We start from the raw sequence: 57,120 nt of genomic DNA, 5'->3' as shown, positions 1-57,120 counted from the left end.
ACGGCGTACAGCAGGTCGGCCGCGATGTTGGCGACGATGACCGCGACCGTGGTCACCAGGAAGGTGCCGCCCATGAGCGCGTAGTCGCGGGCGCCGATGCTGTTGACGAGCAGGAGCCCGAGCCCGGGATAGTTGAAGATCCGCTCGATGAAGATGGCGCCACCGAACAGCATGCCCAGCGACAACGCGAGGATCGTGAACAGCGGCAGGATCGCGTTGCGGGCGATGTACCGGAACAGCACCCAGCGCGACATCCCGCGCAGCTCGGCGGCGAGGATGAAGTCATCGCCGAGGACCGTCGCCACGCTGGACTTCATCGCCAGCACCCAGCCGCCGTAGCTGGCCAGGGCGTACGTCAGCACGGGCAGCGTGGCGTGCTGGATCAGCGAGGCCAGGTACGGACCGTTCAAACCGGGCGTGAACTCGACGTCCACCGGCCCGCCGGCCGGGAGGATCGGCCACAGCGTCGTGAAGATCGCCAGGACCAGCAGGCCGAGCACGTACTGCGGCACGCCGTGCAGCAGCGAGCCGGAGATCGCCAGCGCGTCGCCCAGCTTGCCCGACCGCTTGATGCCCGCGTAGACGCCGAGCGTCACCCCGAGCAGGAAGCTCAGCAGCGTGCCGCCGAGCACGGGAAGGATGGTCCACGAGGCGGCGTGCCCGATCAGCGTGGTGACCTCGGCGCCGGGCGTGCTGAGCGACTGGCCGAGGTCCAGGTGCAGCAGCGCCTTCATGTAGTCGACGTACTGCTGCCACAGCGAGCCCGTGGGCAGGAAACCGTACAGGGCGGCGGTCGCGCGCTGCGCCTGGTCCGGGGACATGCCGCGCTCGATCAGCTTCTCGTACTGGCCGAGGACCGGATTTCCGGGGATGTTGCGGATGATCACGAAGCTGATCGTGGTGACCACCCAGATCATGGCGAGCCCGCGCACCAGATGGCCCGCGAAGCGCCGCCGGACCGCGCGGCCCGCGGCCTTCCTGCCGGCCGGGTCGGGGGCGATCGGCGTGTCCGCCGTGCCCGCCGCGCCGGTCGAGCCTGCATGGCCCGTTCTGTCCCCCTGGTCCGCCCGGGAGGCGTCACGGGTCGCGAAAAGCTTCATAGGTTACTTCTTCTCGATCATGCCGAGCTGCATCCACACGCCCGCGGGCAGCCGCAGCGCCTCGCTGCCGGCCGGAGGCCAGCCGGTGTAGCGGGTCGTGTTGACGAACTGGGTGTTGACGTAGTCGTAGAGCTGGATCACCGGGAGCTGCTGGTTCGTCAGCCCCGCGAGCGTGCCGACGATGCGCTGCTGCTCGTCCGGCATGGCCAGGTTCAGGCGGTTGGTGAGCTCGCCGGGGTTCACCCCGCCGACGACCTCGGGGCCGCCCATCCAGTTGCCGTCCTTGCCGGGCGGCGAGTGGCGCAGCCGCCCCGCGAGCAGCGACCAGCCGTTGGCCGAGCCGTAGAGGCGCTGGAAGATGTTGTACGGCGACGGGCCGAGCGCCATCAGCCAGAACCCGATGTCGAGCTTGCCCGACGCCAGCTCGTCCAGGTAGAGCGTGTAGTCGGCCGAGGTGGTCACGGTCGCGTCGATGCCGTGGTCGTTGAGCTGGCTCGCGATCGACTTGGCCGCCGCCACCCAGTCGGAGAACTCGGCGGGCACGGTGAGGCGCACCTTCCAGGGCTTGCCGTCCGGCATCGCCCACAGGCCGTTCCTCTTGACCATGCCGGCCGCCTTCAGCTCCTTCGTGGCCTTGGCCGGGTCCATCTTGTACGGGTTCAGCTTCGCGAGCCCGTCGCCGAGCCACGCCTTGGCCGCGGTGCCGTGGATGCCGGTGGTCGTGACGGACGGCGTGCCCGCCTCGGGCGAGGCGATCTTGGTGAGCTGGGCGCGGTCGATCAGGTAGGCCAGCGCGCGGCGGACGTGCACGTTGTCGTACGGCTTGTGCGCCTGGTTGAACGCCAGCGACGCCGCCACCGGGGAGTAGCCCTTGCGGATCTCGTTGCCCTTGGTGGCCTTGATGCGGGCCATGACGGCGGCCGGCACGGCGGTGAACGGCGCGTTGTCCAGCTTGCCGGAGACCAGGTAGTTCCAGATCTGCTCGTTGCCGGTGTAGTTGAGCACCTTCACCTTGTCGGGCACGATCTTGTGGGCGTCGTAGAAGTGGGGATTCTTCTTCAGCAGCGCGGCCCCGGGGTTGATCCGCTCCAGCACGAACGGGCCCGCCGAGACGTCCTCCGGCGGCGAGAAGCCGATGACCTTCTGCGACAGGCCGGTGATCTGGGCCTTGGCCTTGTCGGCGGCCGGGCCGGTGCCCCGGGCGGCCTTGAGCGTGGCCCAGAAGCCGGCGGGCAGCAGCGGGCCGTAGACGTGGTCGGGCACGATGACCGTCGACAGGACGTTCCTGAGGAACGCGTTGCTGCGGTTGGCGCCCTGGGTGATCTTGACGGTCTTGGCGTCGACCACCGTGATGTCGGCCGCGGCCCCGGCGGCGCCCGCGTTCACGGTGTACGCGCTGCCGCCCTGTGTGTAGGCGAGGCCGATCGACGTGCGGACGTCCGCGCTGGTCACGGGCTTGCCGTCCGACCAGCGGGCCTGCGGGCGCAGGTGGATGACGACCTCTCCCTGGCCGGGCGTGACCGACCAGCTTCCGGCGAGGCCGGGGTAGAACAGGTCAGGGTTCATCAGATCGTTCTTGGGCCAGCCCAGCGACATCGCGTCGTAGCCCATGAACGTGCTGCCCTGCGGGTTGAAGGGGTTGATCGGCGCGCTGGCGTCGATCTGCTTCGAACCGTCGATCGTCGTGTATATGCCTCCAGGCCCGCTGGAGGAGTTCCCCGTGGTGCCGCAGGCGGTGGCTGTCGCGACCACCGCCAGGGCGGCGATCGCTGTGAGTCGCTTCATCAAAAGTGCTCCAGGTCCCCGATTGCCAGGACCATACGGGCGCCAGGACAGGGTGGTCAATTTTTTCGTTCACACAGCTTAGCATGAAGCTATCTTTTATCTAGTCCTCTACCTGCGACGATGCCCTCGGACGGCGGGCGACGGCGGGCGACGGCGGGCATGGCGGCACCGAGACGGGAGCCGCGCGTGACATCGGCCACACCGGCCGTGACGGGTCGAGGCGTGCCCTGAAGCCCGTGCGCATGCCCGGGGACGCGAAAAGGCCCCGGCCGGAGACCGGGGCCCGTCGAGAATGTACGGGGAGCCGGAGGGGTCAGACCGCGCGGCCGAGGCCGCCGACCGCGCCCGCCTCACCTGGCCTGACGAGCGAGAGATGCACGTCCGGACGCCAGTCCTGGAGCTCCACGACGCCGGGCTCGATCATCTCCAGGCCGTCGAAGAAGGCGCGCACCTGCTCGGCCGACCGGGACTTCGTCCCCGGCACGGTCGTCCGGCTGAACACCTGGTGGCCCTGGCGCTCCTTCTCGGGGCTCAGGGCGCGGACCGAGCCGTGGGAGATCACCAGGTGGCCACCGGGCCCGAGCGCGCCCTTCATGGCCGTGACGATGCGCGCGGCCTCGTCGTCGTCCGGGACGAAGTGCAGCACGCCGACCAGCAGGATCGCCACGGGTCGCGAGAAGTCCAGGTGGGAGCGGATCTCCTTGTGGCCGAGCAGGGCCTCCGGGTCGCGCATGTCGGCGCCCACGGCGACCACGCGCTCGTTCTCGGCCAGCAGTGCGCGGGCGTGCGACAGGACGATGGGGTCGTTGTCGACGTAGACGATGCGGGAGTCGGGGGCGAGCTCCTGGGCGACCTGGTGGACGTTGCGCTGCGTCGGCAGCCCGGCACCGATGTCCAGGAACTGGCGGATGCCCAGGCGGCTGAGGTACGTCACGGCGCGGACGAGGAACTCGCGGTTCTCGCGGGCGATGTCGCGGATGTTCGGGAGGATCTCGATGATCTTCTCGGCCGCCTCGCGGTCGGACGCGAAGTTGTCCTTGCCACCGAGGTAGTAGTCGTACATTCTCGCGACGCTCGGCGTGAACGGATCGACTCCCGCTGGTGCCTTCGGCTCGCTCACGCCACTCCTCGCACGATGACTTAGTACATCAAGGATCTTAGGGGATTCGGCGGTGGATGCGGATTTCCGACCCCAAACCCGGGATATGTGACGACCGATGGGCGAGACACGACAGAGCGCCCAGTCGCTCCTCGGAGAGGGGGACGGCGTGTGAAAAGCCGGGCATGACCCGCGGTGATTCCGAGCACCATACGAGGGAAATCGGGATAAGAGACGAAAGGACCGCCCCGGGAACGTCCCGGAACGGCCCCTCGCGGGCGAACTCAGCCGCCGAGCAGCTCGCGCACGCGGTCGGCGCCGGCCGCCAGCAGCAGCGTCGGCAGGCGCGGGCCGGTGTCCCGCCCGACCAGCAGCGTGTAGAGCAGCGCGAAGAACTCGCGCTGCGCGACCTTGAGCTCGGGCGTCGGCTTGGCGTCGGGCGTGAGCCCGGCCTGGACCTTCGGCACGCCGTACACCAGCGTCGTCAGTCCGTCCAGCGACCAGTGCTCGTCCAGGCCGTCCAGCAGCAGGCGCAGCGACTCGCGCTCGCGGTCGCCGAGGGACGCCAGCAGCGCGACGTCCGGCTCCTCGCGCACGCGGGTGCGCTGCTCGGCGGGGACCTGCGTGGTGACCCACCGCTCGGCGCGGTCGAGCCGGGGCCGGGTCTCGTCCAGGGACGTGATCGGGTGCTCCGGGTCGAGATCGCGCAGGATGCGCAGCGTCTGCTCGGTGTGGCCGGTGGTCACGTCGACGATCGAGGCCAGCGTGCGGTAGGGCAGCGGCCTCGGCGTCGTGGGCAGCGGGCCCGCGGCGGTGGCCGCCGCCCGGCCGTACGCGGACAGGTCGGCCGGCAGGGCCGTGCCCTCGTCGACCTTGCGCCGCAGCGTGTCCCACTCGTCGTAGGTGCGCTGGATCTCCTGGTCGAAGGCGATCTTGAACGACTGGTTCGGCTTGCGCCGCGCGTACAGCCAGCGCAGCAGCGGCGCCTCCATGATGGCCAGGGCGTCGGCCGGGGTCGGCACGGCGCCCTTGGAGCTGCTCATCTTGGCCATGCCGCTGATGCCGACGAACGCGTACATCGGCCCGATCGGCTGCTCGGCGCCGAAGATCTCCTTGACGATGTGCCCGCCGACGACGAAGGACGACCCCGGCGAGCTGTGGTCGACGCCGGAGGGCTCGAACACCACGCCCTCGTACGCCCAGCGCATCGGCCAGTCGACCTTCCACACCAGCTTGCCCCGGTCGAACTCCGAGAGCCGGACGGTCTCGGAGTGGCCGCACACGCAGGTGTAGGACAGCTCGGTGGTCTCGTCGTCGTAGGAGGTGACCGTGGTCATGTCGCGGTCGCACACCGAGCAGTACGGCTTGTACGGGAAGTAGCCCGCCGCGGCCGTCCCGTCGTCCTCGCTCGCCGCGCCGGAGCCCTCGGCCGCCGCCTCGGCCGCGGCGGCGTCGGCCTCGTCCAGCCCCTGTTGGGGGGCCTTCTTGGCCTGCTTGCCCTTGGTGCGGTAGCGGTCGAGGATCGCGTCGATGCGCGCGCGCTCGCGCATGGCGAGCAAGATCTGCGAGCGGTAGGCACCCGAGGTGTACTGCGCGGTCTGGCTGATGCCGCGGTACTCGACGCCGAGTTCGGCCAACGCGGCGATCATCGGCGCCTTGAAGTGCTCGGCCCAGTTCGGGTACTCGCTGCCGGGCGGGGCGGGCACGGAGCTCAGCGGCTTGCCGATGTGCTCCGACCACGAGGAGTCGACCCCGGCGGGCACCTTGCGGAACCGGTCGAAATCATCCCACGAGATGATGTGCACGACCTCGTGGCCCCGGCGGCGGATCTCGTCGGCGACCAGGTGAGGCGTCATGACCTCGCGCAGGTTGCCGAGGTGGATCGGGCCCGACGGGCTGAGGCCCGACGCGCAGACGATCGGTTTGCCGGGAGCGCGGCGCTCCGCCTCGGCAATGACCTCGTCCGCGAATCGTGAGACCCAATCGGCCTCAGGGCTCATAGCCACGATGGGCACATCCTTCCTAGAGAGCGTCTCTGATTGGCTTAGCGATCCTGTGTGTTACACAGAATCAAGGCACAACGAGCTGCCCAGTATTCACCAATCGTCTTCGTGCCCTGGTGCCGGCAACTGGAGCGCCGGCCCGTCGAGCACGTCCCTCCGGACGCTGACCGGTCAGGCGTGCACGGCCTGACCGGGGAGGGTGCCCGACGTCGCCTGGGCGCCGGGCGTGCCGGTAACAGCATGCCACGACCTAACTACGATTCGCTAATCGAATCAGAAAGCCTGTCGCCTCTATTGTCCCGGACCGCCGCAGTGGACCGTGCACCCGCGCCGGACACGCCGACGTCCCGGGCGCCTCAGGCGGCGACGGAGCCGGGGGCGTAAGAGACGCCGGTGAGGGTCTCGGCCGTCTGCCACAGGCGCGCGGCCACGGCGTCGTCGTGCGCCCGGCGCGGCATCTTGGCCAGGCCCGGCCTGCCGACAATGCCGAACAGCCCGCGCGGCCCGTAGTACTGGCCGCCGCGCACGTCCGGGCCGGTGGCCGCGAGGATCGTGGCGAGCGCGCCCTCGGCGGGCGCCATGTTCATGCCGAAGCGCTCGCCGAGCCTGTTGGCGCCCGGCCCCCGGTTCGTGTCCCGCCCGAGGTTCGGGCCGCTGGCCTGCAGGTTCGTCCTGGTGGAGCCGGGGTGGGAGGCGATGCTGGTCACTCCCCACCCTTCGCGCGCGCTCCGCCGCTCCAGTTCCAGGGCGAACAGCAGGTTGGCCAGCTTGGACTGCGCGTACGCCCGCGTGGGACGGTAGTGCCGGTCGCCGTTCAGGTCCCCGAAATCGATCTTGCCGATGTTGGCCAGGGCGCTGCTGACGTGCACGACCCGGGACGACCCGGCCTTGACCAGCAGCGGGAGCAGCCTGCCGGTGAGCGCGAAGTGGCCGAGGTAGTTGGTCGCGAACTGCAGCTCGAAGCCGTCGGGGGTCGCGGTGCGCCCGGGCACGGCCATGACGCCCGCGTTGTTGACGAGAATGTCGATCGGCCGCCCGCCGTCGATCATCGCCTGGGCGAAGGCGGCGACCGCGTCGAGGCTGGAGACGTCGAGCCGCTCGGCCGTGACCTCGCCCTTCGGCCCTCCGGCGCGGATGTCCGCCACCGCGTTCGCGCCCTTGGCGAGGTCTCGCACGGCGAGCACGACGTCGGCACCCGCGAGGGCGAGGCGGCGGGCCGTCTCCAGCCCGATGCCGCTGTTCGCGCCGGTGACCACGGCCAGCTTCCCCGCCTGGCCCGGAACTTCGATGTCGTACGAAGCGCTGCCCATCTTGGCTCCTCGTCAGCATAAAAGACCATTGGTCCGCTATATCCGTCAAGCTATCAGACCGATGGCCTCTTACCAAGCACCCGGTACCCCTCCAAGGACCTGAGGCCCCGCCGGACCGGACTCGGCGAGTGGCGGATTTCTGTCGGTGCGGGCTGGCAAGATCATGCCGCAGGGCCGAAACCGTCGAAGGGATCGCGCGATGGCCGACGCGACGGCAGCCGATTACGCATGGTTCGAAGAGAAATACGGCGACAGCTTATGGACGTCCGGTTTCTGCCTGACGTTCGTCCGCGACCTCACCCCGGAGGACGCCTTCCGCCGCCTCGCGGTGGCGGGCCGGCCCGCGGACGACCCCGGGAAGACGTCGGACGCCCACCCGATCACCGCGTACGCCGCGATCGGCGGCGCCGTCCTGCTGGAGGACGAAGGCCGCGCGGGCACCCTGGCCGAGGTCACCCGGCGCCTCTCGGCGGGCACGGTGACGGCGACCGTGTACCTCGACGCCGAGGACGGGCCGCAGTTCCTCTTCGCCGCCGACGGCCACCTCGTCACCGGGTTCGAGCCCGGCCTCCCGGACGGACGCTGGGGCCCGTCCCCCGACCGGCTCCTCCCCCAGATGCGCGCCGTGGGCCTGCCCACCGGCCACGACGCCGCCGATCCTCCTGGTCAGGGCATGTCCGTCGGCACAACGGCTGACATGGACGACGACGGCACGGCGACCGGCGCGGGCCCGGACACCGCCGTCCTCGCCGCGATGGCCCTCGCCGAGCGCGTCACGGGCGTGCGGCCGACCTGGCGTCACCTCGCGCGGCCCGCCCTCGCAGGCTCGGCCGCGCACCTCTACTGAGCGACGGTTCCAGGCCTCCCCTGGGCCAAGCCCCCCGGCCACCAAACCCTCACCATCGGGCCACATCGACCGGCCACGAGCCCTCGTCAGCACGTCCCGGGGCCGCGTCAGGCGTCCCAGAGCGCTGTCAGGGGGTCTCGGCGATCTCGATCAGCGCGATGCCGGCGAAGGCCGCCGCCAGGACCTCGTTCCACGAACGGCCGGAGGCGGCGAGCAGGTCCACGATCAGCAGCGGCGCGTGCCGCGCGACCTCCGCGCCGTCCAGGGTGAACCCCTCGGCCTCGGACTGGTGCAGGCCCAGCGCCCCGGCCACCAGGATCACCACGACATCGGCCTCGACGCCGGGGAACCACGTCGCCGACCGCACGGAATGCGCGACAAGATTCCGCACGTCGTCCGCCGTCAGCCCGTCGGGGTGCAGTTCTTCGAGCAGAGACCGCACCACCGCGCCCAGCACGTTGCCGACCTGCTCGGAGTCGAGCGCGGCGAGCCGTGCCGCCTCGATCGGGAACGCCTCGGCGTCACGAGACCGGGCGGCCTCGACCGCGCCGGTCGCGGCCTCGGCGATGGCCCGCGCGGGCTTGGGCAGGTGACGCCAGGTAACGCTCATGGCCTCGTTCTCCGGGTGCGGCGACGGGACGACGGACGCCAGCATGCCACGCCCGCGCCGCCGCCACGCCCGCCACGACACACGGCCCGCGCCGCCTTCGCGACCGGGCCCGCGCCGTTCAACCAGGGAACGTGGAGCAACCCCTACGCGTTGGTAGTGTTCATAAACGCGGCGGTGTTCGCGGCCGGTGATCGTCACGATGTGGGAGGGCTCAGCATGACGTCACAATCGGCCCAGACCACGCCCAAGCTCGACCGTCCCCCGACCCGGGGCACCCGGGTCAGGGGAACCCGGCAGGCTGAGGCGCTGGTGTCGGTGCTGGGCACGTTGTCCGGGTTCCACAGCGCTCAGGAGATCCACGCCGAGCTGCGCCGCCAAGGCGAGCAGGTCGGCCTGACCACCGTCTACCGGCATCTTCAGGTGCTGAGCGAGAACGACATGGTCGACGCGATCCGCGACGAGAGCGGGGAGACGCTGTACCGCCGCTGCGCGACCGGCCGCCATCACCACCACGTGACCTGCCGCTCGTGCGGGCGCAGCGTCGAGGTCGAGGGCAAGGCCGTCGAGCGGTGGGCCGACCGCGTCGCGGCCGAGGCCGGTTTCGTCGACGTCGACCACACGGTGGAGATCTTCGGCGTCTGCCCCGACTGCGCCCCAACCGGCTGACCGGCCGCCGGCGAGCTACGGTCCGAGTGGCGGGCCTGGTCAGTAGGCGCGCATTCCCCCGCGCTCGGCGGCCCGGACTGTGAGGCCGGTGATGTAGGTGGTCAGACCGTCACGGAGGTTGGTCGGGAAGGCCTCCTCGGCCGGGGGAAGCCCCAGCTCAGCGGCGACGCGCGCGACGGCCTCCGTGGGGTGCGCGTAGGGCCACAGCCCGGACAACACGATGATCACCGCTCCCGCGAAGTGCTCGGCGACGGCGCCCTCCAGGGCGGGCAGGTGGCGGCCGACCAGTTCGCCCAGGCGGCGGACGTTCCCCATCGCCCGTTCCTTGAACCGGCGGGCGAAGTCGACCGATATCTTCCGCTCCAGCACGCCCGCCATGGCGCTGAGCAGTTCGCACAGCATCGGACGCGCGATGAGCGTATCGGCCACGGCACGCGCCACGGCCTCCTCCCGCGCGTACGGCCCCGCGCCGGCCGTCGCCTGAGCCGCGGTGCCCCCCGTCGCGGCGGCCTCGCTTCCCCCTGCTTCGGTTCCCGCGGTTTCCGACCCCGCTGACTCCGTACCCGCGGATTCGGTTTTGACGGACTCGGTTCCGGCGGCGAGGGCGGCGTCCAGGGCGTCGAGCCATTCCTGCCACAGCTCGTCGAGGATCTCCAGGAAGATCGCCTCGCGGCTCTCGAAGTAGCGGAGCACGTTCGACTTGGCCAGCCCGACCCGGCTCGCGAGCTCGTTCAGGCTCAGCTCCGCCAGTGGCCGCTGGCGGAGCATCTCCCGCGCCATCGCCAGGATGACCCCCTTGCGGATCTCGACCTGCTCGGGACGGCGTGCGCGCTGGAAGTCGGCGTGGATCACCCTGCCACGTTAGCAAACCAGTGGTCTGTTCAGCCGGTCCCGGACGGACGCCGGCCCGCTTCGCCGCAGCTCACACCGGACGTCCAGCAATAAGAGACCGCCCGGTCGCTTGTTAGAGGAGCTGTGAGCGTCAGAGCCGGACGGAGGTGACGTCCAGGGAGCCGAACAGGGTCGAGTGGACGTTGGAGAGCCGGTCCGAGTACCCGGCCACGTTGCGGTAGAAGAAGAGCGGGACGGCCGGCAGGTCGCGGACGAGGATCTTCTCGGCGCGGCGGTAGAGCGCGCCGGCCTTGGACGGCGACGGGGTGCGGTCGGCGGCGGCCAGCAGGGCGTCGAATCCCTTGTCGCTGTAGCCGGTGTGGTTACTGGAGTCCTCGGTGCGGTAGGTCGCCAGGACGTCGGACACGTGAGGGCTGTCCAGGAGCCACGCCCAGCGGTACGCGCCCTGGAGCGTGCCCTGCTCGGCCCGGCTCAGCAGGTCCGCGAAGGTCGGCACGCTCGCGGCCACCACTTTCACCTGCCCGCCCAGCGCCTTGGTGGCGGCCGTGGCGGCGAGCTTGGCCCACCGGGAGTGCTGCGCGTCCCCGTTGTAGTAGATGGTGAAGGTCTTGGGCGGGACGAACCCCGCGGCGCGGGCCCTGGCCAGGGCGGCGCGCGCGCCGGCCGGGTCGTACGCGCAGGCCTCGCCGCACGTCCCGCGCCGGGCGCCGAGGGAGGGCGGCGGTACGAAGGAGTCGGCGGGCACGCGGCTCGCGCCGAACTCCTTGCCGATGGTCTCGCGCGGGATCGCCATGGAGATGGCCCGGCGGAAGTCGGCGTTCCCGGAGATCTTGGGCTGCCTCATGGGGAAGTTGAGCACATGGATGCCGCCGGACGGCGTGTTCACGACGCGCCCGCCGAGCCCGGTGGCGCGCGGGATGTCCGGCGCGAAGTCGACCTGGCCGTCCAGCAGCGCCTTGTACGCGGCGTCCCAGTCGGCGTAGGTGCGGTAGACGATCCGGCCGACGGCGGGCAGGGCGGGGCCGCCGTAGTCGTCGTACCGCTCGACGGTGACGTCCTCGCCGGTGCGGGAGACGAAGCGGTACGGCCCGTTGCCGATCGGGGACTTGTGGTACTCGGAGCGGCTGGTGAAGAAGGAGTCGGGCAGCGGCGCGAACGCCAGCCGTCCGAGCATGGGGACGAACCCCCCGAACGGCTCGTTCAGCGTGATCGTGAACGCGTGGTCGTCGATCACCTTCAGGCCGGAGAGCACCCCCGAACGCGCGGGCTTCTGGAAGCCGGCGATGTGCTGGAAGTAGTAGGAGCCGTTCGCGCTCTCGCGGGCGCCGTGGCTCCAGGCCTTGACGAAGTTGCGGGCCTTCACCTCGGTGCCGTCGTGGAAACGCCAGCCCTTCTTCAGCCGTACGGTGAAGACCTTGTTGTCCTTGGTGGTGATCGAGGACGCGACGGCGTACCGGGTGGCGGCCCTGCCGGGAAGGTACTCGACGAGGCCGGTGAACATCGCGCCGAGCGCCTCGCCGCCGCACGCCTCGTCCAGCTCGGCCGGTTCCATGGTGCCCGGCGGGCAGGCGGCGACCGTGATCTCGTCGCCCTCGGCGGCGGACGCCCCGGGGGCGAAGGCGGCCAGGGCGAGCAGGGACGCGGTGGCGGCCACGGTGGCGCGTCGCGTAGCGGGCATTCTCGACCTCCACGAAGGCGGGAAAGATCACCCTAGTGGAGACGCCGTCCCCCTGCCCGCGAACGCCGTACCCGGAGCGCCAAGCCGACGCCGCGCCCTCCAGGTCCCCGGCCCTACAGGCTGACCCGCGCCCGGTAGCGTTCGAGCCAGCCGTTGAACTGCAGGAACCCCTCCAGCGCGGCGCGCACGTCGTGGCGGCTCACCGCGTCCTGCGGCAGGTCCAGCAGGGCGCGCACCTTGGCGATGTCCACCAGCGGCTCCGCGGCGACGTGCCCGGACAGGACCCGGGCGGCCCGCTCGCGCAGGGCCTTCTCGTACCCGGGGTCCTGTGTCGAGGGGTACGGGCTCTTGCGCCGTTCCAGCACCGACCGCGGCAGCAGGTCGCCGGTCGCCGCGCGCAGCAGGCTCTTCTCCCGCCCGTCGAAGGTCTTCAGCGACCACGGTGCGTTGAACACGTATTCGACGAGCCGGTGGTCGCAGAACGGGACGCGGACCTCCAGGCCGGTGGCCATGCTCATGCGGTCCTTGCGGTCCAGCAGGATCTGCACGAACCGGGTGAGGTGCAGGTAGCTGATCTCCCGCATGCGCGCCTCCAGCCCGGTCTCCCCGGGCAGGCGCGGCACCTCGTCCAGCGCCTGGCGGTAGCGCGCCGCGCGGTAGCCGGGGATGTCCAGCTTGTCGGCGAGGTCCTCGTTGAGGACCTTTTCCAGGGCGGTGAACTGCGTGCCGTGCAAGGCCAGCCACGGGAAGGTGCCGGAGTTGACGGCCTCGGGGTCGTGGAACCACTTGTACCCGCCGAACACCTCGTCGGCCGACTCTCCGGACAGCGCGACGGTCGAGTGGCCGCGGATGGCCTTGAACAGCAGGTAGAGCGAGGTGTCCATGTCGCCGATGCCGGTGGGCATGTCGCGGGCCCGCAGGACGCCCGAGCGCACGGCCGGGTCCATGAGGTCGCTGGAGTCCAGGACGATGTCGGTGTGCTCGACGCCGAGGCTCCTGAGGTGGCCGACGAGGTCGTGGACGAACGGCGTGTCGGGTGTGTCGCGCATCTCATCAGGGCTGAAGTGCTCGGTGTAGCCGACGAAGTCGACCGAGAACGAGCGCAGCTTGCCCTCTCCGTGCTCGTGCAGGGCCTTGGCGGCGAGCGCGGTGACCGCGCTGGAGTCGAGCCCGCCGGACAGCAGCGTGCACAGCGGCACGTCGGAGATCAGCTGACGTTCGACGATGTCATCGAGCAGTCCCCTCACGGTGCGGACGGTCGCGTGCACGTCGTCGGTGTGCTCGTGCGATTCGAGCTGCCAGTACCGCTCCTTGGCGATGCCGTGGCGGTTCACGACGACGACGGAGCCGGGGCGCACCTCGTACATACCCTGGTAGATCGCGCATTCCGGGGTCTTGACGAACGAGATCAGCTCGCGCATGCCCTCGGCGTCGACGACCGGATGGCACAGGGGGTTCGCCAGGATGGCCTTGGGCTCGGAGCCGAACAGCACGCCGCACGGGGTCGGGTAGTAGTACAGGGGCTTGATGCCGAGGCGGTCCCGGACGAGCAGGAGTTCCTCGGTGCGGGTGTCCCAGATGCCAAGGGCGTACATGCCGTTGAGGCGGGTGGCGAAGCCGATGCCCCATTCCATGTAGGCGCGCAGGACGACCTCGGTGTCGCTGCGGGTGCGGAATCGATGGCCCTTCGCGGCCAGCTCGGAGCGCAGTTCGAGGAAGTTGTAGACCTCGCCGCTGTAGGTCAGGACGGCCTCGACCTCCTCGTCCTCCTCGGCGATCATCGGCTGGCGGCCGCCCTCGAGGTCGATGATCGCCAGGCGCCGGTGCCCCACGGCACCGTGCGGGGAGATCCACATGCCTTCGTCGTCCGGCCCCCGGCATGCCATCTGCTCGGTCATGTCGTGAAGCGTGTCCCTCGACTCCTGGAGATCTCTGCCGTAGTCCACCCATCCGCAGATTCCGCACATCTCGACGACCCCACGTCCCGTCGGAAGAAAAGCGTCTTACCAGGTCAAACAGCCACGGAGGTATCGGGTATGCCCACCGGCGCGCCAAGAGCACCCCCTGCGCGGCCCCCGGCTCGGTAGGGACGGACGAGGCCGGGACGGACGAGCGAGATCGGGACGGGACGGACAAGACGGGCGGGCGAGATCGGGGCCGCACCAACGCGCGGGCGGGGTCGCCGTCAGCGCTCGATGATCGCCGGGTGCCGGGGGTCGTCCACGCGGACGACCACGTCGGCGAGGTCCCGCGGCGCGGCCTCGTCCTCGTACCGGGCGTAGGCGGGCAGGGTCCAGCGCTGCTCCTCGGGCGTGCGCCTGGCCAGCGCGCCCGGCGAGAGCCACAGGTGGACGGTGAGGTCGAACGCCAGCCAGCGCCCGAGCATGAGCGCGCCGTCCATGATCAGAACGGTTCCGGGCGGGACGGTGACGTACGGGGCGCGGGTGGCGCGGTCGATCGCGCTGTCCCACAGGGTCGGGATGACCTTGCCCGAGCCGCCCGGCTCCAGCGGGTCGAGCACCTCGCGGGCGAGCGCGCCGACGTCGAGCCAGCCGTCGTAGAAGGCGTCGGGGTCGGTGCGGCCGTACTCGAAGCGCAGCGAGGCCGGGCGCAGGAAGTCGGAGGCGGAGACGCGCATGACCTCGCGGCCGCGCAGGCGCAGCGGGCCGATCAGCGCGTTCCCGAGGTCCCCCGGACGGGCCGGCGGCGCGCCGTCCAGGGCCACCCGCACGCGGGCCGGGGCGGGCGTCGCGGCGATGCGGTCGGCGAGCTCCTCGACCAGCGCGCCGGGCGAGATGGGGCGTACGTGCACCTCCCCATCCTGGCCGATCATCGGCCCGCGCCGTTCCCCGCCGGCCCCTCCGCGCGTGGGTCCCGGACGATGACACCAAGACCGGCGACGCGAAACTTTCACGACATTTCATGAAACTATCACCGTCCGCAACCCCGTCCCGCGTCCCTCACCTGCGGCGAAGCCCGCGCCCCCGCCCCCGCCCCGGCCGCCCGCCCCGACGCCGATTCACACCACAACGACGTCGACCTAGAGTGCGAGACGCGTGAGCGCTTTCGCATGACGGCTCCTGCCCCACGGCGGCGACCTGTTACCTCAGCAGGCCCCCGGTGACTCATTGACGTGCCTAGGCGTCCGTGCTCGGAGACGCGGCGGACGCGGCGCCGCCATGCGTCCCCGCGTCCCCGGGGTCCTGCGTCGTGACCTCCGAAAGGTGTTCCATGAGAAAGCGACGAAAGATCGGCTTCACGGGCGCGGCGACCATGCTCGCCGCCCTGCTCCTCGTCGTGCTGCTGCCCGGCCAGGCGTCGGCGCACGGCGCCATGATGATCCCCGGCGGCCGTACCTATCTGTGCTGGAAGGACGGCCTGACCCAGTCGGGCGAGATCCGGCCCAACAACCCGGCCTGCGCGGCGGCGGTGGCGCAGAACGGCCCGAACTCCCTCTACAACTGGTTCGCCGTCCTGCGCTCGGACGGCGGCGGCCGTGTGGACGGGTTCATCCCGGACGGGAAGCTGTGCAGCGGCGGCGCGGTCGTGTACGACTTCAGCGGCTTCGACCTCGCCCGCAACGACTGGCCGCTGACCCACCTGACCGCCGGGCGGAACATCCAGTTCCGGTACAACAAGTGGGCCGCGCACCCGGGCGCGTTCCGCACCTACATCACCAAGGACAGCTGGAGCCCGACCCGCCCGCTGGCCTGGAGCGACCTGGAGAGCACGCCGTTCTACACCGCCCAGGACCCGCCGAGCGTCGGCAACCCCGGCAGCGCGGACTCGTACTACTACTGGAACGCGACCCTGCCCTCCGGCAAGAGCGGCCGGCACCTCATCTACTCGGTGTGGCAGCGTTCCGACAGCCAGGAGACCTTCTACAACTGCTCGGACGTCGTCTTCGACGGCGGCAACGGCGAAGTGACGGGGGTCGGCCCCGGCGGCGGTGGCCCCGGCCCGACGCCCACGCCCACCCCGACCGTGACGCCCACGCCGACGCCGACCCCCACGGGCGGCACCGGCGGGTGCTCGGCGACGTTCAAGACGGCCAGCACCTGGTCGGGCGGCTACCAGGCCGAGGTGACGGTCACGAACAACGGCAGCGCGGCCCTCAACGGCTGGACGACCGCCTGGACGCTGCAGTCCGGCACCACGATCAACAGCTTGTGGAACGGCGTCCATACGGTGAGCGGCAGCAACATCACCGTCAAGAACGCCGACTACAACCGGACCATCCCGGGAGGCGGCACCACGACCTTCGGATACGTGGCCGCCGGCACTCCCGGAACGCCCACCCTCACCTGTACGAGCCCTTAACGGCTCCCTCAAAACGGCACTGAGACGGCGCCGCCCGCGCGGGCGGCGCCGTCGCCGGGGCGCGGGTGAACAACCGGTTAATGCCCGGCCGGACCACGCGCGCCTGGACCGGGAGTCGTGTTGGCTTCTGTCCATGAACCCCGCCCCCGCCGCGCGCCCCTCCCGGTCATGGCCCGACGCCGACGTCGTGGGAACGGCGGTCGGCAGGCCCGTCACCGTGTACAGATCGGTCGACACGACCACCGGCGGCGAGCTGGCGCACGAGGGGAACCGCGTCCCCGACATCGTGGCGCTCGACGCGCGCACGCTGGTCGTCGGCTGGCGCGCGGGCGTCCGGGACAGCCGCGACCCCTCCCCCACCGACCAGGGCTCCATCCTTTTCGCGCGCTCCACGGACGGCGGCGCCACCTGGACGTCCGGCACGCTGGCCGCGGCGACGTCCACCCACCGCTACCACTTCGTGATCTTCCTGAACGACGCCGGGACGCTGTACGCGCTGCTCGGCCGGATCACCATCGCCGACGACCGCGACGCGCAGGGCGAGGTCGACGGCTTTCCCGTGCAGATGGTCGCCAAGCGCAGCACGGACGCGGGCCGGACGTGGGCGGACTTCCCGATCACGGTCCAGGTGCCGGGCAACAAGCGGGGCGTCGTGGTCGCGGGCAAGCCGCTGAGGCACGAAGGGGTGTGGCTGCTGCCGTTCTGGCGCGAGGCGGGCGGCCAGACCCGCGCGGGCGTGCTGCGCTCGACGGACCTGGTCACCTGGACGCCGGGCGGGCTGGCGGCGAACCCTCCCGACATCGGCATCGAGGAGCCGCAGGTCATCGCCTCGCACGACGAGCCCGGCACGCTGATCATGATGGCGCGCACGCTCGACAAGCGGGGCGGCACCTCGCCCGCGCAGCGGGACGCGTACTACCGCACCCACGCGGTGCAGGCGGCCACGTGCACGAGCCGGGACGGCGGCCTGACCTGGTCCCCGATGGCGCTGGACCCGGACATCCCGAACTACTACGTCAAGGGGTTCCTCACCCGGGACGCCGGCGGCCGGTACCTCACGATCTACAACACCCTCGCCGGCCCGTTCACGGGGCCGGGCGCGAGCAAGCCGGACCAGTACCGCGAGGTCCTCTGCTACAAGATCAAGCGCCCGCGCGCGCCCTGGGGCCCCGGCCGGCTCTTCGCCGACGGCGCCCGCCTCACCACCGGCGCCGCCCGCGGCTGGGACGTGTACGCCAGCGCCGACGAGTACGCGCCGGGCCGCTTCCTCGTCGTCTGGGAGCACAACCAGACCGACATCATGGTCGCGCCGCTCGACATCACCACGTCGTTCACCGGCGTCGGCGGCGGCTTCGGCGACCTGTCGGCGTGGACGGTCGCGCCCGGCGGCGGCACGGCGGCCCTCGACTCCGGCCGCCTCCACCTGGCCAACGCCGAGGCCGGGACCACGACCGGCTTCTCGGGCGTCACCCAGATGTACGGCCCGGCGAGCGGATTCGTCGCGTCGATCCGGGGGCGCGTCGTCTCCCATTCCCGGCTGACCCCCGCCACGGGCGCGGGCGCGGGGCTCGCGCTGAAGGTCGCCACGGGTTCCAAGAGGCTGATGCTCGCGCTCCAGGCCGACGGGGTGTACTCGTTCGTCCAGGGGACCTCTGGCTGGAGCCGCGTGCACGCCGTCCAGATCGACACCTCCGCGTCCCACACGTGGCAGGTCGCGGTCGGCGCGCGCGGCGACGCCGTCCTATACCGCGACGGCGCCGAGACGGGGGCGCGGTGGGTCGTCGCCGACTCGCGGGAGACGCCCCGCGTGTCGGTGTGGTGCTCGGGCACGGCCGCCGCGCCGTCGGAGGCGCTGGTGGACGCGGTGGAGGTCGTGGACAACGTCGCGAGCAGCGCTTGGGACGCCTCGGGCGACTGGACGCTGGACGGGGCCGGGGGCTCCGCAGAGGTCGCGGACGGCATGCTGCGCCTGCGCAGCACCGGGCGCAGGGCGTCCAGCGCGTCGATCGGCCTGGACGTCGCCGACGGCTGTGACTTCACGCTGGAGTTCCGCGGGCGGGTGGACGACGACAGCGCGCTGAACCCCGCGGGCGGGGAGGGCGTCAGCCTGGGTACCAAGGTGTCCAACGGCTACCGGCGGCTCATGCTGACGGTCCAGAAGAACGGGGTGTGGACGATGCGCAAGGGTTCGGACGTGTGGGAGAGGGTCCACGCCTCGAACACGGCCGCCGCGCCGTCCACCTGGCGGGTCACGGTGGGGTCCTCGGGCGTGGCCAGGCTCTACCGCGACGGCGCCGACACCGGGGCGACCTGGGTGATCCAGGACAGCCGAGAGAGGCCGCAGGTGACGCACTGGGTGACGGGAACGGCGGGCGGCAACGCGGCACAGGCCCGCGTCGAGTGGACCCGGGTCACCGCGACGCCGCCTGGGGCCTGAGCCGGGGAACCCCTGCCCCGCCTGGGCCGGGACTCACCGGCCGGCGCCTGTGCCGGGGACCCGGCGGGCCGGCACCTTGTGGGTGCGTCCGGCCCGGCCGGGTGGTCTGCCGGTCGCGACCCGCGTGGACGGGAGTCGTGACCTCAGTGGCCTCAGTGACCGGCCTCAGTGACCGGCCTCAGGGACCTCAGGTGGCCTCCGTGACCTCAGTACCTCAGTGGCCTGAGTGGCCTCAGTGGTCTTCGCGACCGGAGAGGTCGGCGTCGAGGTCGCGGGTCAGCCGGATGGTGATGAACTCGTTGTTGTCCGGCTTGCCCGGAGTGCGGCCGGCGGAGAACGGGAAGTTGTTGTCGTTCAGCAGGGCGAGGGTGCGGTCGTCGAGGATCACGATGTCCTCGATCGTCTGGAACGGGAAGCGGAAGGTCGGGCCGAAGCCGCCGAGGCCGCGCGGGTTGGCCAGGTCGAGCAGGTCGGCGACCTGCGTCTTGTCGACCTTGCCGTCCTTGTCGCGGTCGCGGAAGTCGACCATGAAGACCTTCTTGAACTTGGCGGCGTCGCCCTGCCCGTTGTCCCGCTCGATGACGAGGAAGCGGTTGCGGTCGACCGTGATGAAGTCGCCGATGGCGTTGGCCGGGTCCTCGAGCTGGTATGCCCAGCGCTTGCCGGTGTAGGCGCGCTTGCGGACGTCGAACTCGTAGATGCGCAGCGTGCCCGCGGGGTCGCCGGCGACGGTGCCCTCCAGCATCGGGTACAGGGTGCGGCCGTCGGCGGAGCGCGCCATGCCCTCGAAGCCCTTGCTGCTGCCCAGGTTCGGCTGGCCGCCGTTCAGGTACGGGTTCTCCGGGGCCTTGACGCCGGGCAGCGAGATCGGGGCCTCCAGCAGCACGCCCTTGGACGAGAAGTGCAGCAGGAACGGACCGAACTCCTCGCCGATCCAGTACGTGCCGTCGTCGGCGCCGACGATCGACTCGACGTCGAAGTCGGAGCCGGTGAGCTTGCGGTCCGCGCGGGTGAGCGCGAAGGGGACGCGGCCGTTGGGGTCGGTCAGGTTGATGCCACCGACCACGCGGACCTTGCCGGTGCGGAAGTCCGGCGCGAGTTGGTGGATGCGCAGCAGGAAGTCACCGCTGTTGGCCTTGTTGCCGTAGCCGTTGTCGGACAGCACGTCGTAGGTGCCGTCCTTGCGGCGCAGCACGCCGCTGAAGCCCTGGACGGGCTGGCCAGGAAGGGGCGGGGTGATGCCGTTGATCGGGGCGGTGCCGATCTTGAAGCCCGAGGGCTCGCTTCCGGGCACGTAGGTCTCGGCGGGGAGGGAGGCGAAGCCGGTCAGCGTCGCGCGGCCGAACGTGTCGCCGCCGTGACCGCGGCCGTCGTTCCCGTGGTCGGCGAAGGCAGGAGCGGACATGCTCAGCGCCATCGCGACGGCGCCCAGCCCGATCATGGTTTTTCTCATGGCCGACACGCTAGAGACGCCTGGTGACGGCGAGCACAACACAGGATGACCCCGTGGTGCCGCGTCGAGATCGGAAAGCCACATTGACGGAAAGATCGGACATGCGGGATTTCTCTACCGCCGATCTCCCAAAACCATAGCGCGACCAGCACCTTTGCCAAACAGCCAATGTACGTGACACGACCCTTCGACTACTATTCGTAATCAACTGCATGCTATAAGTAGTGGAGCGATGCGTTGACGGAGACACGAACGGCGATGACGGCGGTCCTCCGCGCCTTCCCGGCCGTGGCCACCGCCCTGCTGCTCGTCCTCGGCATCGTCCCCATCGGCCACCCCCCCTTCCCGACGCCCCAGGCCGTCGCGTCCGCGTTCGCCGCGGGGCAACCTGAGGCGGCCCCCGTACCGGCCCCCGCGCCCATTCCCGAGGACAACCACGACGGGTGCCCGAAGCCCTGGGAACAGCCCTGCTCGGCCGGTTGCTTCAAACCTCCCCCGCCGCCGTCACGCAACGGCGGACCCCCACCGCAGAGATCGAGGCCCGTCGAGGAGACGGCGCGTCTGGCGGGGATGTCCGGAGCGGGCGCCTCCGCCCTGCGGTGGGCGCGGCCGACAGGGCCGCGGCTGCCCGTCTTCCGCTGCTGATTCAGAGGGATCTCCCGCGCCGTGACGCGGGGATCGGACACGCCCGAAGGCGGTCCGATCGGTCATCCATCCCCCGTCTCGATCAACGGGGGCCCGATCATCAGCACGAAGGAGTCCTTCCATGCAGTCGTTGATCGACCATGCCCGCACGTTCCACCAGAAGGTCAGCGGAGGGCGAGAACAGGCGGCGACCCTCGAAGAAGGCATCTCGCCGCAGGCGATGTTCATCACCTGCTCCGACGCGCAGGTAATCCCGTCCCTGATCACCGGGGCGCGGCCCGGCGAGCTGTTCGAGCTGCGCACGGCGGGGAACATCATCCCGCCCTACCGGCTCGGCCGCCTCACGGCCGAGGCCGCCACCATCGAGTACGCCGTCAACATCCTCGGCGTGCAGGACCTGATCGTCTGCGGTCACACCCGCTGCGGCGCCGTCCAGGGCAGGGTCCGCTCGTGGACGCTGCGCTCGGCGCCCACCACCCGCTGGTGGCTGCTGCAGACGCACCGCTGGCGCGAGGCGCGCGTCGACGAGAGCGAGGAGCCCGGCCGGGCCCACCTCATCGCGCAGCTCGACAAGCTCCACCGCTACCCGCGGGTGGCGCGGCGCGTAGCGAGCGGCCGTCTGCGCCTGCACGGCTGGTTCTACGAGGTGGACACCGGCGTCGTGTCCAACTACCGCCGTGACACGGGGGTGTTCACGCCCTTGTAGGGGGTCGGCAGGGCGCCCCGCCAGGACAGGCCGTGCCGTGCCGTGGGAGGCGGTGCGGCACGGCCGTTCCGTCCGGTTTCATCCAGCGGCGCGGCTTTCCGGTCTCGACAAGCGACGCGCCGGTTCTTACACTTCAATATATGAAAGATCGTTCAACCGTCGTAGTGATGGACCCCGACGCCTGCACGACGCCCGTCGTCGACGCCGAACGCGTCTCGTCCGTCCGCCAGGCCCTCCCCTCCGAGGAGACGGTGCAGGACCTGGCCCAGGTGTTCGGTCTGCTCGCCGACCCCGGCCGGCTGCGCATGATGGCCGCCCTTCTGGAGGGCGGCGAGATGTGCGTGTGCGACCTCGCCGCGGCCACCGGCCAGAGCATGTCCGGCGCCTCGCACGCGCTGCGGCTGCTGCGCATGCGCCGCGTGGTCAAGGTGCGCAGGTCGGGGCGCATGGCGTACTACCAGCTCGCCGACTCCCACGTGCGCATGCTGTTCGACCTGGCGATCACCCATGCGCGGCACACGGAGGGGGAGCCCGGCGATGGCTGACAGGGCCGCCCGGCGGCGCACCACGGAACCCGCGGCGGCCCAGGGGCACGGACACGGGCACGGCGGGCACGGGCATGGGCACGGTCACGGGTTCGGCGCCGACACCGACCGGCGTTACCTGAGCGGCGCGCTCGCGCTCATCGTCGCCTTCATGGTCGTCGAGGTGGTCATCGGCTTCGTCTCGGGCTCGCTGGCGCTGATCACCGACGCCGGCCACATGCTGACCGACGCGATCTCCATCGTGTTCGCGCTGGTCGCGATGCGCATCGCCCAGCGTCCCCCGCAGGGCGGCTTCACCTACGGGCTCAAACGCGCCGAGATCGTGTCCGCGCAGATCAACGGCATCACGCTGCTGCTGCTGAGCGCCTATTTCGTGTACGAGGGTATCGTCAGGCTCATCGCGCCGCCGCGCGTCGAGGGCGCGTACGTCGTCTTCACGGGCCTGGCCGGCATCGCCGTGAACGTGGCCGCGACGCTGCTGCTGAGCCGGGCGAACCGCTCCAGCCTCAACGTCGAGGGCGCCTTCCAGCACATCCTCAACGACCTGTACGCGTTCATCGCCACCACCGTCGCGGGCCTGGTGATCTGGACGACCGGCTGGGCTCGGGCCGACGCCGTCGCCGCCCTGGTGGTCGCCGCGCTGATGCTGAAGGCGGGCTGGGGGCTGGTGCGCGAGTCGGGACGGGTCTTCATGGAGGCCGCTCCGGCGGGGATGAACCCGGCCGAGATCGGCAGGAAGGCGGCGGCGCTGGAGCACGTCGTGGAGGTCCACGACCTGCACATCTGGGAGGTCACCTCCGGCTACGCCGCGCTGTCGGCGCACATCCTGGTCGAGCCGGGGGCCGACTGCCACGGCGTGCGGGTGGCCGCCGAGCGGCTGGTCCACGACCAGTACGGCATCGGCCACACGGCGCTCCAGGTGGACCACGCGACGCCCGAGCTGCTCACCATCGGCCGCGACCGCGCCCACTGCGCCGACCCCCACGGGCCCACGCACCACGGCGGCTTCACCACGCCGGCGGACGGCACCTGACGTACTGCGTGACCATCAGCGAAATGGCGGGTGGAACCGACCCGCCATGTTGGCAGATTTCTCCTTCCGCGATGAAATAGTGGACATTTACTATTAATTTCCGTCAAGCTTATGCGGGTCCAGTGCGGCGTACCCCGGCGAGGAAAGGCGGACCATGACCGACGCACGCCACCCGTTAGAAGCGGATGAACCCGCCTTTTATCTCACGCACAGCGTTTTCAGCGACCCCGGCGACCTGACCAGGCTGGACGGAATCCCCACCGCGCCCGCCGAACTGGCGCGGCTGGTCCGCGACCTTCTCGTGAACCGGGAAGAATGCCCGCTTTTCGGCTTCACGCTGCCGGAACACCGCAAGAACGAGGCCGAGACGCGCTACGTCTCCGCGATCCTGCGGATCGTCACCGAAATGGACGACCGGCCGCTCACGGTCGCCCGCGCACCCGGAAAACGGTTCGCCGGAACGTGCCGCGACTTCGCGCTCGTCCTGTGCTCCCTGCTGCGCAGCACCGGCACGCCCGCGCGCATCCGCTGCGGATTCGCGACGTATTTCATCCCCGGGCGCAACGAGGACCACTGGGTCACCGAATACTGGGATCGCGACAAGGGCTGGACGCTGATCGACGCCCAGCTCCCCACGCCGCGGATCATGGAGGAGTTCAAGATCTCCTTCGACCCGATGGACGTGCCGCGCGACCGCTTCCTGGTCGCGGGCGACGCCTGGCGGGCCTGCCGCCAGGAGGGAGCCGACCCCGCGACGTTCGGCGTGTCGCTCATCGACGTGAGCGGTCTCGACTTCGTCCAGGGCAACGTCGTGCGCGACCTGGCGGCGCTGAACAAGGTCGAGGTCCTGCCCTGGGACGGCTGGAACCTGTCCGAGCGGGTCCACCTCGACGAGACCGACGCCCGGCTGCTCGACGACGTGGCCGAGGCCGAGAGCCGTGGCGGGCCGTTCTCGCGCCTGCGGCACCTGTTCCTCGGCAACCCCGGCCTGCGCACGCCACGGACGATCACGTCCTACACCACCTACTCGGGCATCCGGACCGTCGACATCGGCGTGTGAACCGGGAGGCGCCCGCCACCTCACCCACGCAGGCGCGCGTTCCAGGGATGGTCGCCGCCGTAGGCCAGGGCCGCAGGCCGCTCGGCGGGTCGTCTCAGGCGGGGTCGGGGCCGGCCTCGATGTCGCCCTCCACCTTGAGGTAGACCTCCTGGAGGTCGCGCAGGACGTCCGGATCGGGGTGCTCCCACATGCCCCGCGACGCCGCCTCCAGCAGCCGTTCGGCGATGCCGTGCAGGGCCCACGGGTTGGACTCGGCGAGGAAACGCCGGTTCTCCGGGTCCAGCACGTACGTCGCCGCGAGCTTGTCGTACATCCAGTCGGCGACCACGCCCGTCGTCGCGTCGTACCCGAACAGGTAGTCGACCGTGGCCGCGAGCTCGAACGCCCCCTTGTACCCGTGCCGCCGCATCGCCGCGACCCAGCGCGGGTTGACCACACGGGCGCGGAACACCCGGGAGGTCTCCTCCGAGAGGGTGCGGGTGCGCACGGCGTCCGGGCGGGTGCTGTCGCCGACGTACGCGGCCGGCGCGCGGCCGGTCAGCGCGCGGACGGTGGCGATCATGCCGCCGTGGTACTGGAAGTAGTCGTCGGAGTCGGCGATGTCGTGCTCGCGCGTGTCGACGTTCTTGGCCGCCACCGCGATGCGCCGGTAGGCCGCCTCCATGTCCCCGCGCGCCGGCACTCCGTCCATGTCCCTGCCGTACGCGAACCCGCCCCACACGGCGTACACCTCGGCCAGGTCGGCGTCGTCGCGCCAGTTGCGGCTGTCGATCAGCGGCAGCAGCCCCGCGCCGTACGCGCCCGGGCGCGAGCCGAAGACGCGGGTGGTGGCCCGCCGCTCGTCCCCGTGATCCCGCGTGTCGGCGAGGACGTGCGCGCGGACATAGTTCTCGTCCTCCGGCTCGTCCAGAGACGCGACCAGGCGGACGGCGTCGTCCAGCATCACCACGACATGCGGGAACGCGTCGCGGAAGAACCCGCTGATGCGGACCGTGACGTCCACCCGGGGGCGGCCCAGCTCGGCCGGGCTCATCGGTTCCAGTCCGGTCACCCGCCGCGACGCCTCGTCCCACACCGGGCGGACGCCGAGCAGCGCCAGCACCTCGGCCACGTCGTCGCCCGCCGTGCGCATGGCGCTGGTGCCCCAGATCGACAGACCGACCGAACGGGGCCACTCACCGGTGTCGGCGCGGTAGCGGGCGAGCAGCGAGTCGGCCATGGCCTGCCCGGTCTCCCAGGCGAGACGGCTCGGCACCGCCTTCGGGTCCACCGAGTAGAAGTTCCGCCCGGTCGGCAGCACGTTGATCAGACCACGCAGCGGCGACCCGCTGGGCCCCGCCGGCACGTACCCCCCGTCCAGGGCGTGCAGCACGGCGTCGATCTCGTCGGACGTCCGCGCCAGCCGGGGCACGACCTCCGTCGCCGCGAACTCCAGAACCCGCACCACCTGGCCCGCGTCCCCGGCCGAGCCGTCCAGGACGGCCGCGCACACCTCGGCCACCGCGCCCGGATCCCAGGCGCGCTCCTCCATGCCCTCGACCAGGGCCTCCGCCAGCGCCTCGGCCTCGTCCACGCCCGCGCGGCCGGCGGTGCCGTCCTCGGACAGGCCGAGCGCCTCCCTCAGGCCGGGAAGCGCGGCGTTGCCCGCCCACATCTGCCGGGCGCGCAGCATGGCCAGCACGAGATCCACCCGGACGCGGCCCTGCGGCGCCTCGCCGAGGACGTGCAGCCCGTCGCGGATCTGCACGTCCTTCACCTCGCACAGCCAGCCGTCGACGTGCAGCAGGAAGTCGTCGAACTCCGCGTCGTGCGGACGGTCGGCCACCCCGAGGTCGTGGTCCAGCCGCGCGGCCTGGATCAGCGTCCAGATCTGGGCGCGGATCGCGGGCAGCTTCGCCGGATCCATCGCCGCGATCGAGGCGTGCTCGTCCAGGAGCTGCTCCAGCCGCGCCATGTCGCCGTAGCTGTCCGCGCGGGCCATCGGCGGCACGAGGTGGTCGACCAGGGTGGCGTGCGCGCGCCGCTTGGCCTGCGTGCCCTCGCCCGGGTCGTTGACCAGGAACGGGTAGACGAGCGGCAGGTCGCCGAGCGCCGCGTCCGTGCCGCAGGACGCCGACATCCCCGCCGACTTGCCCGGCAGCCACTCCAGGTTGCCGTGCTTGCCGACGTGGACGACCGCGTGCGCGCCGAAGCCGTCCGCCAGCCAGCGGTACGCGGCCAGGTAGTGGTGGCTCGGCGGCAGGTCGGGGTCGTGGTAGATCGCGATCGGGTTCTCGCCGAACCCGCGCGGCGGCTGCACCATGACCACGAGGTTCCCGGCGCGCAGCGCGGCCAGCACGATCTCGCCGTCCGGGTCGCGGGAGCGGTCGACGAACAACTCGCCCGGCGGCGGGCCCCAGTGGCGCTCCATGCCTTCCCGCAGGTCCCCGGGCAGGGTGGCGTACCACTCGCGGTAGCGGGCGGCCGAGATGCGGACCGGGTTGCCCTCCAACTGCGCCTCGGTCAGCCAGTCCTGGTCCTGGCCGCCGGCGGCGATGAGCGCGTGGATCAGCGCGTCGCCGTCCTGCCGGTCGACGCCCGGGATCTCCCCGCCTGTACCTATGTCGTACCCCCGGTCGCGCATCGCCGCCAGCAGGCGCACCACGCTCGCGGGCGTGTCGAGGCCCACGGCGTTGCCGATGCGGGCGTGCTTGGTGGGGTACGCCGACAGCATCACGGCGATCCGCCGGTCGGCGGGCGGCACGTGCCGCAGCGCCGCGTGCCGGACCGCGATGCCCGCGACCCGCGCCGCGCGCTCGGGGTCCGCCACGTACACCGGGAGCCCGTCGGCGTCGACCTCCTTGAACGAGAACGGGACCGTGATGATGCGCCCGTCGAACTCCGGGATCGCCACCTGCGAGGCCGCGTCCAGCGGAGACAGCCCGTCGTCGCTGCTCTCCCACGTCTCGCGGTCCCCCGTGAGGCACAGGCCCTGCAGGATCGGCACGTCCAGCCGTGCCAGCGCCCCCACGTCCCACGCCTCGTCGTCGCCGCCCGCCGACGCCGTGGCGGGACGGGTGCCGCCCGCGGCCAGCACGGTGACGACCAGCGCGTCCACCTGGCCGAGCACATCCATAAGCGCGGGTTCGGCCGTGCGCAGCGACGCGCAGTACACCGGCAACGCCCGGCCGCCCGCGTCCTCGATGGCGTCGCACAGCACCTGGACGAACCGGGTGTTCCCCGCCACGTGGTGCGCGCGGTAGTACAACACCCCGACGACGGGCCGCACGGCCACCCCGGCCTCCACGGGCCGGGCGTCCGGACGGTCCAGGATGCCCCAGTTCGGGGTCGGCGCGGGCGGCGCGAAGCCGTGGCCGGTCAGCAGGACCGTGTCGGACAGGAAGCGGTGCAGCTCGGCCAGGTTCGCCGACCCCCCGTGGGCGAGGTACGCGTGCGCCTCGGCGCACACCCCGCCCGGGACGGTGGACAGCTCCATCAACTCGGCGTCCGGAGCCTGCTCACCACCCAGCACGACCACCGGCAGCGGGCCCGCCAGTACGGCGTCCAGCCCTTCCTCCCAGACCCGCCGCCCGCCGAGCAGACGGACGACGACCAGCCCGGCGTCCTCCAGCAGGGCGGGAACGTCGGCGGCGGCGAGCCTCGCGGGGTTGCCCAGACGGTACGGCAGGCCGCTCGCGCGTGCGCTGAGCAGGTCGGTGTCGGAGGTCGACAGCAGCAGAACAGGGAGAACTGGCAGATCGCGCACGGCACGTCCTCACTCGGGATCCGCGCCCCGGGTAGTAGGTCCACACGGCCTGGAGTCTCCTGGCTCCCGGATCGACGCTCACCCCGGCCTTCCCGCCCGTTGCCGGGCCGTGGCCTGTGGTGGGGTTGACTCCCCGGTGACAGTGGCGGGACCGCGCCGGAATCACACCGGCTTCCTCCGTATTGCCGTCGCCTCTATGAGACCACGCCCCCCGCCGGAATGCGACCCCGCCCACCCCGTCCGCGCCGGGTGCGAGGAGCCGGCCCGGAGGACCGCGGCGGTTTCACGACGGATGGCGGGTTACGATCCTCGACGTGGCAGATGCGGAGTTCGGGGAGCGGTCCCGGGCGGACGCCTGCCCCGGGGCGTTGCAGACGCATCCGGCGGCGGACGGAGCCGTCGCCCGGGTCCGGGTGCCCGGGGGGCTGCTCACCGGGGAGCGGCTCGCGGAACTCGGCGCGGCCTGCGCGGCGCTCGGTTCGGGGGTCGTCGAGCTGACCTCACGGGCGAACGTGCAGGTGCGCGGGCTGGACGGGCCGGGCGCGGAGCTGTTCGCCGAAAGGATGGCCGCCATCGGGCTTCTGCCGTCGGCCACGCACGAACGCGTGCGCAACATCCTGGCGTCCCCCTTGGCCGGGCTGGACGGTCGCGGGCTGATCGAGGTGGCGCCGCTGGTCCGCGAGCTGGACGAGGCCCTCGTCTCGCACCCGGCCCTGGCGGACCTGCCCGGCCGGTTCCTGTTCGCCGTGGACGACGGACGGGGCGACGTCGCGCTCCCCGCCGCAGACGTCGCCTACCTCCCCCTTCCCTCCGCCGCGCACCTCCCCCGTCCGGCCACCGAAAGCACACGGCCACCCGCCGCGGACGTCCGGGGGGCGTTGCTGCTGGCCGGGCGGGACACGGGACTGCGCGCCGCGCCCTCCGACGTCGTCCCCCTGATGATCGCCGCGGGCGAGGCGTTCCTGGCCGAACGCGCCGCCCAGGGCTCGGCCGCGTGGCGCGTCGCCGAGCTGGCCGACGGCCCCGCGAACATCACCGCCCGTGTGTCCGCACGGGCGCCGGGAGCCGGCCGCGTGGCCGGCCCCGGATCGGCGGACGGGCCCGCGTCACCGCCCCTCCAGGAGCAGTCCGGACGGCCGTCCGGTGGACTCGGCGGCAGCCGGCCCGCCCCGTCCATCGGTCTGGGCGATCGGCCCGCGCCCCGGCTGGGGCCCCTCGCCCAGACCGATGGACGGGTGGCGCTCGTCGTCATGCCGCCGCTCGGACGGTTGACGGCCGCGCAGGCGTCCGTGCTGGCCGAGGCGGCGCGGGCGGGCGCGGGTGAGGTACGGCTCACTCCCTGGCGGAGCGTGATCGTCCCGGGTATGAGGCCGGAAACCGCCGAATCGTGGCTCGCGAGGCTGGGCGAGGCCGGTCTGGTCACCGACCCGGCCTCTCCGTGGACCGGGGTCACGTCCTGCACGGGACGTCCGGGCTGCGCCAAGTCCCTGGCCGACGTCCAGGCCGACGCCACCCACGCGACCGGCCGGTCCGGCACCGGGCGCGCGACGGTTCAGGCGGCCACGGCGGACGTCAACGGCGAGACCCCGGGACGGAGGTTGCCCGTGCACTGGGCGGGGTGCGAGCGTCAATGCGGGCGCCCCCGAGGGCCGGCCGTGCTCGTGGTCGCGACCGGGGACGGCTACCGCGTCGAATCCGACGGCGAAAGCATGCGCCACCTGGGCATCGCGGAGACCGCGGCCGCAGTGGCGACGGCCAGGGCCGCACACCATGCCCACTGAGCCCGCTGAGCGCTGCTCACCCCGCGCGGCCGACGATGGTGCCCGCGCGGTCGATGACGACGACGTCGACCTCGACGGGGGCGCCGCGCAGCACTCCAAGGGCGGTGGTGCGGGCTCCGGTGGCGACCAGGTCTCCGAGCGGCAGGCCCGCCTCCTGGCAGATGGTGAGCGCCTGGAGGGCGGTGTTCGCGCGCAGGACGCGTGCGGCGAGGTCCTCGTCCCCGCCCGCGTCGCGCACCATCGCGGCGAGGGCGTCCGTACTGACCTGGGAGCGGCCCGAGTGCAGGTCGAGATGCCCGTCGGCGAGCTTGGACAGCTTGCCGATGCCACCGGCCACCGTAAGCCGGGGCACGGGATGCCGCCGCAGGTACTTCAGGACGGCCCCGGCGAAGTCGCCCATGTCGAGCAGCGCGTCCTCCGGCAGGCCATACAGCTCGGTCGCGACCTTCTCCGACGTGCTGCCGGTGCAGGCGGCGACGTGGACGTGCCCGGCGGCGCGGGCGACGTCGATGCCGCGCCGGATGCTGTCGATCCACGCCGAGCAGGAGTACGGCACCACGATGCCGGTCGTGCCGAGGATGGACAGGCCGCCCAGGATGCCCAGCCGGGGGTTCCAGGTGCGCCGCGCGAGCTCTTCACCGTTCTCGACCGATATCTCCACGACCACGTCGCCCTCATCGCGGTACGCGGCGGCGACCCGGGCGATGTGGTCGCGGATCATCTGACGGGGGACCGGGTTGATGGCCGGTTCTCCCACGGCCAGCGGCAGCCCCGGTTTGGTGACCGTGCCGACGCCCGGTCCGGCGCGGAACGTCACCCCCGTCCCCGGTGCTCCGTGCCGTACGGCGGCGGTGATCAGCGCGCCGTGGGTGACGTCCGGGTCGTCGCCCGCGTCCTTGACCACCCCGGCCCGCGCCCGGTCCTCGCCCGGCGGGCCCTCCACCAGTTCCTCGACGGCGAGCGCGAACACCGGCCGCTGCCCCCGGGGCAGGAGGATCTCCACCGGGTCGGGGAAGGAGCCGGTGAGCAGCGCGGTGTAGGCGGCCGTGGTGGCCGCCGTGGCGCACGCGCCGGTCGTCCACCCGTACCGCAGCCCTGTGGTCATGGGCCAAGGATGTACCACGTGAAAAGAGGCGGCAGATGAGGGGCGGCGTCCTGGTACTCGGCGGCACCGGGGAGGCGCGGCGGCTCGCGTCCGAGCTGGTCCGTGACCCGGGCGTCCGCGTGGTGTCATCGCTGGCGGGACGGGTGACCGACCCCCGTCTGCCCGAGGGCGAGGTGCGGGTCGGCGGGTTCGGCGGCCCGGACCGGATGGCGGCGTGGCTGCGCGAGCACGGGATCCGCGCGGTGGTCGACGCCACGCACCCCTTCGCCGAGCGCATCACCGCCTCGGCCGTCCGTGCGACGGCGGAGGCGAGGGTTCCGCTGCTGGTGCTCCGGCGTCCGGGGTGGCGGCAGGACGCCGGGGACGACTGGCGCTGGGTGGCGTCCCTGGACGAGGCCGCCGCCGTCCTGCCCGCGCTCGGGCGCAGGGTCTTCCTCACGACCGGCCGCCAGGGGCTCGCCGCGTTCGCCGGCGCGGACGGCCTGTGGTTCCTGATCCGTACGGTCGACCCGCCCGAACCGCCGATGCCCGCCCACCACCACCTCGTGCTCGACCGGGGTCCGTACACGGTCGACGGCGAGCGGGCGCTCATGCGCGAGCACCGCGTCGACGTGCTGGTCACCAAGGACAGCGGCGGGACGATGACGCGGGCGAAGCTCACGGCCGCGCGCGACCTCGCCCTGCCCGTGGTGGTCGTACGCCGCCCACCCCTCCCCGAGACCGCCGCCCTGGAAACCGTGGACACTGTGGACACCGTGGACACCGTGGAGGCCGCACTGACCTGGCTACGCGCCCTACCGGGAACCCTCTGAACCACCGCGGAGCACCGGGCACGCGCCGATCCGCCGGAGCGGAATGCACTAGCCGGCGAGCAGGCGTCGGACGGAGTCGGCGACGACGTCCTCGCGCCGGACGCCCTCCATGTCGATGGCGGCGCTGAACTCGGGGTTGACCGCCGTCCACACGGCCGCGAGCTGCAGCACCAAGGTGAGCAGGACCCCGGGCGGATAGTGCCGGGGCAGCACGCCCTCGTCCTGGGCGCGCGCGATGGCGTCGACCTTGTCGCGGACGCTCTTCACGGCGAGCGGCACGGGCGCGTCGGCGGCGCGTTCCAGGCGCTGCCAGGTCGCCAGCCGCATGACCTGCGGGTGCTCCTCGTAGCGGCGAGCCAGCCTGGCCGCGTACCCGGGCAGGTCGTGGACGTCGATCGGGGTGTCGGCCACCGTGTCGCGCACGATGGTCTCGAAGGCGGCGTCGAAGAGCTGATCTTTGCTGCCGAAGTAGTGGTAGATCTGCGCCTTGTTCGAGCCGGCCGCCTCGGCGATGCGGTCGACGCGTGCCCCGGCGATGCCGAACTCGGCGAACTCCCGCAGAGCGGCGTCCAGCAGGCGGCGTCGTGTGGCTTCGGCATCTCTCGGCGGCATGCCCCCAGACTAGTCTCCTAACCATTTAGTTGACAACTCCGCGAGGGGTGACCTAGCTTCCAACTAACCGGTTAGAAGTTAGCTCGACCGGCAGACGCCCGTAGACGAAAGAGGCCCCCCATGCTCGGCACCGACCCCGCCATCCACTGGCGCGACGCGCTGTCCGCCCGGCTGATGCAGGCGATGTTCCCCGCCATGTTCCGCCTGCAGTACTCCTCGCCGGACGTCCAGTTCGCGACCAAGAAGATCGCCAAGCCGTCGCGCATCACGATCCCGACCCGGCACGGGAAGGTGCGGGCGCTGCTCTACGCGCCCACCCCCGAGGACGTCACGGCGGCCCTCGCCTCGGGCAGGCGGCCCCCGGTGCACCTCATCACCCACGGCGGCGCCTTCATCATCCGCGTGCCCCGCCAGGAGGACAACATCGCCCGCTACCTCGCCTCCGAGATCGGCTGCCACGTCGTGATCCCCGACTACGACACCGCCCCCAAGGTCCGCTTCCCGATCTCCGAGCAGCAGACCTACGACGTCTTCCGCTGGATCCACGAGAACGGCCACGTCCACGGCTGGGACGGCGAGCGCGTCTCGGTGGGCGGCCCGAGCGCCGGAGGCAAGTTCGCGCTGAACGTCGCACAGCAGGCCATCGACGACGGCGGCTACCGGCCGGTGGCGGTGTCGTCCGAGTTCGGGGCCGCCGACCTCGTGCGGGACGACTCGCTGCGCATGTCCGCGAAGCCGAACCCGGTGGTGCCGCCCGCCATGATGGGCCTGGTACGCCGCACGTACTTCAAGGGCGTCGACCCGAGCGACCCCCTCGCCTCCCCGGCCCGTTACGCCCGGCTGGCCGAACTCCCCCCGACGCTGATCATGACCGCCGAGTACGACACCCTGCGCCACGAGATGAACGACCTGGCCGCCGACCTCGCGTCCAAGGGCGTGGCGGTCACCCATCGCGAGTTCGCCGGCGTCGACCACGGCTTCACCCACACCAAGCCGGTGGAAGTGGCGCGCGAGGCGATCACCCTGCTCGGCGAGCACCTCCAGAAGGCCTACGCCTGAGCCCGCTCACCCTTGACCGTCTTCCCTGGTCTCTCCAGTCTCCCTCGGTCTCCCCTGGACAGCCGTGGTTTCCCCTGGCCCCTCGGCCGTCCCCGCCCTCTGTTGAACTGCTCTCGAAAGGTGAACACTGAAATGTCGGACAAAGTTTGGTTCGTTACTGGCAGCTCCCGCGGCCTCGGACGGGAGATCGTCCTGGCCGCTCTTGACCAGGGCGACCGCGTCGTGGCCACCGCCCGCCGCCCTGAGCAACTCGCCGACCTGACCGCGACCCATGCGGGCAAGCTGCTCGCCCTCCCCCTCGACGTCACCGACCCCGGCGCGGTCGACGCCGCCCTCGAAGCGGCCGTGCGGGAGTTCGGCCGGCTGGACGTGGTGGTGAACAACGCCGGGTACGCCGACCTCGTGTCGGTCGAGGACTCCACGCCGGAGGGGTTCCGCGCGCAGGTGGAGACGAACCTGTTCGGCGTCGTCCACGTCAGCAAGGCCGTCGTTCCGATCCTGCGCCGGCAGGGCGGCGGTCACATCATCACGGTGTCGTCCGTCGGCGGGCGCGTCGCGACCCCGGGGCTGGCCGCATACCAGGCGGCGAAGTGGGGCGTCAACGGGTTCACCGAGGTACTGGCCACCGAGGTCGGCCCGCTCGGCGTCAAGGTGACGACGATCGAGCCCGGCGGCATGCGCACGGACTGGGCGGGCTCCTCGATGACGGTCCCCACCCCCTCGACTCCGTACGCGGGTACGGTCGGCATGCTGGCGAGCCTGTTCACCGGTGCCGCCGACGCCGCGCTCGGCGACCCGCGCAAGGTCGCCCACGTCGTGACCCTGCTCGCCGCGATGGACGAGCCGCCGACCCGGCTGCTGCTCGGCTCCGACGCCCTGACCGGGGCCCGCGCCGCCGCCAAGGCGCTCGCCGAGCGCGACGCCGCCTGGGAGGAGCTCAGCCGCTCGACCGACCGGGACGACGCCACGCCCGAGCAGCGCGACCCCCTCGGCCAGGCGTCCGGCGACCCCGTGACGGTCGTCCGGCGGTTCCTGGACGAGGTCGTCAACGGGGGCGATCTGGCCGCGATCGATGAGTTGTGGAGCGAGGACCTGCGGTGGCACGGCGGCAGCTTGGGCGAGGTCACCGGGCTGAGCGCCTTCAAGGAGCACCTGGCCGCCAGTGCCGCCGGCGCCTTCACGGGCATGCGCCTGCGCGTGGACGAGATCATCGCCGTGGGCGACAAGGTGGTCGTGCGGTTCACCAACAGCGGCACCCACACTGGGACGTTCATGGGCGCACCGGCCACCGGCAGGCACGCGCAGTGGCTCGGCATCGGCATCTACACCGTCACGACCGGGAAGATCAGCGAGGCGTGGTTCGGCGAGGACGCCCTTGGCATCCTCCTCCAACTCGGCGCGGTATCCCTGCCCAGCAGGTGAACCCGGCCTCGACCTCAGCCCGTGCCCCGCAGAAAGGCCAGGTCCCCCTCTCACCACGCGTCCAGTACGGGACCGTGGCCGGCGGCGCGGGCCCGCAGCGGGACGCCGTTGCCGTCGATCAGTGCCATACCCCTCACAAGACCTTCACGCGGGAACGCAAGGGGGTGCTCGGGCCCGGGGCCTTGGCGCCGTCGAGGAGTTTCCGGCCCAGCGGGGTGAGGTCGTGCAGGACGGCGGGTCCGTGGCGGGTGCTGGTGATCAGCCCAGCCTGCCGGAGGGTCTTGGTATGGCGGCTCATCGACGCGAGCGAGGTGTGCAGTTTCGTGGCGAGCTGTGTGGTGGAGGCGCTGTGCGCCAGTGCGGCGAGCACGGCGGCGCGGGTCGTACCCATGAGGTCGGCCAGCGATTCCCCCGGGTCGACGCAGGTGATCGTCTCCCAGCGGTGTTCCTGCGCGATCGGGTAGACCAGGACCGGCGGCAGGTCCTGGTCGGCGAGCGACACGGGCGACCCGCAGCAGAAGAACGACGGCACGAGCCGCAGGCCCCGGCCCTGTAGGTACAGGTCCCGCTCGACGGCGTAGCGCACCTCCAGCACCGGCCGGCGCCAGTGCATCAACGGCTCGAAGCCGCGGAACAGCGCCTCGACGCCACCGGCGAGCAGCGCGCTGACCCGCACCGCGACGTCGGCCTCGACGCTCGCGCGGATCAGGTCGTCGTGGGCACCTACCGCGGCGTGATGGTACTCGCCCAGCGCGGTCGCCAGGCAGGTCGGCGTGCCGCTCCGCGAGTCGGTGAGACCGGCGAGCCGGCTCGGGGTGACCCGGCCGCGGCGCCGGTTGGCCTGGTGCAGCAGATCCAGCTCGTGCCGCAGCCGTCGCCGGCCCGTGGCACGCACGGCGTCGAGGCCGGCGTCGAGCCCGGCCGCCGACTCGGCGGGGGTGAGGAAGTCGGGGAAGTAGGGGCCGAGGGGGGCGAGGTCGGCGAGGAGCGTCGCGGCGGGCCGCATCATGGCCAGCAGGTCGGGGCGGCTACGGAGCCGCGCTGTCCACGGCTGGAGGAAAACCGGTTTGTCGGCGTCGCCCAGCCGGAAGTGGCTCAGCAGGACTTCCCACAGCGGGTCGACGACGGTGGTCAGGCGGGTTCGCGCGATGTCCTCGGCGGTGAAGTGTATTCGCAGCATGCCTCGTCCCCAGGCGTCAGACGTAGGGGTTGTTCGATGTGGATGGCCTGACTTGTTTCTGTCGGGCCTCGACCTCGCGCCACCGCCGGGCCGGGCGGTGTCGCGGTGCCGGGGAGAGCATCGCGAGCGCGGCTTGACATGGGCTTGCCGCCGATGGCGGTGTGCGGGGGCCATCGGCGGGGACGGGAGGTCGTCGCGGGCGGGCGCGTCAGGGGGACGGGCGTTCGCCGGGCGGGCGCGTCAAGGACACGTCAAGCCGCGGGCCGGATACTCCTGATCGGCGAGGCGTGGTTCGGCGAGGACGTCCTACGCGCTGCCGGCCGCGCCCGGCGAACGTGAAGACCCCCGCTGGCCGGGCTTCGCCGCGCGCTACGGATTCGACCCCCAGGACACCGTGCAGTGCAGCGCGGGGTGGCCGTCCAGGCGGATCTCCTCCACCCGATGCCCGGCGCTCCCCACCCATCGCGTCATGGCGGCAGGATAAGAAAATGCGCGCCAAGGAGAAGCCGGGTCTTGACGGCGTGCGACCCGTAGGTATCTTTCGGTTAAGAAACTTTCCTAAGAAAACGGCCGGTCGGCGCCTCCGGCCCCCCTTCTCCGCCGGAGGAAAGCACACGTGACATCCAGGAAGTGGGCGGCCGCCCTCTCCTTCGCCGCGCTACTCGCCGTCGCCCTGCCGGGCGGCACGGCCTACGCGCTCCCCGCCGACTGCACCACCTGGGTGTCGAACGGATACGTCTCCAGCCTCTGCACGAGCGGCACCGGGGAACACCAGGTCTACCTGGTCGCCCGCCATGTGAACCCGCAGGTCGGCGTCATCACCAACGAGGGGCCGTGGGTCCCGGTGGGCTCGGTGTCGACGGCCCGCATCCCGGCGACGGGAAGCCTGCAGAACTACTGGGTCAACAAACGCTGACCCGCGGCCACACCACCTCCCGCGGGTCCGGCCCGCGGGATGCACCGGCAACCACTCACATAAAAGGAGCGGATCGTGAACACCAAGAAGTGCGCCTCCCTCGTCGGCGCGGCGCTCGTCTCCGCCGCGATCGTCGCCGGCACGGCCACGCCCGCGCAGGCCATCCCCGACACCTGCTCGACGAGCTTCTCCGCAGACGGCTACCTCAGCAGTTACTGCGCGACCGGCACCGGCTACCACGCGATCTACGTGGTGTACCGGTTCGTCAACCCGCAGCTGGGTGGCTACACCGAATCGGCCTGGGGGCCCTGGGTCGCCGTCGGCTCCACCTCGAGCGTCCGTGTGCCCGGCGGCGCGAGCATCCTCAGCAGCTCCGTCCAAAAGCGCGACTGAGCCGTCCCGCGAGCACTTCCTGATCAAGGAACCGGCGTCCTCCTTCCGGATCAGGAGGCGGGCGACGCGCGCCCGGCCGTGACCAGGTGACGGGGAGCAGGGCCCGGCCGGTGAGCTCGGCCGCCGCGGTCCCGGCGTCCTCAGACTCCACCGGCCGGGCCCCGGTGTTGTTGTAGAACACCACCAGCCGGGGCCTCTTCGGCCTCCCCGGAGGTCGAAGCCTGGATCCGGCCGAACTGCGCCGCCTGGTGCTGGACGCCGTCGACCCCTACCTCGACCGGCCCGTGTCGGCCGCCGTGCTCGCCGAGGAGGAGTGGCAGCGCCAGGCGATGCGCACCTTTCTGGGACGCCGGCCAAGACAGTAGGGCGCGAGCCTGCGGGCCAAGCCTTGTCCGTGGACGCGGTCAACACGGGCCGACGTTCACCTTGTACGGCTCGATCCGTTCCTCGGCATGCTGCTCCAACTCGGCGCGGTGACCCTCCCCGTCCGGTGAACGCCCTCACCGACACCCCGGCAGGCTTTTAGCGTCGTGAGCTCAGGCGGGGTAGCGGCGGGGCGTGTAGACGGTGGGGTGGCCGTTTCTCGTGGTGTGGCGGGTGGTGGAGGAACCGATCAGGAGCAGGCAGCGCATGTCGATCTCCGCCGCGTCCAGCTTGTCCAGGGTCGTGACGCGGACGGACTCGGACGGGCCGCCGACGTCCCGTCCGATGACGACGGGCGTGTCCGGCGCGCGGTGCTCCAGGAGCAGGTCGCGCGCCGCCTCGACCTGCCATCGGCGTGCGCGGGACGCCGGGTTGTAGATCGCGAGGACCAGGTCGGCCCGCGCGGCGGCCGTGACACGGGCGGCGATGATGTCCCACGACTTAAGCCGGTCGGACAGGGAGATCACGCAGTAGTCGTGGCCGAGAGGCGCGCCGGCCCGCGCCGCGACCGCCTGCGCCGCCGTCACGCCCGGCAGCACGCGCACCGGCACGTGCGCGAACCGCTCCTCGGACGCGACCTCCAGCAGCGCACTGGCCATCGCGAACACGCCCGGGTCGCCCGACGAGACGACGGCGACCCGCGCGCCCGCGAGGGCCAGTTCCAGCGCGTGCGCCGCCCGCTCGGCCTCGACCCGATTGTCGGACGCGTGCCGCCGCTGCCGCGGATTCGGCGGCAGCCTGTCCAGGTAAGGACCGTAACCGACGAGTTCGTCCGCACTCGCCAGCGCGTCCTGCGCCTCGGGCGTCAGCCAATACCGTCCCCCCGGCCCCAGGCCGACCACGACGACCTCGCCGAGGCCCTTCCCCTCTCCGGGAACGGGTCCGGGGACAGCGCCGGGGACGACGTGCCCTCGGTCCGCCTCGATGTTCTGGCTCGGAGTGTGCGCGGAGACGGGCGCCGGCCCGGAGGCGGCGGCAACGTCCTCTCCCCGGCCCGCATCGGCGTCGTGACGCGTACCGGGCGCGGTGGCGCGTCGGGGCGTGCCCGCGCGGCTGGGGATGATGGCGACCGAGAAGTACGGGACCTCGCTCGGGTCCACGTCGGCGAGGGGGGCGATCCGCTGGCGATCGGTGGTGGCCCGCTCGACGTACCACGCCTCGTCCAGGCGGCCCGCGCTCTTCAGGGCGTCGCGGACGGCGGGGAACGTGCGGCCCAGCTTGAGCACCGCCGCCGAGTCGGCCACCGCCAGCCGCGCCGCCAGCGTCTCCGGCGCCAGCGTGCCCGGCAGGACGGTGAGCGTCTCCTCGCGCTCCACCAGCGGGCGGCCCAGCACGGCCGACGCCGCGCTCACCGACGTGACCCCCGGCACGACCTCGGCCGGGTAGCGGTGCGCCAGCCGCTTGTGGATGTGCATGTACGAGCCGTAGAACAACGGATCGCCCTCGCACAGGACGACCACGTCGCGCCCGGCGTCCAGGTGCGCGGACAGGCGGCGGGCGCAGGACTCGTAGAACTCGTCGATCGCGCCCTGGTACCCGCCCGGGTGGTCGGTGGTCTCGGTCGTGACGGGGTAGATGAGCGCCTCCTCGATCTGCCCCTCGCGCAGGTAGGACGCGGCGACCGTCCGGGCGATGCTGCGCCCGTGCCGCGCGCTGTGGTACGCGATCACATCCGCCTCACCGATGAGCCGCGCCGCCTTCACGGTCACCAGCTCAGGATCCCCCGGCCCAAGCCCGACCCCCCGCAACCACCCCCGCCCAGGGCGGTCTTGTTCGAGGGGGGTGGGGGTGGTGGAGGGGTCCATGGTGTCGTTCACTCTTTCTCGCTCGCGATGGCGTTGACGGCCGCCGCCGCCAGTGCGCTTCCGCCCCGGCGGCCGTGCACCACCAGGTACGGCAGGCCGTCGCCGTTGCCGGCCAGGGCCTGCTTGGACTCGGCCGCGCCGATGAAGCCCACCGGTACGCCGAGCACGGCGGCGGGCCGTCCCGCACCTTCTCTCACCAGCTCCAGTAGGCGGAACAGCGCCGTGGGGGCGTTGCCGACGGCGACGACGGAGCCGTCCAGGCGGTCGCGCCACAGCTCCAGCGCGGCGGCGCTGCGGGTGGTGCCGAGCCGGCGCGCCAGGTCCGGCACCCGGGGATCGCCCAGCATGCACAGCACCTCGTTGGCGGCGGGCAGGCGGGCCCGGGTCACGCCCGAGGCGACCATCGTGGCGTCGCACAGGATGGGCGCCCCGGCCAGCAGCGCGGCCCGCGCGGCGGCGACCACTCCTGGGGACCAGGCGAGGTCCGCGACGAGGTCCACCATGCCGCAGGCGTGGATCATCCGTACGGCCACCCGGGCGAGGTCGTCGGGCATGCCGGCGAGGTCGGCCTCGGCGCGGATGGTCGCGAACGAACGCCGGTAGATCTCCGCGCCGTCCCGGACGTAGTCGTCCACGGCCTGCCCCTCGCCGCTCATAGCGCGCGGTCGCGGGTGGCGGAGTACAGGTGGCTGTCGGTGAACTCCGACGCCGTGAGCACGCCACCGACGATGATCACGGCGGTGCGCCTCACTCCGGCGGCCTTCACCTGGGCGGCGATGTCGGCCAGCGTGCCGCGCAGGATCACCTCGTCGTCGCGGCTCGCGCGGGCGACGACGGCCACCGGGCAGTCGGCTCCGTAGTCCGGTGTCAGTTCCTCCACCACGGAGTCGATGCGCTGGACGGCGAGGTGGAGGACCATCGTCGAACGGCTCCGCCCGAGTGTGCGCAGGTCCTCGCCCGGCGGCATCGGCGTCGCGCGGGCCGAGATCCGGGTCAGCACCACCGTCTGGCCCACCCCGGGCACGGTCAGCTCACGCCCCAGCGAGGCGGCCGCCGCCGCGAACGCGGGGACGCCCGGCGTCACGTCGTAAGGAACCCCGGCGGCGTCCAGCCTGCGCATCTGCTCGGCCATCGCGCTGTAGATCGAGGGGTCGCCGGAGTGCAGGCGCGCGACGTCGAGGCCCCGCGCGTGGGCGGCCACCATCTCGGCGACGATCTCGTCGAGGTTCAACTCGGCGGTGTCCACGAGCCTGGCCCCCTCCGGCGCGTGGCCGAGCAGTTCCTTGGGCACGAGCGACCCCGCGTACAGGCACACCGGCGATGCGGCGATCAGGTCGCGCCCGCGCACGGTGATGAGATCGGCCGCCCCGGGGCCCGCCCCGATGAAGTGCACGGTCACGACTGACTTCTCCTTGCTCTCATCCGGCGCCCTTGTGCGGCGCGGAGGTGGTCACGGGCGTACCGCCGTCCAGATGGTCACCGGCATCGCGGGGCGCCAGGCGGTGAAGCCGCCGACCGGGCCCGCGCGGTGGACGGACAGGCGCAGCAGGTCGCCGCCGTGCCGGGCGTGCCAGGTGGCGAGGACGGCCTCGGACTCGACCGTCACCGCGTTGACGACCAGCCGCCCGCCGCTGCCCAGCACGTCCCAGCACGTTTCGAGGACGCCCGGCACGGTGCCGCCGCCGCCGACGAACACCGCGTCCGGCGTCTCCAGCCCCGCGAGGGCCTCGGGGGCCGCGCCGGTCACGACCCGCAGGGTGGGCACGCCGAGCGTGTCCGCGTTCCGTGTGATCCGCGCGGCGCGGTCGGGGCGGGCCTCCACGGCGATGGCGCGGCACGCGGGATCGACCCGCATCCACTCGATGGCGACGCTGCCCGCGCCCGCGCCCACGTCCCAGAGCACCTGTCCCGGCAGCGGGGCGAGCCGGGACAGCGTCACCGCGCGCACCTCGCGCTTGGTGAGCTGCCCGTCGTGCTCGAACGCCTCGTCCGGCAGGCCCGGAACGCCCGGGATCGGAGTCACGTCCGGGTCGGCGCGGCACTCCAGGGCCACGACGTTGAGCGGGTCCACGACGGCGTCCCACTTCCCGGCCGTCCCGGTGACCACGCGCTCCGCGGAGCCTCCGAGCCGTTCGAGGACGGTCATCGCGCTCGCGCCGTACCCCTGGGCCGTCACGAGCCGGGCGACCTGGGCCGGGGAGTCCGCGCCCGCGCTCAGCACGAGCACGCGGGCCGCCGGGTACAGCACCCGGTTCACCAGCTCGACCGGACGCCCGACCAGGCTCACCACGCGCGTGTCCTCGACCGGCCACCCCATGCGGGCGCAGGCCAGCGACACCGACGACGGATGCGGCAGCACGCGCACGCGCTCGGGGCCGAGCATCCGCGCCAGCGTGGTCCCGACCCCGTGCAGCATGGGATCGCCGCTGGCCAGCACGCACACGGCGCGGTCCTCGCGCTCGGCCAGCAGGCGGCGGACGGCGGGGAGCATCGGCGAGGGCCAGACGACCCGCTCGGCTCCGGTGTCCGGTACCAGCGCGAGCTGCCGGGCGCTTCCCATGAGCACCTCGCACCGCTGGATCTCCCGGCGCGCGGGATCGGGCAGCCCGTCCCAGCCGTCCGCGCCGATCCCGACCACGACCACCGGGCTGCTCATGCCGTCCCACTCGCCGCGGAAAGGGCGTCGCCGGCCGCGGGGTCGTTCCGCACCGCCGAGCCGCTGCCCGCCGCGGAGGCGTTCTTCCCTGCCGAGCCGGTGCCGGCCACCGGGGCGTTCCGTGCGGCGCTCTCCACCAGCCGCGTCGCCAGGTACGGGCTGCCCGCCCAGTGCAGGTGCAGGTAGGACGCGGCCAGGTGCGGCCCGCCGAACCCGTCCGCGCCGCCCCGCCACCGGTAGAGCGGCACGTCGCCGGACGGCGGGGTGACGCGCGTGCGGTGGAACTCGTGCCCGTGGTACCGCTCGCCCTCGCGGGTCAGCACCGAGTCGCGCACGCAGACGGCGTCGCGGTAGCCGAGCGTCAGCCCGCCGGTCATGGCCGCGGTCGCGTCGACGACGCCGCACATGGGACGCCCGTCCAGCTCACGGCAGAGGTACAGCAGGCCCGCGCATTCGGCGGCGATGGGCCCGCCGAACGCGGCCACCGCGCGCCGCAGCGGCTCGTTGGCCGACAGCTCGCCCGCGTACACCTCGGGGAAGCCTCCGGGCAGGACGAGCGCGCCGGTTCCCTCGGGAAGCCGCTCGTCGGTGAGCGGATCGAAGACGGCGACGGTCGCGCCCGCGGCGGCGATCAGCTCGGCCTGCTCGGCGTACCCGAACGTGAACGCCTTCCCCCCTGCCACCGCGACCACGACCTCGCGCGCCGGCCCACCACCGGCCACGTCCTCGCGCCGCGCGGAGCGCACGGCCGTCTCGGGATCCCAGGCGGGGCCGGGCAGGGCGGGCGCGCTTTCGGCGAGGCGGACGAGCCCTTCCAGGTCGCACGTGCCCGCGACCAGCTCACCCACCTCGGCGACCGCGCGCACGGCCTCGGCGCTGCGCTCGGCGGGCGGCACCAGGCCCAGGTGGCGCGACGGAGTGGCGGCGATGCCGGTGCGCGGGATCGCGCCGAACACCGTGATGCCGGTCTCGGCCAGCGCGTCCCGGCAGATCTCCGCGTGACGCGGCGAGCCGACGTTGTTGAGGATCACCCCGCCGATCCGGACGCCGGTGTCGTAGGACATGAAGCCGTGGACCAGCGCGGCGACGGACCTGGCCTGTCCCGCGACGTCCACGACGAGGACGACCGGCGCGTTCAGCAGCTTGGCGACGTGCGCGGTGGAGGCGAAGTCCGCGCCGGTCCTTCCCGCGCCGCCGGTGGACGTACCGGCGACGCCGATGGGGAAGGACGCGCCGTCGAACAGGCCCATCACGCCCTCGACGACGGCGATGCCCGTCCCCGCCGCGCCGTGCAGGAAGAGCGGGACGATCAGCTCCTCGCCGGTCAGCCACGGGTCGAGGTTGCGCCCGCGGCGGCCGGAGGCGAGCGCGTGGTAGCCGGGGTCGATGTAGTCGGGGCCGACCTTGTGCGGCGAGACCACCGTCCCCTTGGCGGTGAGCGCGGCCATCAGCCCGGTGGCCACCGTCGTCTTGCCCGCTCCCGAGGAAGGCGCGGCGATCACCAGGCGCGGCACCTCAGCCACGGGCCGCACCCCCCGCACGCCGTCCACCGCCACGCCCCGCGCGCTCGCGCCCGCCGCCGCACCGTCCACCGTCAGGCGCCGCGTCCCGCTCACGCCCGCCGCCGCGCCGTTCGCCGCGGTGTCGCGGGCAGGCCGGGGTCACCATTCGATGCCCTTCTGGCCCTTCTGGCCGGTGTCCATCGGGTGCCTGACCTTGGCCATCTCGGTGACCAGGTCGGCGGTCTCGAGCAGGCGCGGGTGGGCGTCCCTGCCGGTGATGACGACGTGCTGCGTGCCGGGCCGCGCCGCCAGGGCGGCGACCACGTCCTCGACGTCGATCCACCCCCATTTGATGGGGTAGGTGAACTCGTCCAGCACGTACAGCCGGTACGTCTCCGCCGCCAGGTCCCGCTTGATCTGTTCCCAGCCCTCGCGCGCGTCGGCGGCGTGGTCCTCATCGGTGCCGGCCTTCTTGATCCAGGACCAGCCCTCGCCCATCTTGTGCCAGGCCACGGTGCCGCCCGCGCCGGACTCGCCGAGGACGGTGAGCGCCCGCTCCTCCCCCACCCGCCACTTGGCGGACTTGACGAACTGGAACACGCCGATCGGCCAGCCCTGGTTCCACGCGCGCAGCGCCAGCCCGAACGCCGCCGTCGACTTGCCCTTGCCGGGCCCGGTGTGGAGGAACACGAGCGGCCGGGTGCGCCGCTGCCGGGTGGTCAGGCCGTCGTCCGGCACCTCGGCCGGTTTCCCCTGGGGCATGTCAGGCCGCCTTCCTGTGTTCGCGGACGAGATCGCGCAGCCCGCCCGCGGCGAGCCGTTCGAGCCGGACGGCCTCCCCGCCGAGCAGCACGGCGAGCCCCGTGGCCAGGCCGAGCCGCACCGGGCCGCTCTCGCAGTCCACCACCACCGCGGCGACGTCCCTGAGCAGCGACGCCGCCCTGCGCACGTCGGCGTCCGTCCCCGAGGTGGCCCGCCCGTCGGTGACGACGACCAGCAGCGGCCTGCGCGCGGGGTCGCGGAGCCGTTCGACGCGCACGACCTCGGCGGCCCGGCGCAGCCCCGCGGCGAGGGGGGTGCGTCCGCCCGTGGGCAGCTCGCGCAGGCGGGCGGCTCCGGCCTCCACCGACGAGGTCGGCGGGAGCACCAGCTCGGCGCCGGACCCGCGGAACGTCACCAGGCCGACCTTGTCGCGGCGCTGGTAGGCGTCCAGCAGCAGGCTGAGCACGGCGCCCTTGACCGCGCCCATGCGCCGGCGCGCGGCCATCGAACCGCTGGCGTCCACGACGAACAGCACGAGGTTGCCCTCGCGTCCCTCGCGCACGGCCTCGCGCAGGTCGCCGCGCCGCACGACCAGCCCGGGACCGGTCCGGCCGCGCTCGCGCTGGTACGGCGCGGCGGCGCGCAGGGTGGCCGTGAGGTGCGGCGACAGGAGGCGTCCTTCGGGGACGCGCGAGCCGGAGACGCGGCCGTAGGACGTCCTGGCCCGCGACCGGCGTCCGGGGGCGCCCGTGCCGAGGCCGGGGACGGTCAGCGCGCGCACGCGGTAGGTGCCGCCGGGCTGGGCCGCCGGTCGCGTCCGGGTACCGGCTGTTTCGCCCGCCGGGGCGTCGTGGGTCTGAACGCCTTGGCCGTTCGCGGGCGGCGGCTCCGGGGCCCCGCCGTTCCCTCCGGGGCCGGGCGGCGGGCCGGGGTCGGGGTCTTCGTCGGGCCCGGGGCCGGGGGGCGGGCCGGGGTCTTCGTCCGGGCCGGGGCCGGGGTCCTCCCGCTCGGACGCGGGGCCGGTGTCCGTGCCGGGACCGTCCTCCGATGCGGGCCCGTCCACTCCGGCCCCCTCCGGGCCCGACTCCCCTTCCGTGTCGTCCAGGTCCGCGTCGTCGAGCAGGGCGTCGAGCTCGGACTCGTCCAGGCCGGGCGCGTCGAACGGGTCGCGCCTGCGGCGGTGCGGCAGGGCGAGGCGGGCGGCCTGGCGGATGTCCTCGGCCGTGACGCGCGTGCCGCCCCGCCAGGCGGCGTGGGCGACGGCGGCGTGGGCGGTGATGAGGTCGGCGCGCATGCCGTCCACGTCGAACGCCGCGCAGATCGTGGAGATCCGCGTGAGCGCGGCGTCGGACAGCGTCACCTCGCGCAGCCGCTCGCGGGCGGCGGCGATGCTCGCGGCGAGGTCGTCCTCCGCGTCCGCCCACCGGGCCGCGAACGCCTCGGCGTCGTCCTCGAACGCCAGCCTGCGGCGCACGACCTCCGCCCGCTCCTCCGGGTCGCGGGACGCGGTGACCTCGACGGTCAGGCCGAAGCGGTCGAGCAACTGGGGCCGCAGCTCGCCCTCCTCGGGGTTCATGGTGCCGACCAGCATGAACCGGGCGGCGTGCCGGACGGACACGGCGTCGCGCTCGACGTAGCACGTGCCTAGCGCGGCGGCGTCGAGCAACAGGTCCACGAGGTGGTCGTGCAGCAGGTTGACCTCGTCCACGTAGAGGACGCCCCGGTGGGCGGCGGCGAGCAGGCCGGGCTCGAACGCCTTGACCCCCTCGGTGAGCGCGCGTTCCAGGTCCAGCGAGCCGACCAGGCGGTCCTCAGACGCGCCGACGGGCAGTTCGGCGAGCCGCGCGGGACGTACGGAGGCCGGCGCGCCGTCGTCGTGCGGGCCGTCGGGGCACGCGGGGTCGGGGGCGGCAGGGTCGCAGGAGAAGCGGCACCCGGCCACGACCCCGACCGGCGGCAGCAGGGCCGCCAGCGCGCGGACGATCGTGGACTTGGCGGTGCCCTTCTCGCCGCGGATCAGCACGCCTCCGGTGCGCGGGGAGATCGCGTTGAGGACGAGCGCCAGCTTGAGGGTGTCGAGCCCCACCACCGCGGTGAAGGGGTAGTGGTGGCGTACGGCCGCCGGGGGCCGGGCAAGCATGTCGAGGAAGTCCTTCCGAGCGCTGCGTCGCCGCAGGTGGGCAGGGGCGAGTGGCGGTCGGTCCCGCCCCTGCCGGGAGTGAGGGTCAGGCGGCGGGCGAGGGGACGAGCGCGCGGCGCGGCGTGAGGGCGCGTTCGGCGAGGGCGCCGAAGACGAGCCCGATGCCGCCCCACATGATCGCCTGGGTGCCGAGCGAGGCGATCCGGAAGCGCCACAGCAAGGACGCGGGGAAGTCGGCGGCGACCTCGTCCACGGTGGGCATGAGCACGTACACGACGGCCACGACCACGATGTAGGCGAGGGCGGCGAGCAGCGTGGCGTTCCAGGCGCCGTGGCGGGGGGCCAGTTGCCGGCCGAGCCGGACGGCGGCGACCGCGAGGAGCACCGAGATCACCAGGATGGCCAGGTAGAGGACCGTCCGGCGGGAGATCGTGGCGGGGTCGCCCACGGCCGGCGGGTTGGCGGGATATTTCAGGAAAGGTACGAGCTCGACGACGACGAACGCGCCGAGCGCGAGCAGCCCCGCCGTGGCCCGGGCCCCGAGCGAGCCCAGCCGCCCGTAGGCGAACGCGAACACGAGCGCGAAGATGCCGCCGACCGCGACGCCGAACACGCCGAGACCCGTGGCCAGGCCCAGTGTGGACTGCACGTCACGGCTGACGGGCCCTTCCTCCGCGTGCTCGTGCCCGGACTCCGACGCCGCCGCGCCGGACTCGCCCGGCACGGCGGGGGCGTGGGCCGCGTGCGCGTCCCCGCGTTCTTCGACGGCGATGGCACCCGACACCTGGGGCTCACCGAAGACCCAGGCGAACACCAGGGCGAGGGCAGCAGCGGCCAGGCCCGCGAGCATGCCGCGGACCAGGAGATTTCTCACCATTCTTGCTCTGACCGCCTCAGTGACAGGGGAAGCCGAGAAGGTGGCGCGCGTCGTGCACGAACTCGTGCACGGTGTTGCCGGAGATCAGAGAGGTGGCACCCTGCTCCGCACCGACGAAGTAGATGAGGGCGAGGGCGAGGACACCGGCGAAGATCGTCCACGGCAGCAACTCCCTGACGGGAATGCGGACGGGAACAGGCCGGGACTGGGGAAGGGCGGTGTGGGCCATGAAAGTGCCTCCTCGGGATCACGCGTCCCATAGGACATGGCGCGACGACGGAGGGTCTGACTCCCGGCCCCCGAAGGAGCAGGTCACAGTGGCGCGGCCGTACCAGAGTCTCGCTGGCTTCCCCACACCGTCACAATGTCGTTTGCACGCTACGGTGTGAACCATTAGCGCGTCAACTGGCGTCAATGGGAGACAATCACCTCCACCTGCGCCCTGGAGGGATACACGTGACCGCGAGGATTGTCCTGATTTCCCACGCCGCCACCACCGCCCTCCAGCGAGCGGCCTTCCCCATGGACGAACCCCTCACCGACCAGGCCCTCCGCCGGCTGACCACCGCCCGCCCCCTGTTCTCCCCTCCCGCCGCGACGACCACCCCGAGAACCCCGACGACCGCCGGCCGACCCCCCAGAACGGCCGACGAGGGGACGGTCACGACGAACGGCGAGCAAGGGGCGTCCAAGAGCGACGGCAGGGAGGCGCCCGCCCTTGAGGAGGCCGCGGCCCTCGGACCCTCCGCGCGAAAGGTCCTGTGCGGACCTTCCCAGCGCTGCCTGCAGACCGCCGCGGGTCTCGGGCTGGAAGCCGAACCCGTCGAGGCGCTACGAGACTGGGACGCCGGCCGCTGGGCGGGCCGCACGCTGGCGGACGTCCAGGCCGAGCACCCCGAGGACGTCCTCGCCTGGCTCACCGACCCCGCGTCCGCTCCCCATGGCGGCGAGTCCCTCCTCGCGCTCCTCGACCGCGTCACCGCCTGGCTCGCGACCTTGCACGACGCGGGCAGGACGCTCGCCGTCACCCACCCCGCCGTGATCAGAGCCGCCGTGGTCCACGCCCTCGACGCCCCGCCCCAGGCGTTCTGGAAGATCGACGTTCCCCCGCTCGCCCAGGTGACCCTGACCTCCAACGGCCGCCGCTGGCACCTGCGCCTCTCGGCGCCCTGACATCACCCCGCGTCGTGGCCCCGGCGGCGGTCAGGTGTCGAAGTCGACGGTTACCGTCGGGGTGGTCGGCGTGGACTGGCAGGTGAGGACGTAGCCGGCTTCGACCTCGGACGGTTCGAGGGCGAAGTTGCGGCGCATCCGCACATGGCCGTGCGTCACGCGGGCGCGACAGGTGCCGCAGACGCCGCCCTTGCAGGCGAACGGAAGGTCGGGGCGGACCCGCTGCGCGCCCTCCAGCACGGTGACGTCGCGGGCCAGGGCGGTGGTGGTGGCGCGGCCGTCGAGGATCACCGTGACCTCGGCGGCGGCCTCCTCGGTGCCCTCGGCCGGACGGACGGGGACGGGAGGCGGCTCGTCCACGTAGAACAGCTCGTGGTGGACGCGTTCCGCCGGCACGCCGAGCCCGCCCAGCACGCGCCGCGCCCCGACCACCATCTCGTACGGCCCGCACAGCCACCAGTGCCCGACGTCGGGGACGGCGACGAGGGCGGGGATCAGGACGCCGAGCTTGTCCGCGTCCAGGCGGCCGGTGAACAGCTCGGGCTCGCGAGGCTCCCGGGACAGCACGTGGACGAGTTCGACGCGGGCGGGTGCGGAGTCCTTCAGGTCGGCGAGCTCCTCGGCGAACATGACGGTCCGCGTGGTGCGGTTGCCGTAGAACAGCGTCGCCCGTGAACCGGGCACGGCCAGCGCGGACGCGGCGATGGACAGGACGGGCGTGATGCCCGACCCGGCCGCGATGAACACGTGGTGGGCGGGCCGCGTGAGGTCGGCGGTGAAGCCGCCGGTGGGGGGCTGGACGGCCACCTGGTCCCCCGGCCTCAGGCGGCGGACCAGCCAGGTGGAGAACAGCCCGCCGGGGATCTCGCGCACGCCGATGCGCAGCGGCCCGCCCGCCGGGGAGCAGATCGAGTACGAGCGGCGCTCGTCGCGGCCGTCCACGATGGCCCGCAGGGTGAGCGACTGGCCGGGCCGGAAGGCGAAGTCGCCGGCGAGTTCGTCCGGAACGTCGAAGGTGATCGCGGTGGCGTCCTCGCACAGCCGGTCGACCCGCGCGACGCGCAGCGCCACGAACCCGGCCCGCCGCCGCGCCCGCTCCAGAACCCCCACCGGCGCCGCCCTGCTCTCCGGCCGCACCGGCCCGCGCTGGTTCTCGGGCATCTCAGATCTCCTTGACATGCTCGAACGGTTCCCAGCACGTGTCGCAGCGCCACAGGGCCTTGCAGGCGGTGGCGCCGAAGCGGGAAATTTCCCGGGTGTCGTCCGAGCCGCAGTTCGGGCAGGTCACGCGCCTGCGTGGCGGCCCCAGCGTCACCGGCACCGGACCGTCCGCCCGTTCCCGTACGGGGCCAGGTGGCGCGATGCCCGCCTCCGCGAGCTTGAGCCGGCCGTTCTCGCCGATCCAGTCGGTGGTCCAGGCGGGCGACAGCCGCGTGCGGATCTCGACGTCGGCGTACCCGGCGGCGCGCAGGGCCGCGCACAGGTCCGCCCGGATCGCCTCCATCGCCGTGCACCCGCTGTAGGTGGGAGTGATGGTGACGACCACGGCGCCGTCCTCGCCCTCCCTCACGTCGCGCAGAATGCCCAGGTCGGCGAGGGTGAGCATGGGCAGCTCGGGATCGGCCACGGTCTCGGCGACCTCACGCGCGCTCGCCACGCCGCCTCCGGACACGCGCGACCGGCCTCCAGGCGCACCCGCCACCCCACCCCGGGCACGCGCGCTCACCACGTCGCTCCCGGGTGGGCGCGGGCGACGGACTGCATCTCCTTCAGCAGGGCGGTCAGGGCGTCGGTGTGCGCGCCCGCCCGGCCGAGGGCCTCGGCCGGTCCCGCCTCCAGCGGGCGGGTGAGGGTCGCGGTGGTCAGGACCTGGGCGAGCACGGCGTCGAACTCCTCTCGGACGGCGGCCGGGTCGGCGGCCACGCCCGTACCGGCGAGGCGGGACTCCACCTCGTGCGGGACGAACAACTCCGGCACGTACCGCCACACCGCCGCGATCCCCTCGCCCATCCGCTCCCGCGAGTACGCGGTGCCGTCGCCGAGCCGGATCACCCATCCGGCGGCGTAGTCCCGGTGGTAGGTCAATTCCTTCTCGCCCTTGGCGGCGACGGCCGCGAGGACGGGGTCGCGTGAGCCGGTCAGGCGGCCGAGCAGCGCGAGCCGCCAGGTGGAGAAGACCAGCAGCCGGGCCATGGCATGCGCGAAGTCGCCGTTCCCGGCCTCGGCCAGCCATACGTTGCGGAACTCGCCCGGGTCCCGCAGGAACGCCAGCGCGTCCTCGTCCCGGCCCGACCCGTCGGCCGCGCCCGCGCGGGACAGCAGGAGCCGCGCCTGGCCGAGCAGGTCGAGCGCGATGTTGGCCAGGGCGACCTCCTCCTCCAGCTCGGGCGCGTGGGCGCACCATTCCTGGAGACGGTGGGACATGACCAGGGCGTCGTCGCCGAGCATGAGGCAGTACGCGGCGAGATCGGCGGCGTCCACGCCGTCGGGCACGCGGGTGTCCACCCCGGCCAGCGGGTCGGCGAACCCCGTCCCGAACGCCCAGCGCGGGTCGTCGCCCTGGTTGAGCGCCTCGTACGCATTGCCCGGGGAGGCGTCCGTGACGCTGGGCGGCCGCGTCGCGTGTGGGTCGAAGGTCGTCATGACGCCTCACACCTCACATATGGGGAACGTCATCGGGGATCGTGTAGAAGGTCGGGTGCCGGTACACCTTGTCGCCGCTGGGCGCGAAGAACGGGTCCTTCTCGTCCGGACTGGTGGCGGCGATGTGCTCGGACCGGACGACCCAGATGCTCACGCCCTCGTTCCTGCGCGTGTACAGGTCGCGGGCGTGGCGCAGCGCGGTCTCGTCGTCGGCGGCGTGCAGCGAGCCGACGTGCACGTGGTTGAGCCCGCGCTTGCTGCGCACGAACACCTCGTACAGCGGCCAGTCGCTCACACGCCCGCCTCCTGCCTCGATGACGCCTTGCGCGCGTGCGCGGCGGCGGCCTCGCGCACCCAGGCGCCGTCCTCGTGCGCGGCGCGCCGGACGGCCACCCGCTCGGCGTTGCACGGACCGTGCCCGCTGATCACCCGCTGGAGCTCCGACCAGTCGATCGCGCCGAAGTCGTGGCGCCCCCGCTCAGGGTTCCAGCGCAGCTCCGGGTCGGGCAGCGTGACGCCGAGCGCCTCGGCCTGCGGGACGGTCATGTCCACGAACCGCTGCCGCAGCTCGTCGTTCGTGTGCCGCTTGATCTTCCAGGCCATCGACCGCGCGGTGTTGGGCGAGGCGTCGTCGGGCGGGCCGAACATCATGAGGGACGGCCACCACCAGCGGTCGACCGCGTCCCGCACCATGGCGCGCTGCGCCTCGGTGCCTCGCTTCATCATGGTCATCAGCAGTTCATAGCCCTGCCTCTGATGGAACGACTCCTCCTTGCAGATGCGGATCATCGCCCGCGCGTACGGCCCGTAGGAGCTGCGGCAGAGCGGGACCTGGTTGCAGATCGCCGCGCCGTCGACCAGCCAGCCGATCACCCCGACGTCGGCGTACGTCAGCGTGGGGTAGTTGAAGATCGACGAGTATTTCTGCCGTCCCTCGATGAGCATCTCGGTGAGCTCGGTGCGGTCGGCGCCCAGCGTCTCTGCGGCGCAGTACAGGTAGAGCCCGTGCCCGGCCTCGTCCTGCACCTTGGCGAGCAGGATCGCCTTGCGGCGCAGGGACGGCGCCCGGGTGATCCACGCCCCTTCCGGCTGCATCCCGATGATCTCGGAATGGGCGTGCTGCGCGATCTGCCGGATCATGGTCCTGCGGTAGCCGTCCGGCATCCAGTCGCGGGGCTCGACGCGCTGGTCGCGCTCGATCGTACGGTCGAAGTGCTCCTGGAGGTCAGCCATACACGACACCTCTATTACCGAACATTCGGTCAGTTATCAGTCTCGCTCACCCCCGGGCCACGTGCAACTCCCGGAGGTCGCGCGATCACCCCCCGCGCTTGGCGACCAGCGTCAGCACGTCGTACTTGGCCACCGACGACCCGTCCTGCTGGGTCACGTCGGCGTCCCAGCGGACCTCCCCGTACTCGGCCCCCTCGCGCGGGTCGATCCCCTTCGCGGTCAGCGTGACCGTCAGCTCGTCGCCGGGGTAGACCGGCGTGAGGAAACGCAGGTTCTCCAGGCCGTAGTTGGCGAGCACCGGCCCGGGGTCGGGGTCCACGAACAGGCCCGCCGCCAGCGACACGATCAGGTATCCGTGCGCCACCCGCCCGTCGAAGAACGGGTTGGCCCTGGCCGCCTCCTCGTCCATGTGCGCGTAGAACGTGTCCCCGGTGAACTCGGCGAAGTGCTCGATGTCCTCCAGCGACACCCGGCGCGGCCCCGCCACGACGGTGTCGCCCACCCGCAGGTCCTCCAGGTGCTTGCGGAACGGGTGGACCTCGGTCTCGGCGCGCCCGGCCCCGGCGACCCAGCGGCCGGTGATCGCCGTCAGCATGTCCGGGCTCCCCTGGACGGCCGTGCGGTTCATGTGGTGCAGGATGCCCCGGACGCCGCCCATCTCCTCGCCGCCGCCGGCCCGTCCGGGGCCGCCGTGCACGAGCATCGGCAGCGGCGAGCCGTGCCCGGTCGACTCCTTGGCGGCCTCGGCGTCCAGCACGAGCAGCCGGCCGTGCCAGGGCGCGGTCCCGAGCACGACCTGGCGGGCGAACGCGGCGTCCCCGGTGACGACGGACCCGGCGAGGCTCCCCTGGCCCCGCGCGGCCAGCTCGATCACCTGCTCGGCCGAGGTGTACGGCATGAGCGTGCTGACCGGCCCGAAGGCCTCCACCTCGTGCGGCTCGGCCCGGCCGGCCTCGTCCACGCGCAGCAGAATCGGCGAGATGAACGCGCCGCGCTCGGCGTCGGCGCCCGCCACGTCCACGTGGTCGGGGTCCCCGTAGACGACCGGCCCCGCGGCCATGAGGGCCTTCAGCGCGCGCCGGACCTCCTCGCGCTGGCCGAGGCTCGCGAGCGCCCCCATGCCCACGGCCGGGTCCGCCGGATTCCCGACCGTGATCGCGGCGAGCCGGGCGGCCGTGGCCTCGGCGACGTCGCCGAGCAGGGCCCGGGGGACGAACGCGCGGCGGATCGCCGTGCATTTCTGCCCGGCCTTGACCGTCATCTCGGTCACGAGCTGCTCGACGAACAGCTCGAACTCGCGGCCGCCCGGCACGGCGTCCGGGCCGAGGATCGAGCAGTTCAGCGAGTCGGCCTCGGCGTTGAACCGCACCGAGCGGGCCGCGACGACCGGGTGGGTGCGCAGCTTCTGGGCCGTGGACGCCGAGCCGGTGAAGGCGACCAGGTCCTGCTCGGTGAGGTGCTCGAACAGGTCGCCCGCGCTGCCGCAGACGAGTTGCAGCGCCCCCTCGGGCAGCAGCCCGGACTCGACGATCATCTCCACCAGCCGCGCGGTGACGTACGCCGTCTGACCGGCCGGCTTGATCAGCGAGGGCATGCCGGCGATGAAGGCGGGCGCGAGCTTCTCCAGCGGCCCCCAGACGGGGAAGTTGAAGGCGTTGATCTGCACGGCGACCCCGCGCAGCGGTGTGCACAGGTGCCACGCCGCGAACGAGCCGCCCTTGCCGATCGGCTCGGCCGGGCCGTCGAGGTAGACGGTGTTGTTGGGCATCTCGCGGCGGCCCTTGCTCGAGTACGAGAACAGCACGCCGATGCCGCCGTCCACGTCGAACCGCGCGTCGCCGCGCGTCGCGCCGGTGCGCAGCGACAGCGCGTACAGCTCCTCGCGGCGCTCGCGCAGGTAGGAGGCCAGCGCCTTGAGCAGGGCGGCGCGCTGGTGAAAGGTCGGCTCGCGGACGGCCGGGCCGCCGACGCGGCGGCCGTACTCCAGCGCGGCCCGGAAGTCGACCCCGGCGGAGGAGATCCTGACGACCTCCTCCCCGGTGACCGCGTCGTGCAGCGGGACTCCCTCGTCGTCCGGGACATGCCAGGAACCGGTGACATAGCTGCTGAGCGTGGCCATCGCAGACCTCCACGTCGAGGACTCACTTACTGACCGTACGTTCGGATGGTAACCCCGCCCGCGCACGAGACGGCCCCCGGCGCGGCGGGAACATTCCGGCTCCTACCCCGCTTGCGCGCCCGCCGACACCTGACCTCGTGAAACCCCGTTCAGGGGCGGCGCCGGAGGTCCGCCGCGGCGATATGATCGTGACGCGTCCGTTCCCCTCTGGATCCCCACGGCTCGGGAGGTCGTCCCCGGCACACCGGGGCAGAGCCGCGCCGCGTGGTGGACCATCGAGAGAGCGAGACCTCTCAGAACCCACTGGAAAGGCAGGCGTTCACCCGCGATGGCCACCGCCCGCGTCACCCCGCCCGCCCGCCGGGGGCGTCCCGGCTACGACCTGGAATCACTGCTCGCGGTCGCGGTGAAGGTGTTCAACGAGCGGGGCTACGAGGCCACCAGCATGGAGGACCTGTCCCGCAGGCTCGGCATCACCAAGTCCGCGATCTACCACCACGTCTCCGGCAAGGACGAACTGCTGCGCCTGGCCGTCGACCGCGCCCTGGACGGCCTGTCCGAGGTCGCGATCGAGGCCGCCGCCGTCGAGGGCCGCGCGATCGACCGGCTGGAGCACCTGGTGCGCCGCAGCGTGCACGTACTGGTGGACCGGCTGCCGTTCGTCACGCTGCTGCTGCGGGTGCGCGGCAACACCAAGGTGGAGCGCCAGGCCCTGGCCCGCCGCCGGGAGTTCGACCACCTGGCGGGCGAGCTGGTGCGCCAGGCGGAGGCCGAGGGGGACGTCCGCCCGGACGTCGACCCGGACGTGGTCAGCCGGCTGCTGTTCGGGCTGGTCAACTCGGTGACCGAGTGGTACCGGCCGCGCGGCGGCATGAGCGCGGAGGCGCTGGCGGAGGCCGTCTGCAAGATCGCGTTCGACGGCCTGCGCCGGCAGCCCGCGAACGACGATGCCCCGGCGGCCGGTCCCGTGTCTCCGGAATCTCCTACGCCGCCCCCCGCCTCGGCTCCTGCGCCGTCTCCCGCGTCATCCCCTGCCGCTTCTCCTACCGCGTCTCCTACCTCGCCTACGTCGTCGACGGGATGACGGACCCCTGGTAGGTGTCCTCGATGAACTTCTTCACCTCGGGCCCGGCCAGCAGTTCGGCGAGCTTCTTGATCCGCGGGTCGTTCTCCTGGCCCTTCACGGTCACCAGGCCGTTGGCGTACGGGTTGCCCTCGGCCTTCTCCAGCACCAGCGCGTCGCTCGACGGCTTGAGCCCGGCCTCCAGCGCGTAGTTGCCGTTGATGACGGCCGCGTCCACGTCCTCCAGCGAACGCGGGAGCTGCGCGGCCTCCAGGGGCTTGAACTGCAGGTTCTTCGGGTTCTCCGCGACATCGCGCTCGGTGGCGGCGGTGCCGACGCCCGGCTTGAGCTTGATGAGGCCGTTGTCCTCCAGCAGCTTGAGCCCGCGTCCGAGGTTGGTGGCGTCGTTGGGCACGGACACGGTGGCGCCGCTCGCCAGCTCGGCCACGCTCTTGATCTTCTTGGAGTACAGGCCGAGCGGCTCCAGGTGCACGGGCTGGACGAAGATCATCTCCTTGCCGCCCTTGGACTTCTGGAAGTCGTCCAGGTAGGGGCGGTGCTGGAAGTAGTTGGCGTCGAGTTGCCCCTCCTGGAGCTGGGTGTTCGGCTGCACGTAGTCGGTGAACTCGACGATCTCCAGTTGCAGCCCGGCGGCGGACGCGAGCTTGTCCTTCACGAACTTCAGGATCTCCGCGTGCGGTACCGGGCTCACGCCGACCTTGAGCGGCGCGCTCGACGCCGAACTTCCCCCGGGGCCGGCGGCGGCCGTGTCCGTGCCACCGTCACCCCCGCCGCACCCGGCCGGCGTCAGCGCCAGCACGGCGGCTGCCACGACACCCATCAACCTACGCATCGTCGCGTCTCCTCATCTCTCGCATATGATCACTTGTTCATATGTCGGGCTTGACGGTTCACGAGAGCCCCGCACGGCCGCCCGCTACCTGTGGGAAAGCCGGCGCGCCACCAGATCGCCGAGGCTCTGGACGAGCTGCACGACCACCACCAGCAGCACGACCGTGATCACCATCACGGCGGTGTCGAAGCGCTGGTAGCCGTACCGGATCGCGAGGTCGCCGAGGCCGCCGCCGCCGATCGCCCCGGCCATCGCCGAGTACCCGATCAGCGCGACCACCGTGACGGTGAGCCCGGCGACCAGCCCCGGCAGCGCCTCGGGCAGCAGCACCCGCGCCACCACCCGGACGCGGCTCGCGCCCATCGCCTGCGCCGCCTCGACCACCGCGCGCTCCACCCCGCGCAGCGCCGTCTCGACCAGCCGGGCGTAGAAGGGGACCGCGCCGAGGGTCAGGGGGACGATCGCGGCGACCGTGCCGATCGTCGTCCCGGTGACCAGGCGCGTGAACGGCAGGATCGCGACCATCAGCACGATGAACGGCAGCGACCGTCCGACGTTGACGATGCCACCGAGCACCGCCTTGACGGCGGGGGCGGGGACGAGGCCGCCGCGGTCGGTGGCGACCAGCAGCACGCCGAGGGGCAGGCCGAGCAGCAGCGTGAGCAGCGCCGACCAGAAGACCATCTGCGCCGTCTCG

The 57,120-nt window shown here is 72.4% G+C and carries 48 protein-coding genes, 1 pseudogene and 2 riboswitches (1 of these 51 running past the window's edge); of the genes and pseudogenes, 17 read left to right on the top strand and 32 right to left on the bottom strand.

Going from position 1 to position 57,120, the window contains the following annotated elements:
* From AB0H21_RS07240 to AB0H21_RS07220, 5 genes are all read right to left on the bottom strand, one after another.
* On the bottom strand, positions 1-1,100 hold the 5' portion of the coding sequence (locus AB0H21_RS07240) for an ABC transporter permease (RefSeq protein WP_358512980.1). 37 nt of this gene lie to the left of the window's left edge; 1,100 of the gene's 1,137 nt are visible here — the first part of the coding sequence; its start codon is at positions 1,098-1,100; its stop codon lies off the left edge, out of view.
* Between the two features lie 3 nt (positions 1,101-1,103).
* Positions 1,104-2,885 carry an ABC transporter substrate-binding protein gene (locus tag AB0H21_RS07235; RefSeq protein WP_358512978.1) on the bottom strand — a complete coding sequence of 594 codons (1,782 nt, stop codon included), beginning with the start codon at positions 2,883-2,885 and terminating at the stop codon, positions 1,104-1,106.
* 313 nt (positions 2,886-3,198) lie between these two features.
* Positions 3,199-4,005, bottom strand: coding sequence for an SAM-dependent methyltransferase (locus AB0H21_RS07230; protein WP_358512976.1), 807 nt, complete (start codon positions 4,003-4,005; stop codon positions 3,199-3,201).
* A 263-nt stretch (positions 4,006-4,268) separates the two neighbouring features.
* Positions 4,269-5,984: a lysine--tRNA ligase gene (lysS, locus tag AB0H21_RS07225; RefSeq protein ID WP_358513048.1), complete on the bottom strand. Its 1,716-nt coding sequence runs from the start codon at positions 5,982-5,984 to the stop codon at positions 4,269-4,271.
* Positions 5,985-6,343: 359 nt separating this feature from the next.
* Positions 6,344-7,297, bottom strand: coding sequence for an SDR family oxidoreductase (locus tag AB0H21_RS07220; protein ID WP_358512974.1), 954 nt, complete (start codon positions 7,295-7,297; stop codon positions 6,344-6,346).
* A 199-nt stretch (positions 7,298-7,496) separates the two neighbouring features.
* Here AB0H21_RS07220 and AB0H21_RS07215 point away from each other — a divergent pair, with 199 nt between their 5' ends.
* A complete protein-coding gene (locus AB0H21_RS07215; RefSeq protein ID WP_358512972.1) occupies positions 7,497-8,144 on the top strand; it encodes a DUF6461 domain-containing protein in 648 nt (215 codons plus the stop codon).
* 127 nt (positions 8,145-8,271) lie between these two features.
* Here the strand turns inward: AB0H21_RS07215 and AB0H21_RS07210 are convergent, their stop codons facing one another.
* Entirely contained in the window at positions 8,272-8,754 is a 483-nt protein-coding gene (locus tag AB0H21_RS07210) for a hypothetical protein (RefSeq protein WP_358512970.1), read from the bottom strand.
* Between the two features lie 216 nt (positions 8,755-8,970).
* Between AB0H21_RS07210 and AB0H21_RS07205 the strand changes: the two genes are divergently transcribed.
* Positions 8,971-9,420, top strand: a complete 450-nt coding sequence (locus tag AB0H21_RS07205; protein ID WP_358512968.1) for a Fur family transcriptional regulator — start codon at positions 8,971-8,973, stop codon at positions 9,418-9,420.
* A 39-nt stretch (positions 9,421-9,459) separates the two neighbouring features.
* Here the strand turns inward: AB0H21_RS07205 and AB0H21_RS07200 are convergent, their stop codons facing one another.
* The 4 genes from AB0H21_RS07200 to AB0H21_RS07185 all read right to left on the bottom strand — a co-directional run bounded on the left by AB0H21_RS07200 (position 9,460) and on the right by AB0H21_RS07185 (position 14,762).
* Positions 9,460-10,272, bottom strand: a complete 813-nt coding sequence (locus AB0H21_RS07200; protein ID WP_358512966.1) for a TetR family transcriptional regulator — start codon at positions 10,270-10,272, stop codon at positions 9,460-9,462.
* A 130-nt stretch (positions 10,273-10,402) separates the two neighbouring features.
* Positions 10,403-11,950, bottom strand: a complete 1,548-nt coding sequence (locus tag AB0H21_RS07195; protein ID WP_358512964.1) for an ABC transporter substrate-binding protein — start codon at positions 11,948-11,950, stop codon at positions 10,403-10,405.
* Positions 11,951-12,063: 113 nt separating this feature from the next.
* Positions 12,064-13,917 (bottom strand): asparagine synthase (glutamine-hydrolyzing), encoded by a 1,854-nt coding sequence (gene asnB, locus AB0H21_RS07190; protein WP_358512962.1) that lies wholly within the window; start codon positions 13,915-13,917, stop codon positions 12,064-12,066.
* Between the two features lie 218 nt (positions 13,918-14,135).
* Positions 14,136-14,762, bottom strand: coding sequence for a uridine kinase (locus AB0H21_RS07185; RefSeq protein WP_358512960.1), 627 nt, complete (start codon positions 14,760-14,762; stop codon positions 14,136-14,138).
* A 419-nt stretch (positions 14,763-15,181) separates the two neighbouring features.
* Between AB0H21_RS07185 and AB0H21_RS07180 the strand changes: the two genes are divergently transcribed.
* Positions 15,182-16,270: a lytic polysaccharide monooxygenase gene (locus AB0H21_RS07180; protein ID WP_358512958.1), complete on the top strand. Its 1,089-nt coding sequence runs from the start codon at positions 15,182-15,184 to the stop codon at positions 16,268-16,270.
* Positions 16,271-16,403: 133 nt separating this feature from the next.
* The gene (locus AB0H21_RS07175; RefSeq protein ID WP_358512956.1) at positions 16,404-18,707 is read left to right on the top strand and encodes a sialidase family protein; all 2,304 of its coding nucleotides are present in this window, start codon (positions 16,404-16,406) and stop codon (positions 18,705-18,707) included.
* A gap of 232 nt (positions 18,708-18,939) precedes the next feature.
* Here the strand turns inward: AB0H21_RS07175 and AB0H21_RS07170 are convergent, their stop codons facing one another.
* Complete coding sequence (locus AB0H21_RS07170; RefSeq protein ID WP_358512954.1) at positions 18,940-20,160, bottom strand: esterase-like activity of phytase family protein; 1,221 nt, start codon at positions 20,158-20,160, stop codon at positions 18,940-18,942.
* 237 nt (positions 20,161-20,397) lie between these two features.
* On the opposite strand from AB0H21_RS07170, the gene AB0H21_RS07165 reads away from it, so the two are divergent.
* From AB0H21_RS07165 to AB0H21_RS07145, 5 genes are all read left to right on the top strand, one after another.
* Positions 20,398-20,805 (top strand): hypothetical protein, encoded by a 408-nt coding sequence (locus AB0H21_RS07165; protein ID WP_358512952.1) that lies wholly within the window; start codon positions 20,398-20,400, stop codon positions 20,803-20,805.
* 121 nt (positions 20,806-20,926) lie between these two features.
* The gene (locus AB0H21_RS07160) at positions 20,927-21,511 is read left to right on the top strand and encodes a carbonic anhydrase (RefSeq protein ID WP_358512950.1); all 585 of its coding nucleotides are present in this window, start codon (positions 20,927-20,929) and stop codon (positions 21,509-21,511) included.
* Positions 21,512-21,651: 140 nt separating this feature from the next.
* Positions 21,652-22,056, top strand: coding sequence for a metalloregulator ArsR/SmtB family transcription factor (locus AB0H21_RS07155; protein WP_358512948.1), 405 nt, complete (start codon positions 21,652-21,654; stop codon positions 22,054-22,056).
* Positions 22,049-23,089 (top strand): cation diffusion facilitator family transporter, encoded by a 1,041-nt coding sequence (locus tag AB0H21_RS07150; protein ID WP_358512946.1) that lies wholly within the window; start codon positions 22,049-22,051, stop codon positions 23,087-23,089. The genes AB0H21_RS07155 and AB0H21_RS07150 overlap by 8 nt, the downstream gene beginning before the upstream one ends.
* Positions 23,090-23,243: 154 nt before the next feature.
* Entirely contained in the window at positions 23,244-24,149 is a 906-nt protein-coding gene (locus tag AB0H21_RS07145; RefSeq protein WP_358512944.1) for a transglutaminase-like domain-containing protein, read from the top strand.
* A 94-nt stretch (positions 24,150-24,243) separates the two neighbouring features.
* On the opposite strand, the gene cobN is transcribed toward AB0H21_RS07145, so the two are convergent.
* On the bottom strand, positions 24,244-27,885 hold the full coding sequence (gene cobN, locus AB0H21_RS07140; RefSeq protein ID WP_358513046.1) for a cobaltochelatase subunit CobN: 3,642 nt from the start codon (positions 27,883-27,885) through the stop codon (positions 24,244-24,246).
* A 61-nt stretch (positions 27,886-27,946) separates the two neighbouring features.
* Positions 27,947-28,072, bottom strand: a riboswitch (cobalamin riboswitch).
* Between the two features lie 136 nt (positions 28,073-28,208).
* Here cobN and cobG point away from each other — a divergent pair.
* Positions 28,209-29,675 (top strand): precorrin-3B synthase, encoded by a 1,467-nt coding sequence (cobG, locus tag AB0H21_RS07135; RefSeq protein WP_358512942.1) that lies wholly within the window; start codon positions 28,209-28,211, stop codon positions 29,673-29,675.
* Positions 29,676-29,691: 16 nt separating this feature from the next.
* On the opposite strand, the gene AB0H21_RS07130 is transcribed toward cobG, so the two are convergent.
* Complete coding sequence (locus AB0H21_RS07130) at positions 29,692-30,780, bottom strand: cobalt-precorrin-5B (C(1))-methyltransferase (RefSeq protein WP_358512940.1); 1,089 nt, start codon at positions 30,778-30,780, stop codon at positions 29,692-29,694.
* Positions 30,781-30,815: 35 nt separating this feature from the next.
* Between AB0H21_RS07130 and AB0H21_RS07125 the strand changes: the two genes are divergently transcribed.
* A complete protein-coding gene (locus AB0H21_RS07125; protein WP_358512939.1) occupies positions 30,816-31,592 on the top strand; it encodes a cobalt-precorrin-6A reductase in 777 nt (258 codons plus the stop codon).
* 48 nt (positions 31,593-31,640) lie between these two features.
* Here the strand turns inward: AB0H21_RS07125 and AB0H21_RS07120 are convergent, their stop codons facing one another.
* Entirely contained in the window at positions 31,641-32,204 is a 564-nt protein-coding gene (locus tag AB0H21_RS07120) for a TetR family transcriptional regulator (protein WP_358512937.1), read from the bottom strand.
* Between the two features lie 120 nt (positions 32,205-32,324).
* Here AB0H21_RS07120 and AB0H21_RS07115 point away from each other — a divergent pair, with 120 nt between their 5' ends.
* Both AB0H21_RS07115 and AB0H21_RS07110 read left to right on the top strand, forming a co-directional pair.
* A complete protein-coding gene (locus AB0H21_RS07115; protein WP_358512935.1) occupies positions 32,325-33,263 on the top strand; it encodes an alpha/beta hydrolase in 939 nt (312 codons plus the stop codon).
* Positions 33,264-33,395: 132 nt separating this feature from the next.
* Positions 33,396-34,685 (top strand): SDR family NAD(P)-dependent oxidoreductase, encoded by a 1,290-nt coding sequence (locus AB0H21_RS07110; RefSeq protein ID WP_358512933.1) that lies wholly within the window; start codon positions 33,396-33,398, stop codon positions 34,683-34,685.
* Between the two features lie 133 nt (positions 34,686-34,818).
* Here AB0H21_RS07110 and AB0H21_RS07105 read toward each other — a convergent pair whose 3' ends face one another.
* A complete protein-coding gene (locus tag AB0H21_RS07105) occupies positions 34,819-35,865 on the bottom strand; it encodes a winged helix-turn-helix domain-containing protein (protein ID WP_358512931.1) in 1,047 nt (348 codons plus the stop codon).
* 616 nt (positions 35,866-36,481) lie between these two features.
* On the opposite strand from AB0H21_RS07105, the gene AB0H21_RS07100 reads away from it, so the two are divergent.
* Together AB0H21_RS07100 and AB0H21_RS07095 are read left to right on the top strand one after the other, a co-directional pair.
* Positions 36,482-36,781 (top strand): hypothetical protein, encoded by a 300-nt coding sequence (locus AB0H21_RS07100; RefSeq protein WP_358512929.1) that lies wholly within the window; start codon positions 36,482-36,484, stop codon positions 36,779-36,781.
* Between the two features lie 75 nt (positions 36,782-36,856).
* On the top strand, positions 36,857-37,174 hold the full coding sequence (locus tag AB0H21_RS07095; protein ID WP_358512927.1) for a hypothetical protein: 318 nt from the start codon (positions 36,857-36,859) through the stop codon (positions 37,172-37,174).
* 536 nt (positions 37,175-37,710) lie between these two features.
* Here the strand turns inward: AB0H21_RS07095 and AB0H21_RS07090 are convergent.
* The 9 genes from AB0H21_RS07090 to AB0H21_RS07050 all read right to left on the bottom strand — a co-directional run bounded on the left by AB0H21_RS07090 (position 37,711) and on the right by AB0H21_RS07050 (position 47,568).
* Positions 37,711-39,402: a precorrin-2 C(20)-methyltransferase gene (locus AB0H21_RS07090; protein ID WP_358513044.1), complete on the bottom strand. Its 1,692-nt coding sequence runs from the start codon at positions 39,400-39,402 to the stop codon at positions 37,711-37,713.
* Positions 39,403-39,410: 8 nt separating this feature from the next.
* Positions 39,411-40,037, bottom strand: a complete 627-nt coding sequence (locus AB0H21_RS07085; protein ID WP_358512925.1) for a precorrin-8X methylmutase — start codon at positions 40,035-40,037, stop codon at positions 39,411-39,413.
* A gap of 17 nt (positions 40,038-40,054) precedes the next feature.
* On the bottom strand, positions 40,055-40,801 hold the full coding sequence (cobM, locus tag AB0H21_RS07080; protein WP_358512923.1) for a precorrin-4 C(11)-methyltransferase: 747 nt from the start codon (positions 40,799-40,801) through the stop codon (positions 40,055-40,057).
* A gap of 51 nt (positions 40,802-40,852) precedes the next feature.
* Positions 40,853-42,058 (bottom strand): precorrin-6y C5,15-methyltransferase (decarboxylating) subunit CbiE, encoded by a 1,206-nt coding sequence (cbiE, locus tag AB0H21_RS07075; RefSeq protein ID WP_358512921.1) that lies wholly within the window; start codon positions 42,056-42,058, stop codon positions 40,853-40,855.
* A complete protein-coding gene (locus AB0H21_RS07070; protein WP_358513042.1) occupies positions 42,055-43,563 on the bottom strand; it encodes a cobyrinate a,c-diamide synthase in 1,509 nt (502 codons plus the stop codon). Before AB0H21_RS07070 ends, cbiE begins: the two co-directional genes overlap by 4 nt.
* Before the next feature lie 156 nt (positions 43,564-43,719).
* Positions 43,720-44,322: a cob(I)yrinic acid a,c-diamide adenosyltransferase gene (cobO, locus tag AB0H21_RS07065; RefSeq protein WP_358512920.1), complete on the bottom strand. Its 603-nt coding sequence runs from the start codon at positions 44,320-44,322 to the stop codon at positions 43,720-43,722.
* Between the two features lies 1 nt (position 44,323).
* Positions 44,324-46,462 carry a putative cobaltochelatase gene (locus AB0H21_RS07060; protein ID WP_358512918.1) on the bottom strand — a complete coding sequence of 713 codons (2,139 nt, stop codon included), beginning with the start codon at positions 46,460-46,462 and terminating at the stop codon, positions 44,324-44,326.
* An 85-nt stretch (positions 46,463-46,547) separates the two neighbouring features.
* Entirely contained in the window at positions 46,548-47,339 is a 792-nt protein-coding gene (locus AB0H21_RS07055; RefSeq protein ID WP_358512916.1) for a CbtA family protein, read from the bottom strand.
* A 16-nt stretch (positions 47,340-47,355) separates the two neighbouring features.
* Positions 47,356-47,568, bottom strand: coding sequence for a CbtB domain-containing protein (locus AB0H21_RS07050; RefSeq protein ID WP_358512914.1), 213 nt, complete (start codon positions 47,566-47,568; stop codon positions 47,356-47,358).
* Between the two features lie 31 nt (positions 47,569-47,599).
* Positions 47,600-47,715: riboswitch (cobalamin riboswitch) on the bottom strand.
* 80 nt (positions 47,716-47,795) lie between these two features.
* Here AB0H21_RS07050 and AB0H21_RS07045 point away from each other — a divergent pair.
* Positions 47,796-48,512: a histidine phosphatase family protein gene (locus AB0H21_RS07045; RefSeq protein ID WP_358512912.1), complete on the top strand. Its 717-nt coding sequence runs from the start codon at positions 47,796-47,798 to the stop codon at positions 48,510-48,512.
* A 30-nt stretch (positions 48,513-48,542) separates the two neighbouring features.
* On the opposite strand, the gene paaE is transcribed toward AB0H21_RS07045, so the two are convergent.
* From paaE to paaZ, 6 genes are all read right to left on the bottom strand, one after another.
* Positions 48,543-49,673 (bottom strand): 1,2-phenylacetyl-CoA epoxidase subunit PaaE, encoded by a 1,131-nt coding sequence (paaE, locus tag AB0H21_RS07040; RefSeq protein WP_358512910.1) that lies wholly within the window; start codon positions 49,671-49,673, stop codon positions 48,543-48,545.
* A gap of 1 nt (position 49,674) precedes the next feature.
* Positions 49,675-50,169: a 1,2-phenylacetyl-CoA epoxidase subunit PaaD gene (paaD, locus tag AB0H21_RS07035; RefSeq protein ID WP_358512908.1), complete on the bottom strand. Its 495-nt coding sequence runs from the start codon at positions 50,167-50,169 to the stop codon at positions 49,675-49,677.
* 65 nt (positions 50,170-50,234) lie between these two features.
* On the bottom strand, positions 50,235-51,155 hold the full coding sequence (paaC, locus tag AB0H21_RS07030; RefSeq protein WP_358512906.1) for a 1,2-phenylacetyl-CoA epoxidase subunit PaaC: 921 nt from the start codon (positions 51,153-51,155) through the stop codon (positions 50,235-50,237).
* Between the two features lie 13 nt (positions 51,156-51,168).
* Positions 51,169-51,450 carry a 1,2-phenylacetyl-CoA epoxidase subunit PaaB gene (gene paaB / locus AB0H21_RS07025; RefSeq protein ID WP_114033130.1) on the bottom strand — a complete coding sequence of 94 codons (282 nt, stop codon included), beginning with the start codon at positions 51,448-51,450 and terminating at the stop codon, positions 51,169-51,171.
* Entirely contained in the window at positions 51,447-52,388 is a 942-nt protein-coding gene (gene paaA, locus AB0H21_RS07020) for a 1,2-phenylacetyl-CoA epoxidase subunit PaaA (RefSeq protein ID WP_358512904.1), read from the bottom strand. The genes paaB and paaA overlap by 4 nt, the downstream gene beginning before the upstream one ends.
* Before the next feature lie 85 nt (positions 52,389-52,473).
* Entirely contained in the window at positions 52,474-54,507 is a 2,034-nt protein-coding gene (paaZ, locus tag AB0H21_RS07015; RefSeq protein WP_358512902.1) for a phenylacetic acid degradation bifunctional protein PaaZ, read from the bottom strand.
* 328 nt (positions 54,508-54,835) lie between these two features.
* Between paaZ and AB0H21_RS07010 the strand changes: the two are divergent.
* Positions 54,836-55,435 (top strand): annotated as a pseudogene (locus AB0H21_RS07010) (TetR/AcrR family transcriptional regulator); the annotation flags it as partial.
* A gap of 136 nt (positions 55,436-55,571) precedes the next feature.
* Here the strand turns inward: AB0H21_RS07010 and AB0H21_RS07005 are convergent.
* Together AB0H21_RS07005 and AB0H21_RS07000 are read right to left on the bottom strand one after the other, a co-directional pair.
* A complete protein-coding gene (locus AB0H21_RS07005) occupies positions 55,572-56,423 on the bottom strand; it encodes a MetQ/NlpA family ABC transporter substrate-binding protein (protein WP_358512900.1) in 852 nt (283 codons plus the stop codon).
* 84 nt (positions 56,424-56,507) lie between these two features.
* Positions 56,508-57,107 (bottom strand): methionine ABC transporter permease, encoded by a 600-nt coding sequence (locus tag AB0H21_RS07000; RefSeq protein ID WP_358513040.1) that lies wholly within the window; start codon positions 57,105-57,107, stop codon positions 56,508-56,510.
* Between the last annotated feature and the right edge of the window lie 13 nt (positions 57,108-57,120).

The sequence above is a fragment of the Sphaerisporangium sp. NPDC051011 genome, assembly GCF_040653595.1.
Classification (GTDB): Bacteria; Actinomycetota; Actinomycetes; order Streptosporangiales; family Streptosporangiaceae; genus Sphaerisporangium.
The sequence above is the reverse complement of the archived record's forward strand: the minus strand, read 5'-3'. Positions and strand labels throughout refer to the sequence as shown.

Coding starts and splice junctions, on each gene's coding strand:
- AB0H21_RS07235 (WP_358512978.1), bottom strand. CDS start 2,885: ATGAAGCGACTCACAGCGATCGCCGCCCTGGCGGTGGTCGCGACAGCC.
- lysS (WP_358513048.1), bottom strand. CDS start 5,984: ATGAGCCCTGAGGCCGATTGGGTCTCACGATTCGCGGACGAGGTCATT.
- AB0H21_RS07220 (WP_358512974.1), bottom strand. CDS start 7,297: ATGGGCAGCGCTTCGTACGACATCGAAGTTCCGGGCCAGGCGGGGAAG.
- AB0H21_RS07215 (WP_358512972.1), top strand. CDS start 7,497: ATGGCCGACGCGACGGCAGCCGATTACGCATGGTTCGAAGAGAAATAC.
- AB0H21_RS07210 (WP_358512970.1), bottom strand. CDS start 8,754: ATGAGCGTTACCTGGCGTCACCTGCCCAAGCCCGCGCGGGCCATCGCC.
- AB0H21_RS07205 (WP_358512968.1), top strand. CDS start 8,971: ATGACGTCACAATCGGCCCAGACCACGCCCAAGCTCGACCGTCCCCCG.
- AB0H21_RS07195 (WP_358512964.1), bottom strand. CDS start 11,950: ATGCCCGCTACGCGACGCGCCACCGTGGCCGCCACCGCGTCCCTGCTC.
- asnB (WP_358512962.1), bottom strand. CDS start 13,917: ATGTGCGGAATCTGCGGATGGGTGGACTACGGCAGAGATCTCCAGGAG.
- AB0H21_RS07180 (WP_358512958.1), top strand. CDS start 15,182: ATGAGAAAGCGACGAAAGATCGGCTTCACGGGCGCGGCGACCATGCTC.
- AB0H21_RS07175 (WP_358512956.1), top strand. CDS start 16,404: ATGAACCCCGCCCCCGCCGCGCGCCCCTCCCGGTCATGGCCCGACGCC.
- AB0H21_RS07170 (WP_358512954.1), bottom strand. CDS start 20,160: ATGAGAAAAACCATGATCGGGCTGGGCGCCGTCGCGATGGCGCTGAGC.
- AB0H21_RS07160 (WP_358512950.1), top strand. CDS start 20,927: ATGCAGTCGTTGATCGACCATGCCCGCACGTTCCACCAGAAGGTCAGC.
- AB0H21_RS07155 (WP_358512948.1), top strand. CDS start 21,652: ATGAAAGATCGTTCAACCGTCGTAGTGATGGACCCCGACGCCTGCACG.
- AB0H21_RS07150 (WP_358512946.1), top strand. CDS start 22,049: ATGGCTGACAGGGCCGCCCGGCGGCGCACCACGGAACCCGCGGCGGCC.
- AB0H21_RS07145 (WP_358512944.1), top strand. CDS start 23,244: ATGACCGACGCACGCCACCCGTTAGAAGCGGATGAACCCGCCTTTTAT.
- AB0H21_RS07130 (WP_358512940.1), bottom strand. CDS start 30,780: ATGACCACAGGGCTGCGGTACGGGTGGACGACCGGCGCGTGCGCCACG.
- AB0H21_RS07125 (WP_358512939.1), top strand. CDS start 30,816: ATGAGGGGCGGCGTCCTGGTACTCGGCGGCACCGGGGAGGCGCGGCGG.
- AB0H21_RS07120 (WP_358512937.1), bottom strand. CDS start 32,204: ATGCCGCCGAGAGATGCCGAAGCCACACGACGCCGCCTGCTGGACGCC.
- AB0H21_RS07115 (WP_358512935.1), top strand. CDS start 32,325: ATGCTCGGCACCGACCCCGCCATCCACTGGCGCGACGCGCTGTCCGCC.
- AB0H21_RS07110 (WP_358512933.1), top strand. CDS start 33,396: ATGTCGGACAAAGTTTGGTTCGTTACTGGCAGCTCCCGCGGCCTCGGA.
- AB0H21_RS07105 (WP_358512931.1), bottom strand. CDS start 35,865: ATGCTGCGAATACACTTCACCGCCGAGGACATCGCGCGAACCCGCCTG.
- AB0H21_RS07090 (WP_358513044.1), bottom strand. CDS start 39,402: ATGGACCCCTCCACCACCCCCACCCCCCTCGAACAAGACCGCCCTGGG.
- cbiE (WP_358512921.1), bottom strand. CDS start 42,058: ATGAGCAGCCCGGTGGTCGTGGTCGGGATCGGCGCGGACGGCTGGGAC.
- cobO (WP_358512920.1), bottom strand. CDS start 44,322: ATGCCCCAGGGGAAACCGGCCGAGGTGCCGGACGACGGCCTGACCACC.
- AB0H21_RS07060 (WP_358512918.1), bottom strand. CDS start 46,462: ATGCTTGCCCGGCCCCCGGCGGCCGTACGCCACCACTACCCCTTCACC.
- AB0H21_RS07055 (WP_358512916.1), bottom strand. CDS start 47,339: ATGGTGAGAAATCTCCTGGTCCGCGGCATGCTCGCGGGCCTGGCCGCT.
- AB0H21_RS07050 (WP_358512914.1), bottom strand. CDS start 47,568: ATGGCCCACACCGCCCTTCCCCAGTCCCGGCCTGTTCCCGTCCGCATT.
- paaE (WP_358512910.1), bottom strand. CDS start 49,673: ATGCCCGAGAACCAGCGCGGGCCGGTGCGGCCGGAGAGCAGGGCGGCG.
- paaC (WP_358512906.1), bottom strand. CDS start 51,155: ATGACGACCTTCGACCCACACGCGACGCGGCCGCCCAGCGTCACGGAC.
- paaA (WP_358512904.1), bottom strand. CDS start 52,388: ATGGCTGACCTCCAGGAGCACTTCGACCGTACGATCGAGCGCGACCAG.
- paaZ (WP_358512902.1), bottom strand. CDS start 54,507: ATGGCCACGCTCAGCAGCTATGTCACCGGTTCCTGGCATGTCCCGGAC.
- AB0H21_RS07005 (WP_358512900.1), bottom strand. CDS start 56,423: ATGCGTAGGTTGATGGGTGTCGTGGCAGCCGCCGTGCTGGCGCTGACG.
- AB0H21_RS07000 (WP_358513040.1), bottom strand. CDS start 57,107: ATGGTCTTCTGGTCGGCGCTGCTCACGCTGCTGCTCGGCCTGCCCCTC.